Raw genomic sequence first — 42,251 nt, forward strand, 5'->3', positions numbered from 1 at the left:
ATTCAAGAAAAATTAAACCACCTATCCCCTAAAGAATTTAGGGAACAGATGGTTTAGGTGTTTTGATATGTGTCCCGTTTTCGGGGTTCACTTCAGATATAAGGGGTTTTTATTGTTAATGAGAAGATACTGTTTCTTGAAGACCTTTAGTCAATTGAACATCGACTTTTTCAGCATCATGAATATGGCTCATAATAGTAGTATTTAATTTTTGGAACATTTGTTGAGTGTTTGCAAATTCTCTTAATATATCATCATTACAAGATTTTTGGTTTTCGATAGCTTTAATAACATTTGTAGCGCCACTTTGTAATGTTTGAATCATCATTAAAATATTTTCAATTCTAGCGTTAGTATCAGCGCTCATTTCTACACCTTCATCAACTAAATGTAAATTATCTTTTGTATTTTCATATGCTTTTTCAATTTCTTCTTGAATTTTTTTCGTTAAGTTACCGATGTTTTTTGTACTTTCAGCTGTACTTTCAGCTAGTTTTCTTACTTCATTAGCAACAACAGCAAATCCTTTACCGTGTTCTCCAGCACGTGCAGCTTCAATACTTGCATTTAACGCTAGTAAATTTGTTTGTGCTGCAATGTTTTGAATCACTTCTACAATTTGTTCAATTTCTTTAGAGCGTTCGCTTAAATGATTCATACTATTAGAAGTACGTTGAGATTGTTCACCTAATCTATTAATTACAATGAGTAAGCGATGAACGGATTCTTTTCCTTCATTAGAGCAATCGATAATTTCTTCAATAGATTGAATTAAGTTTTGCTCTTTTTGTAGCATTTCGTTATTTAATTCGTTGGAATGTGTAGTACGCATAGAAACATTTTCAAAGCATGCGTTCAATTGTTGAATTAAGTTTTGGAGTGTATGATGTTGGCTATTTACAAGTTCGTGCTCTTGCATAACGCTTTTTACACGATTATGGATAGAAGATATAATTTCTTGTTTTTCCACATCTTTTTGTTTTAATTCTGCTTCTAGTTCATGTATATGAGTTTCTAGTTGATCAATTTTATGTTGGAGTGATTTCTTTTGAGTAAACATTTTATTTAATTCAACCGCCTTTGGGATTTTTAATTTCTCTATATTTGGATTTTAGCATTTTTTATAATTTTTAAATATAGGAATTGTTAAATATTTAAGAATCTATTACATTTTGTTCACAATTCTCTTTTTTTGTCATGAAAAATAAACTGTATTTAATGGTCCTGTAAACAAACTGTAAAATAAATCATGTATAACTGTATAAGAAGGGAGTCGGATTATGAACTATTTTAAGCGAATCAGTAGTCTAGTATTAGCAGGAATTATCGTTCTTTCTAGTACAGTCGCTGTAAAAGCAGAGTCAAACGACGAGAAACTTAACAACATGCAACAGCAATTGCAGCAAAACGATGCAGATATGCAGAAGAAAGAGCAAGAGAAGCAAGCTGTTAGTAAAGAAATTCAAGGTATCGAAAATGAACTACATAATTTAAATAATACAATTGCAAAAAATAAAGAGGATCAAGCTGCTATTCAACGTAAAATCGATGAAACACATAAGCAGATTGAACAAAAAAAGAACGAAATTGTCGTTTTAGAAGATAAAGTCCTTGCTCGTAAGGATATTATGAAAAAACGTATGGTTTCTGTTCAAAATAGCTCAAATACGAGTTTAGTAGTAGAAGTTGTTGTAGAATCAAAAAACTTTGCAGATTTCATACAACGTATGAACGCAGTTACGACTATTCTAGAAGCAGATAAAGAAATTTTACGTCTACAAGAACAAGATCTTCGTCAAATTGAAGAAGATAAAAAAGAGATTGATGAAAAAGAAGCATCTTTAGTAGTAGATAAACAAAAATTAGCAAAAGCACAAGCTGATTTGCAAGATAACTTGAAAAAACGTCAAGATAACTTACAAACAGTTCAAGCTAAATATAATCAGGTTGCAAGCCAACTTAATTTAGCAGCAGAAGAAAAGGCTAAAATTGAATCAAATATGAAGGCAGTACAAGAAACAATCGCTCGTGAACAAGAAGCAGCAAGAATTGCAGCGGAAGAGCGTGCAAAAGCGGAAGCAGCTGCAAAGGCTGAGCAAGAAGCTTTAGCGAAAGCGCAAGCGGAAGTTGCTGAAAAGCAAAAGCAAGAAAAAGCTAATAAACCAGCTGAACCAGTTGCTAATAATAGTTCGAAAGTAGAGCCTGAACAGCCTAAAGTAACTGCTGGCGGAAAAGAAATGTATGTACACGCAACAGCTTATACAGCAGATCCATCTGAAAATGGTTATGCAGCAGGTCAACAAGTGTATTCTGCATGGGGCCATTATAATCTAACTGCAAACCCAGGAATGAAATTAATTGCGGTGGATCCATCTGTTATTCCATTAGGATCTACTGTAAATGTTGAAGGCTATGGAATTGCAATTGCAGCAGATACTGGTGGCGCGATTAAAGGTCACAAAATCGATGTTTTAATGCCAGATAAAGCTTCGTCTAGTAATTGGGGCAGAAAAAATGTTAAAGTTACAATTTTAAACTAAAACGTAATCCAACTTTACAAAACGTAAAGTTGGATTTTTTTTGTAAAAATAATGTTAAGTTGAGTTTACATTTTGTTAAGAGTATCATACAATAATGGTAAGAGGTGGTAAATTTGACCATTTTAAATAGAGTGAAGGAATTAAGAGCGCGTTTTAATTTTACACAAAGTGTATTAGCGGAAAAAGTCGGAGTGACGAGACAAACGATCGCAGCAATTGAAAAGGGGGATTACGTTCCTTCATTGTTACTAGCATTGACGATTTGTGATGTATTCGAGTTAAAGATGGAAGATGTGTTTGTTTTAAATAAGGAGGGGGAAGAGGATGAATAGACTCGTATTTTCTTATATGCTAAATGTACTTTTAATGGTATTAGCAGGTTGGGCGTTTATTGAGTTGTATTATTTTACTATTGAAGTCGCTAATTTTATTCAAACGGAGAGAGTACCATCTGAAATTTCACTGAGTTTAATGCCGCTAGGATTACTTTTAATATTTGGTATTGTATCGACTGTTCTTTATAAAATTCAAAAGAAAAAATATAAAGAGCTCTCGTATTGGATGTTTCCACTATTATTTCCTCAAGAGGATGAGAGAGAAAAGGCAATTACAGAAAAGGCTTGTCGTACTACATTTATGTCACTATGGTACGTGTTGCCTTGTGCGGTTGGTTTTTTAACTCTTTCTCCAATTGCTAATCTATATGTTCCTGCATATCCGATATATATTGCATTTAGTATTTTCTTTATTCAAATGACGATTTTTCACGTATCCTTATATCGAAATAAAATCGCTTAAAAAGAAACCTTCTTGCATCGGCAAGAAGGTTTCTTTTCAGCTTACACTTGTACATATAGCAATATTATCTTATCATTTTATATAGAGTAAGATTTTGTAAGGGAAAGGAATTGTATATGAATAAGCAAAGAATTTATAGTATAGTAGCAATCCTTCTATTTGTTGTAGGTGGTGTGTTAATCGGAAAGCCATTTTATGATGGATATCAGGCTGAAAAAAAACAGACTAAAAATGTACAGGCTGTTCAAAAGATGGATTATGAAAAACATGAGACGGAATTTGTAGATGCTTCGAAAATTGATCAACCAGACTTGGCAGAAGTAGCGAATGCATCATTAGATAAGAAACAAGTAATTGGTCGTATTTCGATCCCGAGTGTTTCATTAGAACTTCCTGTTTTAAAATCTTCTACTGAGAAAAACCTATTATCAGGTGCAGCAACAGTAAAAGAAAATCAAGTAATGGGAAAAGGAAATTATGCATTAGCAGGACATAACATGTCTAAAAAAGGTGTTTTATTTAGTGATGTAGCAACTTTGAAAAAAGGCGATAAAATGTATTTGTATGATAATGAAAACGAATATGAATATGCGGTTACTGGTGTATCTGAAGTAACTCCTGATAAATGGGAAGTTGTAGAGGATCATGGGAAAGATGAGATAACGCTTATTACATGTGTATCTGTGAAAGATAATTCTAAGCGTTACGTTGTTGCTGGTGATTTAGTAGGAACGAAGGCGAAGAAGTAAAAAAGAAGGTCAACTCTTTAAAGAGTTGACCTTCTTTTTTACTAATGTTGAGAAATAATAGAATATTTTAGTTGGTATTTAAGTATTTTTCTATTTATGTATAATAAAGTTAGAATTTAAGATTTTGGGAGGAACAAGAGTGAAACAACAGGTGAAGAAACTTCTTTTAACAACAAGTGTAGCGTTATTGGTAGCTCCAATTTCAACCTATGCGCATCCAGGGCGTACAGATGCTAATGGGGGACATACGTGTCGTACAAATTGTGAGAAATGGGGATTACAGTACGGGGAATATCATTATCACAATAAACCAGCTTCTAGTAGCGGTGCAACGAGTCCAGCTCCAAGCTCTAATAACAATGGTGCTGTAGAAGCTGAAAGACAAGCAGAAGCGCAGCGCAATGCTGAGGCTGAAAAACAACGTGCCGCAGAGGCACAGCGTAAAGCAGAAGAAGAGCGACAACGTGTAGCGGAGGAACAAAGAAAAGCAGAGGAAGAGAGACAACGTGTAGCTGAAGAACAAAGAAAAGCTGAAGAGGCACGTAAGCGAGAGGAAGCACAGCGTCAAGCTGATATGGAAAAAGGGCAGCTTGAGGGACAAAAAAGTGGAGAGACTGATTTTAAAGCAGGGAAAAATGATGCGGAAGCACATTTAGCTGGAAAATCAGATACATATAAAGAAGCATTCAAAACCGTTTATGCTGCATCTTGGTCTTTAGAAGAGCAGAAGAAAACGCATTTTGAAAAAGGAAAAGAGCAAGGGTTAACACAAGAAGCAATGGACGATAGTCAAATTACTCCTGAGTTTAAGGTGAACTTTACAGAAGGTTTCCAAGTAGGTAATAAAGAGAGAACCGAAAAGATTGAAAAAGAACAAGCGGAACTTGGTGAAAAGGCTGGTAAAGAATTAGCTGAAAAGAAACCTGGAAATACTGAAAAGGATACATATGTGAAAGTATATGAAACCGCGTATGAAAAGGGATATAAGGCTGCTAAAAAGGCAGCGGAAAAAGCTGGATATACATATGCATTTGAAAACTACGACTTAAAAGTTCCTGCTAAGTATGAAAAGAATGAAACATTAAAGAAATGGTTTACTGAAGGATTTAAATCAAATAAAAAGGCAGCGGAAATTCGAGAAGAAGGATATAAAAAAGGAGACAGCTGGCTTTCGTTCTTCTATAAGAGTTTCGTGCCAAGTGAATATAAAGAACATAAAGGCTTGTATGAACAAGCAATAGAAAAGGGAAAGAAAGCGTAAAAAAAGATGAGGAAAATTCCTCATCTTTTTTTAATCCATCCATTTCACTAATTTCTTAGAAATTGATAATAAAACACAACCTAAAACGATCGCCACAGCGCCAATAACTGTGAATACTTCAGCATATCCAAGTGAAGTTGTGAAGCTTGCAAGCTGTCCGCCTAAAATATTAGCAATACCTGAGCTTGCTAACCATACTCCCATTAATAAAGAAGCAAGTTTTACTGGAGCGAGAGCACTAACCATTGATAGCCCGACAGGTGATAAGAATAGCTCACCTAACGTATGGAAAAGATACGTAAAGACGATAAATAGTAAGTTTGCTTTTTCTGTAATGTTATGTTCGTCACTGCCTGTTTTTAACGTAGCGATAACAAGAACAATATAACCGATACCGAGTAAGATCATACCAAGTCCCATTTTTGTTGGGATTTTCATGTCACCATTTTTTCTAGTTGCCAGTTTCGCCCATAATGCTGAAATAGCTGGTGCAAGTAAAATAATAAATAACGGATTGACCGATTGGAACCAAGATGTTGGAACTTCCCATCCGAATACAGAGCGGTCTACAAATTTGTTTGTATATAATGTTAACGAACTACCAGCTTGTTCAAATCCAGCCCAGAAGAAGACAACAAAGCATGTTAAAATGACGATAACTGTTGTACGTTGTTTTTCTTTTTTTGTTAACGGTGTATTTCCTATTGTTTGTTGTCCAGCATCCGTTTGCAAATCGCGAGTTGGTTTTTTACCGATATCACCAAGGAAGCGATTTGATAGTGTTGTAAATAAAATTTGTCCAATGATCATTCCGATTGAAGCGGCTAAGAAACCGTAACGGAATCCGAAATGAGCAACGCCATCTACTGTTGTTTTGAATAAATTTTCTGATAAAAACCCGCAAACGAGTGGAGCTAAAAATGAACCGACGTTAATACCCATGTAGAATATTGTAAATGCACTATCACGTTTTGGATCATTTTCTTCGTATAATTCTCCAACAAGTGTAGAGATATTCGGTTTGAAGAATCCATTACCGATAATAATAAGCGCTAATCCGAGGTATAGACCGACTTGGTTTTGCAAGGCAAATAGTGTAAGGTTACCGATTGCCATTGTTATACCACCAATTGTGATGGCTTTTCGTTTGCCTAGAAAACGGTCCGTTAAGTATCCACCGATCAATGGTGTGAAATAACAAGCACCAGTATAAAATCCGTAAATAGAGAGTGCCCAAGCGGGACTAAACCCAAGACCACCACTTACTAAAGCTGTTGTTAAATATAATGTTAATAATCCTCGTAATCCATAGTAACTAAATCTTTCCCACATTTCTGTAAAGAAGAGTAAGTATAAACCTGGAGGATGTTTCTTTTTTCTTTGTTGTTCTCTTTCTAGTTGTATCGCTGATTCCATAATATTTTCCTCCTGACACAAGCAAAAAACAAAGTTAATAGTATTGCATGATTAATATTTTACCTTATTAACTATTATAAGTCAATAAAGGTTGATTTTTCAGAAGAAATTTGAAAAGGGAAATAGCTATAGAATGGGTGTTTCTTTTGTGATAGACTATGGACTATGTTTTCTTTGTAAGGAAGCGGATTACCGTATTTTTTTATTTGTGGAATTGATTTCATGTAAGGTGAAATTGAAGAAGGAGAAAGAAATGAAATTGTTACAGAAAAAAGAAATTTTGCTTATTAGTCTTATGTTATTCTCTATGTTCTTTGGGGCCGGAAATCTTATATTTCCACCTTTCCTTGGATATGAAGCAGGAGAACATGTATGGATTGCATTGTTAGGTTTTATTATATCAGCAACAGGGCTTCCTATATTAGGTGTTATCGCTATTGCGAAAGCAGGGAGTTTTCAAACGTTAGCAGGCAGGGTTCATTCTTCATTTGCAATTATTTTTCCGTGTATTGTGTACTTATTTATTGGACCAGGTCTTGGTATACCACGTGCAGGAAGTTTGGCTTTTGAAATGGGGCCAGGCCAGTTGTTCCCAGAAGCGGGTAGCGTAGTTTTGTTATTGTACACGGCTATTTTCTTTAGTATTGTTTACTGGTTAAGTTTATCACCGTCTAAATTAATGGGCTTGTTTGGAAAGGTGTTAACGCCTTTATTATTATGTATGATTGCTATTATATTTATAAAAAGTATGTTTACATCAGTAGGCAGTGTGAAAGAGCCTGCAGGAAATTATGGACAAGCTCCTATGTTCCAAGGATTTTTAGATGGATATTTAACGATGGATGCGTTAGCAGCTTTAATATTTGGGATTGTTATTGCAAATGCTCTGCGTGCAAAAGGTGTAGCGGATGATAAAGGTTTAGCGAAATATATGAGTATTGCTGGTATTGGAGCAGGACTATTACTAACTATTATTTATGTCATTCTTGGATATGTTGGTTCAATTAGTGGTTCATTGGGTACATTTGATAACGGTGCGAAAGTGTTAGCACAAGTTATGACGACATTATTTGGACAAGGCGGAGTAGTATTATTAGGCCTTATTTTTACTATCGCATGTTTATGTGTTTCAATTGGGCTGGTTACGTCTTGTAGTCAGTTTTTTGCAAGTGTATTTCCGAAAGTATCTTATAAAGTTTGGGCATTTATATTAAGTTTTGTTAGTATGGTTTTAGCTAATTTAGGATTAACGCAAATTTTAAAAGTATCGGTACCGATTCTGGGATTTATTTATCCAGTTGCACTAACGCTTATTATTTTAGGGTTATTCCATAAGTATATTGGAAAGTATGTATACGTATATTCGGTCACGATTGGAATCGTAGCGTTATTTAGTGCGATTGATATTTTAAACAAAAGTGTACTGATGAATAAATGGACACCACTACTAAAAGTTCTTCCGTTTTATACAGAAGGTGTAGGTTGGATTGTTCCGGCATTTGTAGGTGCCTGCCTCGGTATGATTGCTAGTATTGCTATAAATAAGAATAAATAAGTAAGAGGTGTTTTCCTATTTCGGAAAACACCTTTCTTTTTTTGGAAAAATAGTATCGAACATGAATAGACTAATAGTATGATAAGGGTAATTGGTAATATATAGATTTTACATGAGTGATGAGGGGGGAGCGTATGAAGGAGGATTTGAATAAGAAAATAGAAGCACTCGAAACGGCAATTGAAACGATGCAAGAGACACTTTATGAATTGAAAGCGAAACAAAGAAAAATAGAAGTAGATAAAGTTCAACAAAATGTTAATAAGGAAAAGAAAGAATATATTGAAGCGGTAAGTAATGAAAAGTTACAAGAAGATGTAGTGAAAATCAAAGAGCCTGTTCAAAAAGTTGAGGAAAAACAAGTAAATATATCTGTTTTTAAACCGGAACCATTCAATATTATTAAGTTTTGCCAAACATGGTTGCCGCGTATATTTGTCGGTATTATGCTACTTGGCGTTATTTGGTTATTTAAAGCAGGGGTAGATGCTGGTTTATTAACACCAGCGATACGAATTGTGTTTGGTATCGCCTTATCTATCGGTTTGTATTATATAGGGGATATTCAAATTAAACGAGAGCGGCAATCGTTAGGATTAGTATTAGCTGGAGGAAGTATTACAGGTATTGTTTTAACAACATTTGCGGCACATTATTTATATGAGTTTATTCCTGCAAGTATTGCGTTTATCTGTAATATTGTATGGGTTATTTTAGGGATTTATTTAGCGAAAAGATATAGATCGGAATATCTCGCTATTTTCGTGGCGGTGGGAGCATTTTTTGTTCCTTTCTTGTTAAATAGTACGACTCCTAATACGTATATTTTCTTTAGTTATGAGACGATATTAACAATTAGCCTATTATGGTATGCATTGAGAAACCGTTATAAGTACTTGTATATGATTTCTTATGTTGTTGCGGCAATTGTCCTATTTGTCTTCTTTGTTGTTATGTCAATATTAGTAGAGAATGTGCAAGTACAGTTAACAGTTGTATACGGTGCAATTCATTTACTATTATTTTGGCATATGTTTTCGGAGAGAAGTTTTATACAAGAAGCACGATTGGCGATATTTAGTGCGAATGCAGTTTTCTTTATTTTAGCTATCTCCCAAATTCCTGAATTTACAACGTGGGGATTAGTTATAAGTGCATTTGTGCATGCTGTTATGTTTGTACTTGAATATAGGAAGAATAAACATTCTGTATTTTCAAATCTAATATTTGGCTTTGCAATGGGATCATTTAGTTTAGCGATTTTATACGAGTATAGTTTGGTGAATGCAGCGATCGTATTATTGTTACAAGGTTTCCTCGGTATGGTTACTGCTATTAAAGTAAAGCAAAATATTAAATTATATGTAAGTGCAACGATTTATGCTATTGGAATGGTGCAGACGATTTTTAGCCCGTTTGATGAGTTCATTTCAGCAGGGTTTGTCGCTCATATTATTTTAATAGGAACGTTCTATTATTGCATGAGACAAGCGAAAGAAGTGTTAGCGAGTTTTGGTAAATATGTGTACTCTATAGCGCTCTACTCGTTAATGGTTATTGTGTTTATTACAATTACTAGGATCGGTGAAGTTCTTTCTACAGATGGAAGTATAATTAGCGTATCTGTATCATTATTATGGATGGTATATGCTTTATTTGCAGTTTGGTTTGGCCGTTATAGACAGATGAACGAAATATTATATGCTGGATTAGTCGTATTAGTAGTAACAGTAGGGAAGTTATTCCTTCTCGACCTACCAGAGGTGTCGATGATGATTAGGGCGGTGTTATTCTTAATCGTAGGTAGTATAGGTATCGTTATTTCAAGAATGTTTTTCTCAAAAGAAGAGAAGTGAGAAGAAGGCAATCCCTTTACGGATTGCCTTTTCTTTTACTTTACTTTAATTCTTACCAATCGTTACAGCCTCATTATATTTAGCTGTTGTGTTTTGTCTTATGCGAAGTGTTGCTTGTCCAGTTGTATTTGGGGCAAGTTGTACGTTCACAATTTTTTCAGCAGATCCTTGGTTATTTGTTATGAAAGAGAATGTACTGCTATATCCGAAAGAAGACGGCCAAGTGCCATTTGTATTTTGAACTTTTGCTACCTGTGTTCCGCCAGTTGTGAAAATACCTAAAGAATAATTATTGTACGTTGTATTTGGTAATAAGTTATTTACTTGAATCGTCATTTGGAACACTTCATTGTTTGGTAGAATGCTAGGGTGAGTAATTACGTAATCACTCGTTGTCACTGCACCGTTATAGCCGTATGAACCTGGTTTGAAAGTATTTGTATTGAACCACTGGTAACCTTGACTTGGTGCACTCCAAGGTTCTGGTTGTGGTTCTGTTGATAAACTTGGTTGTTCAAATGTTTGTAGAGCTGTAGGGGCATCAAGCTGTAAACCACTCACTTGATCTAAGCTTGTAAATGTTTCTTGCTTCGCTAACCAATTCACGATGTTTTCTAATAGAACAGCATCGTTTTCTTCTTTATAACCATCATAAGTTTTCTTTGATTGACCTGAATCTTCACGAACATATTTTGGCGATGCATCTTCAACAGGAGAAGAGTCACCGATAAAGGCAGCTTTTCCAAGTCCTACTTTTGCGATAGCAGCATAAGGCCCCTCTGCAACGCCACCACCGTTATAAACGCCGCTATCAACAGCGTTATTCCATTTTGATGGATTTTCTGGAAGATATACAAGGCCTTTCGCTAGTTTTGGATTTGTAATCGCAAGGGTAGAGCCGGCATGCATTGCTACAGATGAAACGCCAGTTGTAATTCCGAATGATTGCACAGGTGAGACAATATTTTTAGCTGAAACATCACCAAGTGCATTGTAACGGAAGCGAATACCGAAATTATCGGATAGCCAATCAGAGCTTTCTACTCCTTGCATAGCTTGTGAAGTTGTTTCTTCATTAGACATTCCCTTTGCTGGATTATCCCATGCCCCGCGTCTATATCCATTGAACACTTCTGAGGAGTCCCAGCGGTTTTTATTACGATCTGCATTATAATGATCGGCAATGAAGAAAATACTGCCGCCATTTTTCACGTATTGTAACATTGCGTCTTGTTCAGATTTTTTGTAAGGAATATTTGCCTCTGGAACGATAAACACGTTGTAATTTTTTAAGTCGTCGTATGTAATAGGTGTTGATTTACGAAGTTCTTTTACATGATATCCGTTTTGGGCAATGCCGTTTCCGAAATCAGAAAAGCCGCCATCAATAACCCAGTCAGCTGTCCCGGCAGTTTGACCGTGCGTATTATCGAATAATACTTTCTTCCCATTGTTTTGATTTACAACCTTTGCAGCAATTTCAGGAGCTGGGTCTACAGAGCTTTCGGCATAAGTAGACGGTATGAACGAACTCCCCATACTAAGTGTAATTGCTGTTGCTAAAGAAAATGTAATCCATTTTTTATTCTTCATAGAAGAATCCCCCTAATAATAAATATATGTGCTTTAATAATGTAATTTATTTTTCTGAAAAAATAAAGACAGAAAACGTAAAAAATATTAAAAAATTGTAAAAATACCGTGAATTTTGTTGAGAAATATTTATATAGGCAATAAAAAATCCCTTCCAATTAATAAGGAAGGGATAGCTTGTTTAACTAATTTTTGAATTAGGTGTTTCATCGATCTTATGAAACCCTTTCATGTAATACACGATAGCTAAGCCGATAAGCCAAATTGGGCCAATGATTAATGCAATTCGTGTATCTTCTGAATACGCCATAATACCTAGTACAAGTGCGAGGAAGCCAAGTGAGAAGTAAGAGCTTAATGGATGTAAAGGCATTTTATACGTTAGCTTGTCTTTTTTCTCAGTTGGTAATCCTTTACGGAATTTAATTTGAGCGACTAATATTATACCCCAAGTCCAAATTGCCCCGAAAGTTGAAATACTAGTTAGCCATGTAAACACTTTTGCAGGAACAAGATAGTTTAATATAACGCCAACGAGTAAAACAATCGCAGTTGCTATAATACCTTGACTTGGAATGCCATTTTTATTTAAACGTCCAAATCGTTCAGGTGCTTTCTTTTGTTGTGCTAGTGTAAATAGCATACGCCCTGTACTAAATAAACCACCGTTACAAGAAGAAAGTGCAGCTGTTAATACAACAAAGTTAATAATACCTGCTGCTTTTGCAATGCCGATTTGTTGGAATGTTAATACGAATGGACTTCCTTTCTCGCCAAGTTCGTTCCATGGATAAATTGCCATCATAACGAATAATGCCCCGACGTAAAAGATTAGGATTCTCCAAAATACGTTATCGATAGCTTTTGCGAGTGTTTTCTTCGGGTTTTGAGCTTCACCAGCTGTAACACCAATTAGTTCAACGCCTAGATAAGCGAATAATACCATTTGTAAGGAAAGCAATAATCCAGAGAAGCCATTTGGGAACCAGCCCCCATGTTCCCAAAGATTTGAAATACCAGTTGCAACGCCGCCATTTCCAAATCCGAATAGAATAATACCAAAGCCAATCACTATCATACAGATAATTGTGACAATTTTAATGAGAGCAAACCAAAACTCAAGTTCTCCAAATACTTTTACTGATAAGAAGTTGAAAGCGCTCATTAATAATAGAGCGAGTAGTGCCCAAGTCCAGCGCGGGATATCTGGGAACCAGTACTGCATGTAAATTCCAGCCGCCGTAATTTCAGCCATACAAGTAACAACCCATAAGAACCAGTAGTTCCAACCAGTAATATAGCCAGCAAGTGGGCCGATATAATCATTAGCATATTTACTAAAAGAGCCGGCAACCGGTTGTTCAATTGCCATTTCTCCGAGCGCTCGCATAATGAAAAAAATAACGAGTCCAGCGATCATATAACCTAGTAAGATGGAAGGACCAGCTAGTTTAATAGCAGAAGCAGATCCTAAAAATAGCCCAACGCCAATAGCCGAACCGAGTGACATTAAAGTAATATGTCGTTCTTTTAAACCTCGATTTAAAGTTCCAGATTTGTTTGTGTGCTGCATAAGAAGAATCCCCCTTGTAGAATGAGTTGCCTAAATATTTAACTATTTCAAATTATAAAACATTTATATCTGTTATGCTACAAAAATAATCAAAATGAACTGTACTACATCTGAACTTGTCAGACTTAAACTTAAAATTCTCACTATTAGAGAATATATTGACTCTTCTTTTTATTGATTGTTAAGATTAAGTATTATATTTTCTCACATACTAGTAAGAAAAGAATGTGTGATAATAATTCAGGTGTAGGAAGGGTACATAGCCATGTTTCAATTACAAAAATATAACACTTCTGTGAAGCAAGAGCTTTTAGCGGGCATCACAACTTTTTTTACATTTGCGTATATTCTTGTCATCAATCCGAAAATATTATCTGATGCAGGTGTACCATTTGATCAAGCGTTTACGGCAACTATTATTGCGACAGTTATTGGGACGCTATGTATGGCGTTTTTAGCTAATTATCCAATTGTTATTGCTCCAGCTATGGGGATGAATGCATATTTTGCTTATTCTGTCGTTCAACAGGCAGAGGGGATTACGTATGTCATTGCGTTTTCGGCAGTATTTGTAACAGGTATCATTTTTCTTTTATTATCTTTCACTTCATTTAGGCAAAAGCTAATTATCGCAATTCCTGACAGTTTAAAACATGCAATTGCAGGTGGAATTGGACTATTTATTGCTTTTATTGGATTACGTCTATCTGGAATTATCGTGGATCATCCATCTAACTTAGTTACGATTGGTGATTTTCATTCTCCAGCCGTTATTTTAACTTTAATTGGTTTAATTTTAGCGGCAGTATTAATGGTATTACGTGTGAGTGGTGCATTATTTATTAGTATGATTGTGACAGGAATTATCGCCTTCTTTACGGGGCAACTGAAGTTTGAGGATAAAATTGTAGCGATGCCTCATTTACCAGAGGGTATTATCGTTTCAAATCCAATCAATGCTTTTTCAGATGTAATTCAGTATGGATTATATGGTGTTGTATTTTCATTTTTACTTGTACTTTTATTTGATACGACAGGTGCATTACTCGGTTTAATTAAACAAGCTGGTTTAATTACAGATAATACAGAGAAACGTTTTGGCAAAGCGTTTATTGCAGATGCGATTGGCGGAACGACAGGTTCTATCTTCGGAACAAGCCCAACAGCAGCAACGATTGAATCGTCAGCTGGTATTGCTGCAGGTGGTAAAACTGGATTAACAGGTATTGTAGTTGTTGGTCTAACGATTATAACGGCATTTTTCAGCCCTGTTATCGCGTCTTTATCAAGTGTAGCTGCTATTACAGCTCCTTCATTAATTATTGTAGGTAGTTTAATGGCACAAAGCATTCGTGATATTAATTGGAATGAATTTGAAGATGCATTACCAGCATTTTTAATTTTCGTTGGTATTCCGTTAACGTCTAGTATTGCAAATGGAATTGCAATTGGATTTTTAGTGTATCCAGTATTAAAAATTGTGAAGGGGAAAGGGATGGAAGTACATCCGTTACTATATTTATTTACAATTTTATTTGGATGTCATTTATTCTTATAGTATAGAGATAGGAAAGGGGTCTTCTTATGAGAGGCTCCTTTTTTGTGTATAATAAAGTGAAAAAAACAAATCAATTACGTAAAATATAAATTACTTAATGGAATATATATGTTACAATAAAGGCAGAGGAGGAACATGAATGGCTGTAAGTAAAATAAAAGTCGCACGTGTTCAGTTAGATTTAACACAACAACAATTAGCAGAAAACGTAGGCGTCACAAGGCAAACAATTAGTTTAATTGAGAAGGGGAAATACAATCCATCTTTAGATTTATGTTTGAAAATTTGTTATGCAGTAGATAAAACATTGAATGATTTGTTTTGGGAGGAAAAGGAGTGATAGGGTGAAAATCGTGAAAGATGAACGTTTAATGATTGAGGGATTAAAACATATTAGATTGGCTTTCATCTTACAAAATGTCGTCATACTAGGCATTGTTTTTTACCGTTACGTCTTGCAAGGGGCAGGGTATGAAAGTGTTTCGGATTTATTAATGGTATTTATGGGCGGGATAATAGTTATTAACTTTTTAAACTTAAAAAATTCGGTGGAAGTGTATGAGCATACAGGGGGAGTATCTCGTAGTTATTTCATGAAACTATTATTAATTCCAGTAGGGATTGTTATTGGGAATTTAGCTATTTGTATCATTGTAACACCGGATATTTCGATAAAGGAAATTAGTATAACAGGACTTATTATGTTTGTTTGCTTTTTAATTCCTAGTTTGTTTATATACATATATATGAAAAAAATAAAAAGTGAAAATGAAATATAAGAAAAGCTTTCTGCAATATGCAGAAAGCTTTTCTTATATTTCTTTATACATTACTTTATGTAGTCCTATTGGATCAATCTCGAAGATTTCACCATGCTCATGGAAGTCTAATCGCTTGTAATAATCCGCTACGGTAATTCGGGCATTACACCATAGAATATTTGCTTCGCGTTCTTGGAGGACTTGTTCAGCTTTACGGATTAAGGAGCTGCCAGCATGCTGGTTTCGGAAATTAGGTAATGTTGCCATTCCTCGTAGACGATAGTGGTTACCAGCTTTTAAATCAGGATGTATTTCTTTAGAGAAAGAGGCGATGCTAACAAGTTCATCATGTAGAAATGCACCTAAATGAAAGGCGTCTGTTTCGTAATCTGAATCGTATTTACAATCTTCTAATGATTGATTGGGACGCAAAACCTTTTGGCGTAATAAGTATGTTTCAGATGCATCAATATGTTTCACTGTAATCATAATATCACCCTTTCTTATAAGCCTTTTTCTATAAGTTGTAAGAAGAAATATGCGGGTGCAACGAGAAGTCCTAGTATGCTAGCTGTTCCGAGAAGGAGTGAAATTAAGAGACAAAAGTACTTAATTCCATTCGGTTTTTTCCATCCATAACTACAAATTTCAATGCTAATACCGATGAGAATAATGGCGACGAGTACTTCTGCTAATAATAAGAGAGCTAAAGTTGAAATAGACATAATGTGATTCATCCCCATAATATGTGATAGTAACATTTTACCATATAAAATTGAAAAAATGCCCCTCATTTATGTGAGGGGCATTTTCTATTCTAATATGTTTTTCATTGTATCAATATGTTCTTTTGAACCCGTTACAAGTAAAGTATCGCCATGCTGTAACTTCGTATCACCATGTGGTATTAATGCTTTATTACCACGGTAAATTTGAATGACAAGTACATCACCTAGAAACGGAAGGCGACGAAGTGCTAAGCCGTTATATTTATTACTCCGTAGTTCAACCTCACGCACCGTTTCATTAGCTGTTGTAATCAAGCGAACGAGACTCGGTTTATCAATAAGTGCACGTAATAAAATACGTGTAGAGTTAATAGTCGAGAATACAGCGATATGTTCTTGAGTCGCTTTTTCTTGTAGAAGGGGATCTTCTACACTTGCGATGACGTGTTCAACACCTAATTCTTTTGCGTGTTCTGCTAATAATAAGTTTTGTTCATCATCACTTGTCGCAACAACAACACGGTCTGCTTCGAAAGCTTGTTGCTCCATTAAAGATTGAATAGTAATCTCATCTAATTTTACAATAGGGAAGTCATGAGATTTCGCTTCCTCATCATTTATTTTATTTTGACGTATCATATATAGTGTTACGTCATAATCTTCACGTTTTAAATCAAGTGATAACGGAAGGGTAATTCTGCTTGCACCAATAATAGATACTTTCGGTTTTGGTGTTTCCACTTTTGGAAACATCTTTTTAAATAATATAGGTGCAAAAATACAAGTAATAACTGCACTTAAAATAAGAGATGCTGATAAACTTGGGCTAATGATGCCTAGCTTTTCACCGATTTGTGCAGCCGCAATAACTAAAGAAAGTGTTGATGTTAACAAAATAGCACTTCCGAGTACGATATTGCGTGGGTACCATTTTCGTAAGACGAGTGATGGCAACAGTTTTGAAATAAAGAGTCCCACAATTAGAATTGGGATCATTAGCATACTAGAAGGCTCGTTAAAAATAGACCATACTTCTAGATTTACACCAACCATTACGAAGAAAATAGGAATGAAGAAGCCATATCCGATGGAATCAAGTTTTTCAACCATATCTTCATTTGGTGATAATAAAGATACGAGTACACCTGCTAAAAAGGCTCCCAAAATATTTTCTGCCCCAACAGATTCAGATAATCCAACTAATATTAAGATGAGTGCAAAAACAGCTCGTGTATCAATTTGTACACTACCGGCTTTTAAGCTTTCTAGGTATGGAATATTTTTAAACCGTCTTGCGACAAAGTAAATTACAATACCAGCACCGAATAGAAGAAGTAGAAGCCACATGCTTTGGCCACTTTCGGAATTTAATCCGACGAATATAGCGAGTAAAATCATTGTAACTAAGTCTGCAATAACAGCGACTAATAAAATGATTTGCCCGATTGCGGTTTTTCCTAAGTTATTTTCTTTCAATGTTGGTACGACAACACCTAAAGAAATAGTTGAAATAATTAAAGTCATGAACATTGCATTGTCTACGAATCCTAGCCATACGAATATTAATGATAGGGCATAAGATAAAATGAAAATAAACAAGAAGATAATGCTTGCTGCTTGGAATGTGTTCGGTTCGTTTGTCGTATTCTTTTTCCTTTTTTGTTTAAAGATCGAAAAGTCAATTTCTAAACCACTTAAAAACATTAGGAAGATAAACCCTAGTGTTGATAAGACTTGAAGCCACATATCGGGCTCAATGATGTTAAATCCACTTTTACCTACAAAGATTCCTGCGATAATTTCTGCAACAACGACAGGAAGTGCTTTTAATTTAAAGCGCTGTAACAAAAGGGGAACGAAAAACGCGATTGCGACGACAACCATAAGTGATAGAACAGAAGAATGATGTTCCATTGCGTTCTCTCCCTTCAAATAAATATAGTAACTATTTAGCCATATAATAGGAAGAAAAGCAACGGATATGGTTTCGATTTCATAAAGAAAGAGTTTTCTTAACATTTGTCATAATAAGTATATCTTTCATGATTTTGTTGTTAATTCCGTAATGTGGATGTAATAGGGGGAGGGGATAAAGTGAAACTTTAATCAGTGGGGGTCTTACTGCTCGTTAATGCGGGATAAAAAAAGACTGCTGAGGAATCCCAGCAGTCTTTTCATGCAAATTACATTGAGAAGAAGATCCATACAGTAAGACCAACTGTTGCAGCTGCAACGAAGAAACTGTATATCATTGTAAGAATTTGAATTCTTCCTTCTCCTTCTTTTAAATGCATGAACATAATTAATTGTAATAAAGCTTGCGCAACAGCCATTATGATAATAGTTGTTAATATCGTTGAAAGTGGCAGGGTTGTATAAAGTGCCACGTATAAAGCTAGAAACGTTAGTGCAAGCGATAAAATAAATCCGAAAACGTGTGACCATGGGAATCCGCTATGCCCATGTCCGTTTGCTTGGTTGTTATTTTGACCCATTTACGCCACCATCCCGTTCAAGTAAACTAGTGTGTAAATAAAGACCCAAACAAGATCAAGGAAATGCCAGTATAAGCTGATAATAAATACTTTACGAGCTGTAACTGGTGTTAAACCTCGTTTTAAAATTTGGATAATAACACAAGTTGCCCAGATGATACCACCTGTTACGTGGGCACCATGCGTTCCAAGAAGAACGAAGAATGCCGATAAGAAAGCACTTGTTTGAATCGTTGCACCTTCACCAATGTACATAATGAACTCTTCGATCTCGAAGAATAGGAAACCTGCACCTAAAAGTAAAGTTAGTATAAACCAGGCTAACATTCCTTTTTGATTGTGTTTACGCATTTCATGAATTGCGATACCACATGTGAAACTACTTGTTAAAAGTAGTAGTGTTTGAATTAAAAGCGTTTTAAGTTCAAACAGTTGCGCTGGTGTTGGGCCATCTGCCGTACGACCAGCAAGGACTAGATAAGAGGCGAAAAGTGTTGCGAACAGCATAATTTCAGCCCCAAGAAAAATCCAGAATCCTAGGATATTCAACCTGCTTTGCTCGGATTGATATTCCAAAGGTAAGCTTTTATCTAAAGCCGCCATGTCATTTCACCTCTCATGCTATATGTTCTGTTTCTTTAATTTCATCAACGCTTACGTAGTAGCCATCATCATAATCGAATGAACGATAGATTAAGCAACCTAAAATACCAATACCACCGATTGCTGCAATCCAGAACCAGCTAAATACTAATGCAAAACCTGCAAGACCGAAGAATAAAGACGCAATAATAGGCACACCAGAATTACTTGGCATGTGAATTGGTTTTAATTCATCTGCTGTTGGTGTAATTGTTTCTCCACGTTTTTTCATGAACCAGAAAGCATCAGCTTCTTTAATTTCAGGAAGTTTCGCGAAGTTGTAATGTTGTACAGGAGATTGAGTTGCCCATTCAAGTGTACGGCCGTCCCATGGATCTCCAGTTGTGTCACGCTCACCGTGACGTGCACTCCAAATTACGTTATAGCAAAGGATTAGGAAGCCAATAGCCATCATTACAGCACCAACAGATGCGATTTGGTTTAGCCAGCCCCATCCAAGACTTTCAGAGTAAGTGTACATACGACGAGTCATACCGTCTAAACCTAAGAAGTACATTGGGAAGAAACAGATGTTAAATCCGCTCATAAAGATCCAGAATGTCCATTTACCTAGGCGTTCATTTAACATATGACCTGTCATTTTTGGATACCAGTATGTGAATCCAGCAAGCATAGCGAATACTGTACCTGCGATTAATACGTAGTGGAAGTGAGCAATTAGGAAGTAGCTGTTATGGTATTGATAATCAGCTGCTGCCATTCCAAGCATAACCCCTGTAACTCCACCAACTACGAAGTTTGGAATAAATGCCAATGACCAAAGCATTGGAACTGTAAAACGAATACGTCCTTTATACAGTGTAAACAACCAGTTAAAGATCTTAACACCGGTTGGAATCGAAATCGCCATTGTCGAAATCGAGAAGAATGAGTTAACCGCTGGACCTGCACCCATAGTGAAGAAATGGTGAAGCCATACGACGAAACTTAGTAAAGAAATTGCAACCATCGAGTACACCATCGCACTGTAACCGAATAGACGTTTACGTGAGAATGTACTAATGATTTCAGAGAAAATACCGAATGCCGGTAAAATAACGATATATACTTCAGGGTGACCCCATACCCAGAATAGGTTGGCCCATAACATCGGCATACCGCCGCTCGCCATCGTAAAGAAGTGAGCATCGAATAGACGGTCAAATGTCATTAATGCAAGAGCAACTGTTAATACTGGGAAAGCGAAAATAATGATAATTGTTGTAATTAAGATTGACCAAGTAAACATTGGCATTCTCATTAATTTCATGCCAGGTGTACGCATTTTTAAAATAGTAACTAGGAAGTTAATACCTGTCATTAACGTACCGAGACCTGAAATCTGTAATGCAATTGCGTAGTAGTTATTTCCTACACCAGAAGTAAACTCTGTACCTGCCATTGGGAAGTAAGAAGTCCACCCAGCGTCTGGAGAACCACCGATTACGAAAGCGATGTTGAATAACATTGCTCCGACAAAGAATAACCAGAAACTTAAAGCATTTAAGAACGGATATGCAACGTCACGAGCACCAATTTGTAATGGTACTACAAGGTTCATTAATCCCATAACGAATGGCATTGCCATGAAAAGAATCATTACTGTACCATGTGTTGTAAAGATTCCGTTATAGTGTTCAGCGTTTAAATAAGTTGTTTCTGGGAATGTTAACTGTGCACGGATCATTAAACCATCCATACCACCACGGAATAACATTATAACGGCAGAGATAATATACATGGTCCCTATTTTTTTATGGTCAACAGTTGTCAACCATTCATCCCAAAGCCATCTCCATTTTTTGTACTTTGTTAGTACGAAAAGAATCGCTAATGTCACAAGAACGATAGAAGCGTCAGCTCCGTAAATAATCGGGTCACCTGTGACAAAAAATTCATCAAGCTTCACTGTGTTCACTCCAATCTGTTGGAATAATAGCTATTATTTTTTGTTTTTGTAGTAGTTGTAATCACAATATTCAAGTGATTTTGGATCTACATAACTTAAGTGGTGACTAGAGAACGTCATACGCCCCACTACACCAGGTTTAATAATTTCGTTGTATTTCTTTTCTGATAATTTAGGGGCAGTTTCTTGTACTTCTTTTACCCACTTATCATATTTCTCTTTAGTTTTTGCTTCAACTTCGAACTCCATGTGAGTGAATCCTTCACCAGAGAAGTTCGAACTACGACCTAGGTAAGAACCTGGCTTGTCAGCTTGTAAATATAAGTCCATGATCATGCCATCCATTGTATACTTCATACCACCAAGTTCTGGTACCCAGAAAGCATTCATTGGACCGACAGAAGTCAGCTTAAATTGAATTGGTACACCAGCTGGGATGTTTAAATAGTTAACGGTTTCAATTTTTTCCTCCGGGTAACTAAATAACCATTTCCAGTTTGCAGATGTAACATAAATTTCAACTGGTTTAATATGTTTGGACTCTTGCGGAACCTCTTCCGAAGCATAAGTTGCTTTAACTGTTGGAATCGATAATGCGATAACGATAATAACAGGAATAATTGTCCAAATGATTTCTAATAATGTGTTACCATGTTGATCAGGTGGCTCATAGTCCATATTCTCTGGTTTTTCACGATAACGAATCAAGATGACTGTAAACAAGATGAATACAATTGCGATAATTAATGACATAAGCAAGAATGACCAAACAATTAAATCATACTGTGCTTTTGCAACAGGTCCTTGCGGATTTAATACTGCGAGTTTTTTATCACAGCCACCGAGGAACAGAAGTAATGATAACGGAAGAAGCGAAGCCAACTTCCAAAACGTTTTCTTTAGTTGCACGATTGAAAATCTCCTTTCTCCTTGGATTGAAACTATGCCAATAAAACAATATAAACCTATTAATTTATAGAAGGCAATAGTTTTTGTCATATTGTTAAAAAATAGACACAAATGCACACTTTTTAAGGTGAATATCATTTGTAACTTGATAACATTGTAAACTATTTTCCAGATAAAAACATGATTGTGGAAATTTTAAGATAAATAAAGTTATACCAAGATATCCAAGAAATAGAAAAAAGCTATCTTATTATAAGGAAGATAGCTGAATGTTTTGTATATTTAGTTTATTTCCTGAGTTATATTTTTTTTCTGTTCAAATGTGACAACTTTTTTATATTTCACTTGGTATAAAATGTAACAAATGATCATAAATGGAATCCCGCAATAAAGAGCAATTCTCTGATCTGGAATGAAAGCTAAACTAACAAATGTAAGGGAATTGAGTGAGAAAGCTACGATTGGAACTATTGGATAAAGTGGTGTGCGGTATTTTAAATCATTTATGTCGCCGCCATTTTTCACGAAATTTCTACGGAAGAAAAACTGTGAAGCTGCAATCGACATCCAAACAACAACAGCAGCCATTGCTGCAATAGAAGTTAAAATTAAAAAGACAGTATCTGCTGCAAATATACTTGTTAATAAAGAAAGGCTTGCGAAAATTAGACTGAAAATTAACGCATTTAGTGGTACACCTCTTTTAGTTAACTTCGTAAAAGCTGGACTAGCCATTCCTTGTTTTGCCATTGCCCAAAGCATACGAGAATTTGCGTATAGGCCAGAGTTAGCTACGGATAATACAGCTGTAATAATAACAAAGTTCATAATGTCCGCTGCATAAGGGATACCAGCCACATCAAATACAAGTACAAATGGACTTTCAACTAGATTAGCCTCTTGCCACGGGAGTAAACCGACAACAACTGAAATTGCTAGGACGAAGAAGAATAGAGTTCGCCAAATTGTATTTTTGATTGCTTTTGGAATTGTTTTTTCAGGATTTTCACTTTCTCCTGAAGCGATTCCGATTAGTTCTGTTCCTTGGAAGGAGTAATTGACTGTAATCATCGTAAGAAGAACAGCTAATGCACCGTTTGGAAATAGCCCGCCATTTTCAGTGAAATTGTGAAGCATCGGAGCTGGTTTTCCGTTAAAGTCGAGTAGACCGAACATAACTGCACCACCGAGTACGATGAAAATAACAATTGTTGCGACTTTTACACTTGCGAACCAAAATTCCGTTTCTGCATATGCTTTTGCTGATAAAGCGTTCACAAGGAAGAGTGCTGCTGCAAATGTAACACACCAAATCCAAGAAGAAACGTCTGGAAACCAGCGTTTCATTAAAATGCTAACAGTCGTTAACTCTACTCCAACTGTAACAGCCCAATTTAACCAATACATCCAACCGACAACAAATCCAAAACCAGGTGAAATAAATTTGCTTGCATAGCTTTGGAATGAACCTGCTTCTGGCATAGCCACTGACAATTCACCAAGACATAACATCGTTAAATACATAACGAAACCACCGACTAAAAATGCGAGAATAGCTCCGCCTGGTCCTGCATTATGGACGATTTGTCCAGAACCCATAAATAATCCCGTTCCAATGACTCCGCCAAGTGCGATCATGAATAGGTGTCTACTTTTCATTGTTCGTTTTAGATCTGTTTGTTCTACTTGTTGATTCATATGCCCCTCACCCCATATTTTCTTGTATGTGTTAACTTGATTTCATTCTGGGTTTTTAATCATTAGTGGGGGATGAAAAACATACTCGGCTTATTTTGTTGTGAACTGAGTATGTAAAAGATAACTATGACTAAATACCTTAGAATGTTTATTAACCTAGTGAAATAAAATCAATTACTTCACTAGGTTAATGATTTTTATTTTAGCAAAAAATTCTGAAAAAGTATATTGTTTTTTCTTTTTATTAAAAATAATTAGAATTTTACAACGATATAAGTGTGAATAATAATTCACAGAATCTTTCTAGCAAACTAGTAAGAAGAAAGGTACAATGATAAGAGTTGTGTCTGTAAAATAATAATTAATGGAGTTTTGTTTATAATGAAAAAGCTAAAATATCTTTTTGTTTTTGGAATTATACTAGCTGCCGCGTTTTTTATAGGGAAAGATAAAATTATACAAAAGGCGCAAGTGCTACGCTTAGATTTTCTATCTGAAATGAAAGAAGCGGCTATGATTGAAGATGTTCCATTTATAAAACAATTACCAGAATTACCTCGTGGATGTGAAGTGACAAGTTTAGCTATGCTACTACAACATAAAGGTGTACAAGTAGATAAGATGCAACTTGCTAGCGAAATTCATCGTGTTCCATTTGAACAAAATGGTTTGCGTGGAAATCCTTATGAGGGATTCGTTGGAAATATTTACACGAAAGCTGAGCCGGGATACGGTGTATATAATCAACCGATTTTTAATTTAGCAGAAAAGTATGTTCCTGAAAAAGTAATTAATTTAACGGGTAGAGACGTGCAAGATCTATATAAAGTAATTAGTTCTGGCTCTCCAGTATGGGTTATTATTAATACAACGTTTAAGCCGCTAGCTGAAAGTAGTTTTGAAACATGGAATACAAGTTCTGGTGAAGTGAAAATTACATATTTTGAGCATAGTGTAGTAGTGGTTGGATACGATCAAAACTTTGTATATGTAAATGATCCTCTAAAAAACAATCCACGTTTCGCTGTTCCTCGTGCTGAATTTGAAAAGGCATGGGAGCAAATGGGGAAACAAGCAATTACTATTTTATAAAATGAAAAGTCATCTTGCGATGGCTTTTTCTTTTTGAATATTTATTATAGAAAATTCTGAAAATTCTTTTAGAAGTTAACAATTCACGCTATAATAACATTTAACTTGGTAAAGAAGGGGAGAAGAGAAATGGATGTCGCAAAGGAACTTGTTTTATCAAAGAATCAGTTGATTGAGTGGAGAAGGCATTTTCATAAGTATCCAGAGTTATCTTTTCAAGAGGAAAAAACATCTCAATTTGTATTCGACATACTTCGGGAAATCCCGTATTTAGAAGTCTCAAGGCCTACTAAATATAGTGTAATGGCAAGGTTAATTGGTAGGCAGCCTGGTAAAACTATCGCGGTTCGTGCTGATATGGATGCTCTTCCTATTCATGAAGAAAATAAGTTTGATTTTATTTCTATATATCCAGGTGTGATGCATGCGTGTGGTCACGATGGTCACATGGCAATATTGCTTGGTGTAGTACATAAGTTGGTAGAGGAAAGAGAGAAAGTTAAAGGAGAGATTCGCTTTTTATTTCAACATGCAGAAGAAAACTTTCCGGGCGGTGCAGAGGAAATGGTCGCAGCGGGAGTGATGACAGGTGTGGATTACATTATTGGTGCTCATCTTTGGGCGTCATTAGAGGTTGGAAAAGTAGGTGTAATTTATGGTCCTGCGATGGCGGCGCCGGACGTTTTTAAAATTACGATAGAGGGAAAAGGTGGGCATGCTGGAATTCCGCATGAAACAGTTGATAGTATCGCCATTGGTGCGCAAGTAGTTTCGCAAATTCAGCAAATTGTATCTCGCCTCACGAATCCGTTAGATTCTCTCGTAGTATCTGTTACACAATTTCATTCTGGGACAACTCATAATGTTATCCCGGAACAAGCGGAGATTGAAGGGACAGTGAGAAGTTTAAGGCATGAATTAAGAGAAGAAACAAAGAAGAAGCTTGAAAGGATTGTAAAACATATTACAGAATCCTACGGTGCTAAGTATACATTTTCTTATGAATATGGATATCGCCCAGTTGTGAACGATTATGAAGTTACAGAGCTTATTGAACATACAGCATTACAGCTTTATGGAAGAGAAAGGGTTGTTCGTTTACAACCAACGATGGCAGGAGAAGATTTTTCAGCATTTTTACAAAAGGCACCAGGGACGTTCTTTTTTATAGGGGCAGGAAATGAAGAGAAGGGAATTGTATATCCGCATCATCACCCTCGTTTTACAATTGACGAAGACGCATTACCAATTGGAGTGGAAGTCTTTGTATCATCCATTATGAATTTTATAAGTAAAGGAGAATGAGATGAAGAAAATACACGTGCTAGCACTTATCCCAGTTCTTTGTTTAGTAGTTGGACCAGTATTTGCAAATTCGGTCACTCCTTACGTATGGGGGATGCCATTTTTATTATTTTGGGTACTATTATCAGTGCTCATTACGTCTCTTTGTATGGGTCTTGTGTACGTATTCGATCCTGCTAATAAGGGGGACGTAAAATGACTGCATTATTTATCATTATTATATTTTTGTTTCTCGCACTATTTTTAGGAATTCGGGCACAACATGGAAAAGATATGAATTTAGAACAATGGTCAGTTGGAGGAAGAGGATTTGGAACTATTTTCGTTTTTCTCCTTATGGCAGGGGAAATTTATACGACGTTCACATTTTTAGGAGGAAGTGGCTGGGCTTATAGTAAAGGAGCTCCTACATTTTATATTTTAGGGTATGGTGCATTAGCTTATATTTTATCGTATTTCTTATTGCCTCCAATTTGGAAGTATGCAAAAGAACATAACCTCATTTCACAATCAGATTTCTTTGCGAAGAAATACAGGAGTAAGACGCTTGGGGTAATTGTTTCAATTATTGGTGTTATTTCGATTATCCCGTATCTTGTTTTGCAATTAAAGGGATTAGGAATTATCGTTTCGGAAGCTTCCTATGGAAGAGTGACACCTGTTATTGCGGTATGGATTGGTGCTATTGTTATAACTATTTATGTAATGGTTTCAGGTATACATGGATCGGCTTGGACAGCTGCTTTGAAGGATATTATGATACTATTCATCGTTATGTTTTTAGGTATATATTTACCGTATCACTATTACGGAGGATTTCAACCGATGTTTGAAGCTGTAGAAGCTGCAAAACCAGGTTTTTTATCTTTACCTGAAAAGGGAATGAGTATTTCTTGGTTTGTTTCTACTATTATATTAACGGCTCTCGGTTTTTATATGTGGCCTCATACATTTGCCTCAGCTTTCTCAGCGAAAAGTGAAAAAGTATTTAGGAAAAATGCAGCAATTATGCCTCTCTATTCTTTAGTTTTGCTTTTTGTGTTCTTTGCAGGTTTTGCTGCTATCTTGCAAGTTCCAGGGTTAAAGGGAGCGGATGTAGATCTTTCATTATTCCGTCTGGCTCTTCAAACGTTTGATCCTTGGTTTATTGGGATTATTGGTAGTGCGGGGGTGTTAACGGCATTAGTTCCCGGTTCCATGCTTGTTATGGCCGCTTCTACATTATTAGCAAAAAATATTTATGGAACGATGGTACCATCCGCCTCTGATAAACAAGTTGCAAAAGCAGCTAAGCTATTTGTACCTGTCGTGACGCTTATTGCCGTATTATTTACCTTTAAAGGTGGAGAGACGATAGGTGCTCTTCTTTTAATGGGATACAGTATAGTTACGCAACTTTTCCCTGCGCTTGTATGTAGTTTGTTTCCTCGTCAAATTATTACGAAACAAGGTGCGATTGCGGGGATGGGAATTGGGTTGTTAATTGTCGCATATATCACCTTATCTGGCTCTACTATAGCTACGATGTTCCCGGGTGTCCCGCAGTATATGAAAGATTTGAATGTAGGTATAGTCGCGTTGTTAGTTAACATTATTGTGATGCTTGTAGTTAGTGGATTCACAAGAAATGTATCTGTAAAGACCGATAATATAATAGTAGAAAAGTAATTCGTATGTTAGAGCTATCTTCGAAAAGAGATAGCTCTTTTTTGTATATATTTTCTTCTATTAGCGGAATCTAACTAAAAACTTGTTGAAAAGGAAGTTAGGTGGGGAAATTGTTAGAGCTAAAAGGTAACTTGTTTGAAGTTATGAAGGAAATTAGAGATGAGTTAGGTTCACCTAATGATTTAACAATTAGAGAAGTTGCTCTTGCTGGTAGTTTTACACGTTGTGCGGTTGTTTTCTTATGTGGATTGACAGATAAGGATAATGTTTATAAATATGTAGTTCGTACACTTCAATATGAAGAAATACCAAATGAAGCAGCTGTGGTTCAGACATTATTGGATCGTTTTATTTCTATTGCAGAAGTCGGTATGAAGACGACTTTTCCAGATATTATAAATGCGGTTTTAGCAGGAGATACAGTCATATTAATTGATAATATTCAAACGGCTATTGTTGTTAACAGTAGGGCTTGGGAGAAAAGAAGTCTAGAACCGCCAGTGACAGAAGATTTAATTCGTGGACCGAGGGTTGGGTTAAATGAAGATATTAATGTGAATAAAATGTTAATTCGCCGTGGTTTACGTGATCCGAAGTTACGGTTTCAATCTTATATTATGGGGAAGCGATCGCAGAAAGAAGTAACCCTAGTATATATAGAGGATATTATTAACCCTTACATCGTAAACGAGCTAGATCGGCGTCTTCAATCAATAGTGACAGATGTCATTTTTGAGACAGGAACGATTGAGCAATTAATTCAAGATAATAATTTATCGCCGTTTCCGCAGTTTTTAAATACAGAAAGACCAGATAATATAGTGGCTGCATTGGCGAAAGGGAAAGCGGCCATTTTAGTAGATGGGTCACCATTTGCTCTTATAGCTCCACTAGTATTTGTTGATATTTTTCAATCTGTAGAAGATCATTATGAGCGTTGGATAATTGGAACGTTATTAAGAATGTTACGTATGGGATCAGGTATTGCTGCTGTTTTATTACCTGCCATGTACGTAGCGCTTGTATCGTATCATCAAGGGCTTATTCCATCTAAACTAGCTTATTCCATTGCGGGAGCGAGAGAAGGGGTACCGTTTCCTGCTTATATAGAAACGTTAATGATGGCATTAACGATGGAATTAATACGAGAAGCCGGGATTAGGCTTCCGAAACCGATGGGACAAACAATTGGCATCGTAGGCGGTCTTGTAATTGGAGAAGCGGCAGTAAATGCGGGGATTGTAAATCCGTTTTTAGTAATTATTATTGCGGTTACCGCAATTGCTACATTTTCACTTCCTGTATATAGCATTACGATTACATTTCGAATTTTACTTTTCGTCTTCGTGTTAGCTGCAACTGCTTTTGGGTTATACGGAATCATTTTAGCTCTTATTGCACTTGCAATCCATATTACAAATTTAAAGAGTGTTGGGGTACCGTATACAACACCTATTGCTCCTGCTTTTTATAAAGATTGGGAAGAAGAATTGGTTCGTCTACCAAAATCAATGTTAAAAGAGAGACCAGAATATTTACAAACGAAAGACTCTACACTACGTCCAAAGGAGCGAGAGTAATTGAAGCCATTTGAATATGGGGATGAAGAAATTGGATCTCGGGAACTTGGTTTTGCGGTATCGTCAACAATTATCGGTATAGGTGCATTATCTATGCCTCGAGATATTGCTGACCAAACTTTATTTTCGGATGGTTGGATTATTTTGCTTTTGGGTGGATTGATATGTGCGGTTTTAGGTTGGTTTGTAACGAGGATAGCTATTTTATTCCCAAAACAAAACTTTGTTCAATATACAAGTGCACATTTGACGAAGCCTGTTGCATACACAATTAGTAGCATTTTAGTATTAACATTTGCTGCTTTGACAGCATATGAGGCCCGGAAAATTTCAATTATTTCACAAACTTATTTATTTAGTGATACACCAATACAATTGTTATCCTTCTTTTTTTTGTTAGTTGTTGTTTATGGAATTGCTGGATCTAGGGCTGCTTTATTAAGGTTAAATGTTTTATTTTTACCAATCGTTTTAATTGCGATCGTGCTGCTTTCTTTATTGAATGTGAACTTAATGGAAATAGATAATTTACTACCTGCTTTTCAAACGGACGTAAGTAAATATGCTGTTGGGGTTAAAAATTCTATTTTTACGTTTATTGGATTTGAGGTAGCGCTATTTTATGCAGTGATGTTAAACGAGACAGCAAAAAAGGCGCCGATGGCAGTTGCAAAAGCTGTGATGGTAAACGTATTGTCTTACATTTTAATTTATTTAACTTGTATTAGTGTTTTTACATATATGACAACCCGGGGATTAACATATCCAACGATTGAATTGGGGAAGGAGATTGAAATTGGTGGGGGGTTTTTAGAAAGATTCGATGCGATCTTTTTTACTACTTGGATTATTACTATTTATAACACTACAGCAATGTATTATGACGTTGCATCTCTATTGTTTTGCGCTATGTTTCCGAAAGTTAAGAAACATATTTTTATTTTCGTAAGTGCTCCTATGATTTTTATGCTGAATATGATCCCTGGTAATTTAGATACTTTATCAAATTACGGAACGTATTTAGCTTGGATAGATATGGGCTTTGTCGTGTTAGCACCTTTGTTAGTTTTTATTGTATATAAAATAAAAAGAAGGAATGGTAGAAATGAAACACCTTCTTAAAATTATAATGGTTATGGTTTTAGCTGGATCTATAAGTGGGTGCTCTGAGCTAGAAGAAATAGAAGAAAGAGGATTTGTAGTAGGTGCAGCCTATGATATTGTGAAAAAAAAGAAATCGAATCCAATTATAAAAGGGACGTATCAGATGGTACTTCCCAGTAAGCTAGCACAGCAAGGTGGCCAAGGCGGTGGAGATAGTGAAAATTATATTAATGTTAGTGCGAAAGCAGATAGTGTCTTTGAGCAAATACGAATTATTGCTAAAAAAATTAGTCGTTCATTATTCTTTCCGCATATACAAGTGATAATTTTTTCTAAAGATTTACTAGCGAATCCATATGTTTTACAAAATACGTTAGATGTATATATTCGCGATCATGAGATGAGAAGAAATATTCGTTTGTTCGTTTCTAAGAAAAATGCAGAAGCTATTTTAAAGCAGAGTGCCAAGCCTGAGAACTTACCGGCACAGTATATTGATATGTTAGCTGAGCATCCTCCGAAAAATGCCCAAATGATTGAGGCTGCAAGAATTGGTGAGGTACAGCAAAAAATGATTGCTAACCGAAGTTTCGTATTACCTATTCTTGAACTAACAAAACAAGGGGTGCAAATGAACGGGGCTGCGTTATTTCGTGGGAAGGATAATAAGTGTGTAGGTAGTTTGAATGGAGAAGAAACATTAGGAATGAATTATGTAATAGGTAAAAAAATTGGAGGGTTCTTTACTATCCGTAAACAAGAGCAGCTTATTACATATGAAATTCATAAGATGCACCGAAAGATTAAAGTATCTACGGAAAATGCTACAAAACCGAAGTTTGATATCCATTTATCTTTGGAAGGGACCTTAGCAGAGTTGCATTTTAGTGATCATAAACAAATTATGAATGAAAAGCGATTAAAGAAAACCATTGCGGAGGAAATGGAGAAGCGTATCCAAAAATCTATTAAGCTTGTTCAAAAAAAATATAAGGTAGATGTATTAGCGTTAGGGGAAGTATATAAGAGGCATAATTATAAAGAATGGAAGAAGATAGATAAGAATTGGGATCAAGGTGAAAATTATTTTAGTAATGCTGAGGTTACTGTTCATGTTCATCCGACAATTGAGCATTCAGGTTCAGCTTTACCGAAGAGAGTGAAATAAGGTGATTTAAGTTGTTTACTGGACTAGGAATTAGTTGCACGATATTAATGGCGGTTCTTCCGGGAGCCATATACTCCATTCATAAAAAACTCACAACGTATGGAGCTCAGCCGTGGAAAGAAAAAAAGAAACCTGAATAATTTCAGGTTTCTTTCGCGCAAAGCATATGTGAAGGGGGATACCTTCTATGTATGCTTTGCTTTATACAAGCCCTAACCAATGTACCAATTGTGTAGAGAGGAATGTAACAACAATGGCAATAACAGTAGGGATTGCAAACGATAAAAATGTCCATTTTGCACTTTTTGTTTCTTTATATATGTTAACTAGTGTTGTTCCACAAGGGAAATGAAGGAGTGAGAACAACATTGTATTTAACGCTGTTAACCAAGTCCAACCATTTTCTAAGAATAGATTTTTAATTTGATTAAAATCATCTATTTCAGTTAAAGCGCCAGTTGATAAGTAAGACATTAATAAAATCGGAATAACAATTTCATTAGCTGGTAGTCCAAGAATAAACGCTGCTAGAATAAATCCGTCAAGTCCTAACATTTTAGCAAATGGATCTAGGAAGTTTACAAAATACATAAGTAAGCTTGTGTCACCGATGAAAATATTAGCAAGTAACCAAGTTAATGCAGCTGCAGGGGCAGCTACAACTACAGCTCGTTTTAAAACATATATTGATTTATCGAGTGTTGCGCGTACAATTGTATTCCAAACTTTTGGCTTACGGTACGGTGGTAACTCAAGTGTGTAGTGAGTCGGAACACCTTTTAAAGCTGTTTTTGATAGTACCCAAGAAACGGTTAATGTCATAATGACACCAATTACAACCATTCCAACTACAACGCCAGCAGTAACAAGTGTTTGCATACTACCTGTATAACCAGCAGCCATAAATAGTGAAGCCATTAAAATTAACATAGGCCAGCGCCCATTACATGGAACGAAGTTGTTTGTTAAGATTGCAAGCATACGTTCACGTGGTGATTCAATAATACGTGTTGACATAATGGCAGCTGCATTACAACCGAATCCCATTGCCATTGTTAAAGATTGCTTGCCATGTGCACCAGATCGTTTGAATAAGCGGTCCATGTTAAATGCGACACGTGGTAAATATCCGTAGTTTTCTAATAGTGCGAACATAGGGAAAAAGATTGCCATAGGTGGTAACATAACGCTTATAACAGCACTGGTACCACGGAATAAACCAAGTATTAAAATGCCATGTAACCATTCAGGTGCATGCATTGCTTGGAACCAAGATGTTAAATATCCTTCTACCCAGCCAAAGAACTTAGCGATCATATCAGAAGGTACGTTAGCGCCTGCAATTGTGAGATAAAAAATAATAGATAAAATACCGAGCATAATTGGGAATCCCCAGATTGGAGATGTGAAAATTTTATCTAGCTTTTCGGAACGATACAATTTATCGGTATTTGTATATTGGACAGCTTCTTTACATATACTTGCGGAGGTTCGATAAATATCTCCGACAATATCATCTCGTATATCTTCTTTTGAAAGTGTTTGTGCATGTTGAACAATATAGTCCAGCGGAAGAGCTTTACTGGCTGAGTGAGATTCCATTTATTATGACCTCCCTTACAAGTGGTTCATTATGATGTTTTTGAAGTGCAGTTAAGAAATTTTTATCTCCATCTAAAATACGTAACGCAATCCAACGTGCTGGATACGTATTGCCGAACACTTTATAAATTTGTGGTTCTAATTCTTGAATCATATTTTCGATTTTTTCATTATAAGTAATTTTAATTGGTGTTGGAATGAGTTTTTTATTTGCTACTTTAGCGATGACATTTAGCAAATGACCAATGCCTACTCGGTTGCGAGCAGAAATCTTCACTACAGGTACACCGAGTGATTTTGCTAATTTCTTTTCGTCAATAATGATTCCTTTTTTCTCCGCTTCATCAATTAAGTTAATACAAATGACCACATCGTTTGTCATTTCCATCACTTGGAGTGCTAAATTTAAATTTCTCTCCATTGCAGTTGCATCTATAACAACTACAGTTACTTCTGGTTTTTCAAATATAATATAATCTCGTGCTACTTCTTCATCTGCCGAATTTGAATACAGTGAGTAAGTTCCAGGTAAATCTATTATTGTATATATATTTCCGCCATGCTTATATTCCCCTTCAGCCTTTAAAACAGTTTTTCCCGTCCAGTTTCCAGTATGTTGTTTTAAGCCTGTTAAAGTATTAAATAATGTACTTTTTCCGGTATTCGGGTTACCAGCTAACGCAATGCGATGGTTACTCATCTGAAATCATCTCCTATTAATACCCCGAAAATAAGGGAGCTTTCTTCACTACGCAGTGCAATAGTTGTGTTGCTTACTTGATAAGCGACTGGGTCTCCAAGTGGGCTGCGTTGTAATACTTTAATTGTCGCTCCAGGAAAAAAGCCTAAATCTAATAAACGTCGTTTCATAGTTCCTTCTAATTGTATCTTCTCAATTTGTACAAATTCCCCTGTTCTGAATTCGGAAAGGGGTTTAGTATTAGCCGATACCATAAAAGTTACCTCATCTCTATATTTTTAGTTTTAGTTTAAAAAGTTTCCTCAGGTAAACTTTTTGATACTAATATAGTAGACTACATTTAATGATGCTGTCAATTAGTACTTTAAAAATATTCAAATATTTTTAGAATTGTTCCAATTTATTTAGTTGTACCGAAAAATATTACTGGAATTCTTCTTAAAGTAAGAGTGTAAAAGCTTAAAAATATAGGGGAATTGTAAATGTAGTTTTAACCTAAAGGGAAAAATACAGAAAAACATTTACATTGAATTTACATTGTTAAGATTAAATTTACAATACTACGTGTTTAGTGTGGGTTTTGTTGGCTTTTTCAACTGTAAATGTTGGAATGTCTAGCTTTTAGGGGATGTTATCTCTATTTACTTAAACTTAAAAATTGCTTAACACTCACATAATATTGTTGTCCTACAATGAATTTGTGTTCGAAAGAAGATGAATTCGAAAAGTGATAATCCAAATGGGGGTACAAGACATGGTTATTAAAAAGGGTATTAAATTTTCTTTAGCGGCTTTAGTTGTTGCAGGTGCATTAGTTGGATGTGGAAAAGCAGAAAGTACGGATAATAAGGAAGCTGCTAAAGGTAGCGATGCAAAACAAGAATTATCAGGTACGATTGCAGCGGCTGGCTCTACAGCTCTTCAACCTCTTGCGGAGGAAGCTGGAAAGAAATTCATGGAGAAAAATTCAAAAGTTTCTATTCAAGTTCAAGGTGGCGGTAGTGGAACTGGGATTAACCAAGTAGCATCTGGTGCAGTACAAATTGGTAACTCAGATGTTCCAGCTGGAGATAAAATAAAAGATGCTGAAAAAGCAAAAGAATTAGTAGATAACAAAGTTGCGGGTATCGCATTCGCACTTGTCGTAAATAAAGATGTAAAAGTTGATAACTTAACAGTAAAACAAGTGCAAGATATCTTCACTGGAAAAGTAACGAACTGGAAAGAAGTAGGCGGAAAAGATGAAAAAATCAATGTAATTAACCGACCAGCTTCATCTGGTACACGTGCTACTTTTGAAAAGACAGTGATGAAAGACGCGAAGATTAATGATGGAACTGGTACAACACAAGATTCTAATGGTGCTGTAGAGCAAGCGATTAACTCTACTCCAGGTTCAGTTAGTTACTTAGCAATGTCTTACATGGTTGGTGAGAAAAAAGGTGCGTTACAAACGGTTAAAATTGATGGATCTGAACCGAAAGTTGAAAATATTTCTGCTGGTAAATATCCATTCTGGTCTTACGAGTACATGGTAACTAAAGGTGAGGCAAAAGAAGCGACAAAAGCTTACATTGATTATGTAAAAGGTAAAGATTTCGAAAAACAAGTAGAAGATATGGGTTACATCCCAATGTCTAAATTAAATAAGTAATAAAATTTTATGGGGCTGGCTGCAAGGCCAGTCCTGTTCAATGCAATCTATGAAGTGGGGTCTGTCCTGTGATGAAGGGGAAAAAACAAATTAATTACGTAAAGAGTGAATATATAGGTAGATCACTTGTTACGTTTTGCGGTATCTTTATTGTTTTTATTACATTAGCTATTATTGCGTTTATTTGCGGCAAAGGAATTCAATCTTTCACGCAAAGTGGTATCTCATTTTCTGAGGTCTTAACTTCGACAAACTGGAATCCAAATGCTGATCAAGGTACGTATGGTGCTGTCATCTTTATTGTCGGTTCGACGCTTGTGTCGTTAGGTGCTGTTGTCATTAGTGCACCAATTGCTATAGCTCTTGCTATATTCATGAATTTAATTTCGCCGAAGTTTGGGAATAAAGTATTAAAGCCTGTTTTAGAATTATTAGTTGGTATTCCATCAGTTGTATACGGATTATTAGGGGTTACGATCTTGGTTCCTCTATTACGAGATTCATTCGGTGGAGTGGGATTTAGTTTAATTGCGGGTATTATTGTCCTGAGTATTATGATTTTACCTACTATTGCTAGTATTGCCTCTGATGCAATACGCTCTGTTCCGTTTGATTACTTGGAAGCTTCTTACGGTCTAGGATCGACGAAATGGCAAGCGATTAGCCGAGTTATTGTTCCTGCTGCAAAACAAGGAATTTTAACAGGTATAGTTTTAGGATTAGCGCGTGCTTTTGGTGAAGCGTTAGCGGTTCAAATGGTAATCGGGAACACGATTAAATTACCGGAAGGAATATATAGTCCAACAGCAACGTTAACAGGTATTCTGACAATGGATATGACGAATACATTGAACGGAACAGCTTGGAACAATGCGCTATGGACGTTAGCAATGATTTTACTTGTTATTTCATTCCTGTTTATTTTAGTAATTCGAGCGATTGGTCAAAGAGGTGAGCGATAATAATGAATGCAAGAACGGTAAATAAAGTTTGGACAGGTATCTTTTATGGGGTTGCAGCTTTAGTTGTAGCTTTGCTGGCTTTTTTAATGTACGAAATTCTGCAAAAGGGATGGGGATTTTGGGATCCTAGTTTCTTATTCGGAGAACCAAGCAATACAAGAGCTGGTGGGGGAATTGGTCCACAGTTATTCAATTCTTTCTACATGCTTGTTATAACACTTATTATATCTATTCCTCTTGGACTAGGGGCTGGAATATATTTAGCGGAGTATGCAAAACAAGGTCGTTTTTTAAGTTTTGTTCGTTTATGTATTGAAACAATGGCGTCTTTACCTTCTATTGTTGTTGGACTATTTGGCTTATTAGTATTTGTTACCATGACAGGCTGGGGATATACAGTAATGGGTGGAGCTCTTGCTTTAACTATTTTGAATTTGCCTGGTTTAACACGTGTTTGTGAAAATGCGATTTCTGAAGTTCCTCATAATGTAAAAGAGGCGAGTCTTGGACTAGGTGCAACGAAATGGCAAACAATTGCCCGCATCATTATCCCGTCTTCGTTACCACAAATCATTACAGGTATTATTTTAGCGGCAGGCCGTATATTCGGTGAAGCTGCGGCGTTAATTTATACAGCTGGTTTAACATCACCTATTTTAAATTCAGCAGCGGACTTCTCGAGCCCCTCGCATCCTTTAAATCCATTTAGACCAGCTGAAACGTTAGCTGTTCACATTTGGAAATTAAACTCTGAAGGGATTATCCCGGATGCGAAGTTAATTGCAACAAAATCTGCAGCTGTATTAATTATTATGGTATTACTCTTTAATATCATTTCTCGTTTCGTAGCATCTGTATTACACAAGCGTTTTACAGGAGCGAAAAAAAGTCGTAAAACGACGAAGAAGGTAAAAGCGGCATAAATTGAAGATGAAAACTCTCTGTTTATAAAACAGGGAGTTTTTTACGGTCATTTTGTTGCTGGAAGGAAAAGAAGGAGAGTTGTTGAATAGGTAATTTGATATGTGGATATTCGGATGAAAATAGGGAGGGGTTTGAAGGTGTTTTTTCTGCAAATGTCGGGATTTCCTGGATCAGGGAAGTCGACTCTTTCTAAGTATATCGCTAAGTTAACAGGTGCTGTTATTGTAGATCATGACGTCGTGAAATCAGCTTTATTAAAATCATTAAAGGCAAAAGGTGTTGAACCAACAGTGGTTGGGGGGATCTCCTATGATATTGAGTGGGAACTGATCGGTTTTTTGTTGGAGCAAGAGCACAGTGTGATATTAGATAGTCCATGTCTCTATGAAGGGATGGTTAAAAAAGGAATAGATTTATGTCAGAAACATGGTGCTACATATAAATATATTGAATGTTATCTTAATAATATAGAAGAAATTAATCGTAGGTTACAAACGCGTGAACGTAAGATAAGTCAAATTACAAAAGTAGAATCAGAGGTAGCATTTAAAAAATGTCTGGCTGGCAGTAAAAGGCCTTTACATGGTGAATATCTTATTGTGGATTCTGGAGAGCCGCTAGAGAAGTATGGTAAAAAAGTGATGGATTATATTATGGATAGATAGAGGGATAAAAAGGCGTTATCTTCATAATTGAAGATAACGCCTTTTAGTTTAAATATCAGGTGTTTCTGTAGAAGTGCTTATTTTTCTGCGGGAGCGTCTTTTTCTCCCGATTTTATCTAATAGTTCATACATAACGGGAACGACTACTAATGTAAGAACGGTTGAGACTGCCAAACCACCGATTACAACGACGGCCAGACTTTTCGATACCATACTTCCTGCTTGAGATTGCCCGAAGAGGAGTGGTAGCATAGCGACGATTGTTGTTATAGCTGTCATAATAATTGGGCGTAATCTAGTAGATCCTGCTTCTAGTAAGGCTTCTCTGGTTTCCATACCGTTTTCCCGATTTTGTTGCACTCTTTCTATTAATACAATAGCATTTGTAACGACAATCCCGATTAACATTAATGCGCCGATTAATGAATTTACGTCAACAGGTGTTCTTGAAATGATTAATCCTAAAATACCGCCGACAGCAGCTAATGGTAAAGAGAATAAAATCGCGAAAGGAGCACGTGCTTGCCCGAATGTGATAACCATAATTAAATATACAATCCCGATTGCGATCCCCATAATTTTGAATAAATCTGTGAAGTTCTCTTGCATAGATTCAGTAGCGCCTGCGACATTTACTTTTGCTCCGTTAGGTAAATCTAAGTCGGTTATAGCCTTATTTACTTCTGCGCTTACTTTACTTAAATCTTCACTTGAAGCTTCTGCAGTAATTTGTATCGTTTCTTTCCCATCTTTATGGAAGATTTCTGTTTGAAGTTGCTTTTCTGAAATAGTTGCAATATCTTTTAAAGGAATAGGTCCGTTAATAGGTGATAGTATGTTTGTGTTTAAAATATCTTCTTGTTTGTTAATGGATGCCTTTTTATGTTCTATCATAATGATTGTTTTTTCATTATTGATTGAGATTTCCCCAATAGGAGATTTCTTCATAAGGAATGATACTTGTTGTGCTACTAATTCTGGTGTTAAACCGAGTTGTTCCGCTTTTGTTTGATCGATATGAATTTGCCATTCTTTTTTAGAGTCTTCCATATTTGTTTTTACTTTAGAGAGATCGTCCATACCTTTTAGTTTTGTTTCGACGATGTTAGCGGCCTTTTTTAAATTTGTTTCGTTAGTAGCGGTTACGTTAAATTGTAAGTTGTTTCCGCCTCCAGAGTCAGAGTAACTCGTTTTTATATAATCAAGTTCAGCTGGTTCAAAAGTATTATGAGCCTTTTTTAATTCTTTAATATATTGGTCGATATCAGATCCTTTTTTAAAGACTACAAATATAGTTGCAAGATTGTTTTGAGTTGTCTGTCCCCATTGTGCATCTTCTGCGCTAGATCCCATTCGCAAAATAACATCTGTTACATCAGAATTAGAGAGGAGTTTCTTTTCGAAATCAAAGGCTTTTTGTTTTTTAGCTTCAGAATCATAATCACCTGGAAATGTCATGTTAACGGAAAGCATTGTATCGTCCTCAGACTTTATGTTAGCTTTCGGAAGTAGTATGTAGGCTGCAATTGATCCTGCAAATAATAAAAAAGAAGTGAGTAGAATGATAAACTTATGAGAAAGAGCCCACTTTAATGTAGCGACATATCGCGGTGAAGAATGTGAATTGCGACGTTTGGTTTTTTTGAGCAGTAAAAAAGCCATAAGTGGAACGACTGTTAATGCCACAATTAAGGAAGAAAGTATAGAATACACAACTGCTAATACCATAGGTAACATTAGTTTTCCGATTACTCCCGATACGAGACCGATAGGTAAAAAAACGGCGACTGTCGTTAAAGTAGAAGAGGTAATTGCGACGGCGACCTCTTTTGTTGCATCGAGAATAATATCTTTAGAGAAAGATTCTTTTTGTAAACGACGGAAAATATTCTCGATGACAACGATACTATCATCGACGAGACGTCCAACTGCAACGGCTAAGCCACCAAGAGTTAGAATGTTAAGTGTGATGTTAGATTGATGGAGTAAAAATAGTGTTAATAAAATAGATAATGGAATACTAACGACAGCGATGAGTGTTGTTCGGAAGCTGCGTAAAAAGATTAAGATAATGAGAGTTGCAGCAATTGCCCCAAGGATTACTTCTTTTCCCATACTAGTAACAGCATTTTCAACTTGCTCATGAGTTGAAGCTAAAAGTTTAATAGAGAATTGATCTTTATATTGCTTGCTTATATCTTTAATCTTTTTATCAATCTCTTTTCCGATTGCAACCGCATTTTTACTCGGCTCTTTCATGATGATTAATCCTGTTCCTTCTTCCCCGTTTATGTGCGAGATTGTATCGTAATGTTGTTTTAATTCAATTTGAGCAACATCTTGTAATTTTACTTGAGGTGTAACGGTGATGTTTTTTATGTCATTTACATTTTTTATATCCCCGATGACACGAAGATTGTATTCTGCCTTATTAACGGTAATTGCTCCGGCTGGAGTGGAAGTTTCTTTTCCTTGTAAAACTGTTAATACTTGCTGTGATGTTACGTTTTTATCTTTTAGTTGGTTAGGATCAAGTACGATGGATAATTCGGAAGTTGATTTTCCGAAAAACATAACATTGGCAACACCATCAATGCTTTCGAGTTGTGGTACGATTTCTTTCTCAATTTGTTTTTCGTCAGCTTTTGAAAATCCGTTTTGCTTCTGGATGGTAATTTGAGCGAGTGGAATCATAGAAGTGTTTAATTGGCTAACAACAGGTTTAGTTACATCTTTAGGTAATTTAATCGTATTAATTGTTTTTTCGACTTCGCGTGCCGCGTCTTTCATATTTGCCTTGGATGTATATGCAATGTCGATGCGTGATAATCCCTCATGTGTGGAAGAAGTGATGCCATCGATATGTTCTAAATTACGAAATTGTTTTTCAAGGGGATCAGTTACGTCCTTGGTCATCGTTTTAGCATCGAGCCCTTGAGATAATGTCGTAACAGTTATTGCAGGGTTATCGATGCTTGGTAAAAATTCCATAGGTAATTTAGAGCTGGAATAAACACCGAGTATGGAAATGAGAAAAACCATGATAATAATAGCGGCTCGGTTTTTTAATGAAAATTTTGTTAACCTATCCATAAAATAATTCCTCCATTAGTTTATTTATAGTTTTGTGGGCACTTTCTTACTATATAACAAAAATTGGATATCTTTCATTAATTAAATGTAAAAAAATTCTAACAATAATCTTAAGTTAATATTTCGAGGGGAAGTTTGTTATTTGTGGAAGCAAAATTCCTGATTGGAGAGAAAAATCAGGAATTAAAGTTTTGCTCTAGTATAGTGGCCTCGTTTTTTGTTACTCTACATTTAAATAATTATTTGTCCTTCTTAAGTAGAACTATGGTAATTATAAAATTTAAAAAAGAGAAGACTAAAGGTTAGGAAGTTATTGTGAAATACTGCCTGGTTGATGATAGTGTATAGTAACTTGTATACAATCAAAATGAATGTTTTTAGTAGAAAGGATAAGGGTTCTTTCTATAGAAGAAAGTAGGATAGATAACTTTTTGTATTTTTTTATAAAAAATACTTGTTATTTAAAAACCATGATGGTATATTAATAAACGTCGCTGATGCGGAAACGCAGAAAACGACAAAAAAGAAAATTAAAAACATAGTTGACATCGAAAAATGAAGATGTTAATATGATGAAGTCGCTTTTGAAGCGGCAGACAAGTTCTTTGAAAACTGAACGAAACAAACAACGTGAACGTCAATTTTTATTTTTAGATGCTAGACAAACTAACTTTATTGGAGAGTTTGATCCTG

At 35.8% G+C, this 42,251-nt stretch carries 36 protein-coding genes and 1 pseudogene; 21 read left to right on the top strand and 16 right to left on the bottom strand.

The features are described 5' to 3' along the window. Positions 1–115: 115 nt before the first annotated feature. Positions 116–619 (bottom strand): annotated as a pseudogene (locus ABH955_RS27745) (methyl-accepting chemotaxis protein); the annotation flags it as partial. Positions 620–1,280: 661 nt separating this feature from the next. Between ABH955_RS27745 and ABH955_RS27750 the strand changes: the two are divergent. The 5 genes from ABH955_RS27750 to ABH955_RS27770 all read left to right on the top strand — a co-directional run bounded on the left by ABH955_RS27750 (position 1,281) and on the right by ABH955_RS27770 (position 5,348). Further along, positions 1,281–2,540 carry a 3D domain-containing protein gene (locus tag ABH955_RS27750; protein ID WP_404457195.1) on the top strand — a complete coding sequence of 420 codons (1,260 nt, stop codon included), beginning with the start codon at positions 1,281–1,283 and terminating at the stop codon, positions 2,538–2,540. A gap of 113 nt (positions 2,541–2,653) precedes the next feature. Continuing rightward, on the top strand, positions 2,654–2,872 hold the full coding sequence (locus tag ABH955_RS27755; RefSeq protein WP_002167109.1) for a helix-turn-helix transcriptional regulator: 219 nt from the start codon (positions 2,654–2,656) through the stop codon (positions 2,870–2,872). After that, entirely contained in the window at positions 2,865–3,338 is a 474-nt protein-coding gene (locus tag ABH955_RS27760; RefSeq protein ID WP_061675087.1) for a hypothetical protein, read from the top strand. The genes ABH955_RS27755 and ABH955_RS27760 overlap by 8 nt, the downstream gene beginning before the upstream one ends. 116 nt (positions 3,339–3,454) lie before the next feature. Next, positions 3,455–4,087: a class A sortase gene (locus ABH955_RS27765; protein WP_078206595.1), complete on the top strand. Its 633-nt coding sequence runs from the start codon at positions 3,455–3,457 to the stop codon at positions 4,085–4,087. Between the two features lie 139 nt (positions 4,088–4,226). Beyond that, the gene (locus tag ABH955_RS27770) at positions 4,227–5,348 is read left to right on the top strand and encodes a YHYH domain-containing protein (RefSeq protein WP_404457197.1); all 1,122 of its coding nucleotides are present in this window, start codon (positions 4,227–4,229) and stop codon (positions 5,346–5,348) included. Positions 5,349–5,378: 30 nt separating this feature from the next. Here the strand turns inward: ABH955_RS27770 and ABH955_RS27775 are convergent, their stop codons facing one another. Beyond that, a complete protein-coding gene (locus ABH955_RS27775) occupies positions 5,379–6,764 on the bottom strand; it encodes a peptide MFS transporter (RefSeq protein WP_002090906.1) in 1,386 nt (461 codons plus the stop codon). A gap of 253 nt (positions 6,765–7,017) precedes the next feature. Between ABH955_RS27775 and brnQ1 the strand changes: the two genes are divergently transcribed. Both brnQ1 and ABH955_RS27785 read left to right on the top strand, forming a co-directional pair. Then, positions 7,018–8,319: a branched-chain amino acid transport system II carrier protein BrnQ1 gene (brnQ1, locus tag ABH955_RS27780; RefSeq protein ID WP_395923019.1), complete on the top strand. Its 1,302-nt coding sequence runs from the start codon at positions 7,018–7,020 to the stop codon at positions 8,317–8,319. Between the two features lie 134 nt (positions 8,320–8,453). Next, entirely contained in the window at positions 8,454–10,175 is a 1,722-nt protein-coding gene (locus ABH955_RS27785) for a DUF2339 domain-containing protein (RefSeq protein ID WP_404457200.1), read from the top strand. 45 nt (positions 10,176–10,220) lie between these two features. Here ABH955_RS27785 and ABH955_RS27790 read toward each other — a convergent pair whose 3' ends face one another. Together ABH955_RS27790 and ABH955_RS27795 are read right to left on the bottom strand one after the other, a co-directional pair. Continuing rightward, complete coding sequence (locus ABH955_RS27790) at positions 10,221–11,768, bottom strand: DNA-binding protein (RefSeq protein WP_404457202.1); 1,548 nt, start codon at positions 11,766–11,768, stop codon at positions 10,221–10,223. A 181-nt stretch (positions 11,769–11,949) separates the two neighbouring features. After that, entirely contained in the window at positions 11,950–13,341 is a 1,392-nt protein-coding gene (locus ABH955_RS27795) for an amino acid permease (RefSeq protein WP_002125290.1), read from the bottom strand. Positions 13,342–13,606: 265 nt separating this feature from the next. Between ABH955_RS27795 and ABH955_RS27800 the strand changes: the two genes are divergently transcribed. From ABH955_RS27800 to ABH955_RS27810, 3 genes are all read left to right on the top strand, one after another. After that, positions 13,607–14,899: an NCS2 family permease gene (locus ABH955_RS27800; protein ID WP_002029772.1), complete on the top strand. Its 1,293-nt coding sequence runs from the start codon at positions 13,607–13,609 to the stop codon at positions 14,897–14,899. Between the two features lie 139 nt (positions 14,900–15,038). Then, positions 15,039–15,239: a helix-turn-helix transcriptional regulator gene (locus ABH955_RS27805; protein ID WP_113937928.1), complete on the top strand. Its 201-nt coding sequence runs from the start codon at positions 15,039–15,041 to the stop codon at positions 15,237–15,239. A 4-nt stretch (positions 15,240–15,243) separates the two neighbouring features. Beyond that, positions 15,244–15,678: a hypothetical protein gene (locus ABH955_RS27810; protein WP_404491884.1), complete on the top strand. Its 435-nt coding sequence runs from the start codon at positions 15,244–15,246 to the stop codon at positions 15,676–15,678. Between the two features lie 33 nt (positions 15,679–15,711). Here ABH955_RS27810 and ABH955_RS27815 read toward each other — a convergent pair whose 3' ends face one another. The 8 genes from ABH955_RS27815 to ABH955_RS27850 form a co-directional block, all read right to left on the bottom strand. Next, the gene (locus tag ABH955_RS27815; RefSeq protein WP_113937930.1) at positions 15,712–16,149 is read right to left on the bottom strand and encodes a GNAT family N-acetyltransferase; all 438 of its coding nucleotides are present in this window, start codon (positions 16,147–16,149) and stop codon (positions 15,712–15,714) included. A 14-nt stretch (positions 16,150–16,163) separates the two neighbouring features. Continuing rightward, positions 16,164–16,454: a DUF4022 family protein gene (locus ABH955_RS27820; RefSeq protein ID WP_113937931.1), complete on the bottom strand. Its 291-nt coding sequence runs from the start codon at positions 16,452–16,454 to the stop codon at positions 16,164–16,166. A gap of 18 nt (positions 16,455–16,472) precedes the next feature. After that, positions 16,473–18,302, bottom strand: a complete 1,830-nt coding sequence (locus tag ABH955_RS27825) for a monovalent cation:proton antiporter family protein (RefSeq protein ID WP_404491885.1) — start codon at positions 18,300–18,302, stop codon at positions 16,473–16,475. Positions 18,303–18,571: 269 nt separating this feature from the next. Continuing rightward, positions 18,572–18,883 (bottom strand): cytochrome aa3 quinol oxidase subunit IV, encoded by a 312-nt coding sequence (gene qoxD, locus ABH955_RS27830; RefSeq protein ID WP_002063824.1) that lies wholly within the window; start codon positions 18,881–18,883, stop codon positions 18,572–18,574. Next, complete coding sequence (qoxC, locus tag ABH955_RS27835) at positions 18,884–19,486, bottom strand: cytochrome aa3 quinol oxidase subunit III (RefSeq protein ID WP_002010602.1); 603 nt, start codon at positions 19,484–19,486, stop codon at positions 18,884–18,886. A 13-nt stretch (positions 19,487–19,499) separates the two neighbouring features. Next, a complete protein-coding gene (gene qoxB, locus ABH955_RS27840) occupies positions 19,500–21,434 on the bottom strand; it encodes a cytochrome aa3 quinol oxidase subunit I (protein WP_002063826.1) in 1,935 nt (644 codons plus the stop codon). A gap of 33 nt (positions 21,435–21,467) precedes the next feature. After that, on the bottom strand, positions 21,468–22,343 hold the full coding sequence (locus tag ABH955_RS27845; RefSeq protein ID WP_002134440.1) for a cytochrome aa3 quinol oxidase subunit II: 876 nt from the start codon (positions 22,341–22,343) through the stop codon (positions 21,468–21,470). Positions 22,344–22,625: 282 nt separating this feature from the next. Continuing rightward, positions 22,626–24,041, bottom strand: coding sequence for an amino acid permease (locus tag ABH955_RS27850; protein ID WP_404491887.1), 1,416 nt, complete (start codon positions 24,039–24,041; stop codon positions 22,626–22,628). A 381-nt stretch (positions 24,042–24,422) separates the two neighbouring features. On the opposite strand from ABH955_RS27850, the gene ABH955_RS27855 reads away from it, so the two are divergent. From ABH955_RS27855 to ABH955_RS27885, 7 genes are all read left to right on the top strand, one after another. Next, positions 24,423–25,133: a C39 family peptidase gene (locus tag ABH955_RS27855; protein WP_404457208.1), complete on the top strand. Its 711-nt coding sequence runs from the start codon at positions 24,423–24,425 to the stop codon at positions 25,131–25,133. A 129-nt stretch (positions 25,134–25,262) separates the two neighbouring features. Further along, positions 25,263–26,438, top strand: a complete 1,176-nt coding sequence (locus ABH955_RS27860) for an amidohydrolase (RefSeq protein ID WP_113937935.1) — start codon at positions 25,263–25,265, stop codon at positions 26,436–26,438. A 1-nt stretch (position 26,439) separates the two neighbouring features. Beyond that, a complete protein-coding gene (locus tag ABH955_RS27865; protein ID WP_002029838.1) occupies positions 26,440–26,637 on the top strand; it encodes a DUF3311 domain-containing protein in 198 nt (65 codons plus the stop codon). Beyond that, complete coding sequence (locus ABH955_RS27870; RefSeq protein ID WP_113937937.1) at positions 26,634–28,106, top strand: sodium:solute symporter family protein; 1,473 nt, start codon at positions 26,634–26,636, stop codon at positions 28,104–28,106. Before ABH955_RS27865 ends, ABH955_RS27870 begins: the two co-directional genes overlap by 4 nt. A gap of 101 nt (positions 28,107–28,207) precedes the next feature. Further along, on the top strand, positions 28,208–29,686 hold the full coding sequence (gerLA, locus tag ABH955_RS27875; protein WP_113937938.1) for a spore germination protein GerLA: 1,479 nt from the start codon (positions 28,208–28,210) through the stop codon (positions 29,684–29,686). Further along, a complete protein-coding gene (locus tag ABH955_RS27880) occupies positions 29,687–30,808 on the top strand; it encodes an endospore germination permease (RefSeq protein WP_113937939.1) in 1,122 nt (373 codons plus the stop codon). It abuts the gene before it with no gap. Beyond that, on the top strand, positions 30,792–31,958 hold the full coding sequence (locus ABH955_RS27885; protein ID WP_113937940.1) for a Ger(x)C family spore germination protein: 1,167 nt from the start codon (positions 30,792–30,794) through the stop codon (positions 31,956–31,958). The genes ABH955_RS27880 and ABH955_RS27885 overlap by 17 nt, the downstream gene beginning before the upstream one ends. Before the next feature lie 201 nt (positions 31,959–32,159). Here the strand turns inward: ABH955_RS27885 and ABH955_RS27890 are convergent, their stop codons facing one another. From ABH955_RS27890 to ABH955_RS27900, 3 genes are read right to left on the bottom strand one after another with little or no spacing between them, the layout of a single operon-like run. Next, the gene (locus ABH955_RS27890) at positions 32,160–33,560 is read right to left on the bottom strand and encodes a nucleoside recognition domain-containing protein (protein ID WP_113770285.1); all 1,401 of its coding nucleotides are present in this window, start codon (positions 33,558–33,560) and stop codon (positions 32,160–32,162) included. After that, entirely contained in the window at positions 33,538–34,260 is a 723-nt protein-coding gene (locus tag ABH955_RS27895) for a FeoB small GTPase domain-containing protein (RefSeq protein ID WP_016101791.1), read from the bottom strand. The genes ABH955_RS27890 and ABH955_RS27895 overlap by 23 nt, the downstream gene beginning before the upstream one ends. Continuing rightward, on the bottom strand, positions 34,257–34,514 hold the full coding sequence (locus ABH955_RS27900; protein ID WP_002090873.1) for a FeoA family protein: 258 nt from the start codon (positions 34,512–34,514) through the stop codon (positions 34,257–34,259). Before ABH955_RS27900 ends, ABH955_RS27895 begins: the two co-directional genes overlap by 4 nt. A 500-nt stretch (positions 34,515–35,014) precedes the next feature. Between ABH955_RS27900 and ABH955_RS27905 the strand changes: the two genes are divergently transcribed. From ABH955_RS27905 to ABH955_RS27920, 4 genes are all read left to right on the top strand, one after another. Continuing rightward, the gene (locus ABH955_RS27905) at positions 35,015–35,914 is read left to right on the top strand and encodes a phosphate ABC transporter substrate-binding protein PstS family protein (RefSeq protein ID WP_113937941.1); all 900 of its coding nucleotides are present in this window, start codon (positions 35,015–35,017) and stop codon (positions 35,912–35,914) included. Between the two features lie 71 nt (positions 35,915–35,985). Continuing rightward, positions 35,986–36,876 (top strand): phosphate ABC transporter permease subunit PstC, encoded by an 891-nt coding sequence (gene pstC / locus ABH955_RS27910; protein ID WP_012260333.1) that lies wholly within the window; start codon positions 35,986–35,988, stop codon positions 36,874–36,876. A 2-nt stretch (positions 36,877–36,878) separates the two neighbouring features. Further along, on the top strand, positions 36,879–37,799 hold the full coding sequence (pstA, locus tag ABH955_RS27915) for a phosphate ABC transporter permease PstA (RefSeq protein ID WP_002010630.1): 921 nt from the start codon (positions 36,879–36,881) through the stop codon (positions 37,797–37,799). Between the two features lie 138 nt (positions 37,800–37,937). Further along, complete coding sequence (locus ABH955_RS27920) at positions 37,938–38,465, top strand: P-loop nucleotide/nucleoside kinase family protein (protein ID WP_404457211.1); 528 nt, start codon at positions 37,938–37,940, stop codon at positions 38,463–38,465. Between the two features lie 48 nt (positions 38,466–38,513). On the opposite strand, the gene ABH955_RS27925 is transcribed toward ABH955_RS27920, so the two are convergent. Beyond that, complete coding sequence (locus ABH955_RS27925; protein ID WP_404491889.1) at positions 38,514–41,558, bottom strand: efflux RND transporter permease subunit; 3,045 nt, start codon at positions 41,556–41,558, stop codon at positions 38,514–38,516. Between the last annotated feature and the right edge of the window lie 693 nt (positions 41,559–42,251).

It is taken from the genome of Bacillus sp. RC240 (assembly GCF_044907945.1).
GTDB classification, from domain to species: Bacteria; Bacillota; Bacilli; order Bacillales; family Bacillaceae_G; genus Bacillus_A; species Bacillus_A mycoides.

Excerpts from the sequence above, each read along its gene's own strand:
- ABH955_RS27865 (WP_002029838.1), top strand. The coding sequence starts at position 26,440 with ATGAAGAAAATACACGTGCTAGCACTTATCCCAGTTCTTTGTTTAGTA.
- ABH955_RS27885 (WP_113937940.1), top strand. The coding sequence starts at position 30,792 with ATGAAACACCTTCTTAAAATTATAATGGTTATGGTTTTAGCTGGATCT.
- ABH955_RS27870 (WP_113937937.1), top strand. The coding sequence starts at position 26,634 with ATGACTGCATTATTTATCATTATTATATTTTTGTTTCTCGCACTATTT.
- ABH955_RS27765 (WP_078206595.1), top strand. The coding sequence starts at position 3,455 with ATGAATAAGCAAAGAATTTATAGTATAGTAGCAATCCTTCTATTTGTT.
- ABH955_RS27850 (WP_404491887.1), bottom strand. The coding sequence starts at position 24,041 with ATGAATCAACAAGTAGAACAAACAGATCTAAAACGAACAATGAAAAGT.
- ABH955_RS27860 (WP_113937935.1), top strand. The coding sequence starts at position 25,263 with ATGGATGTCGCAAAGGAACTTGTTTTATCAAAGAATCAGTTGATTGAG.
- ABH955_RS27900 (WP_002090873.1), bottom strand. The coding sequence starts at position 34,514 with ATGGTATCGGCTAATACTAAACCCCTTTCCGAATTCAGAACAGGGGAA.
- ABH955_RS27855 (WP_404457208.1), top strand. The coding sequence starts at position 24,423 with ATGAAAAAGCTAAAATATCTTTTTGTTTTTGGAATTATACTAGCTGCC.
- ABH955_RS27785 (WP_404457200.1), top strand. The coding sequence starts at position 8,454 with ATGAAGGAGGATTTGAATAAGAAAATAGAAGCACTCGAAACGGCAATT.
- pstC (WP_012260333.1), top strand. The coding sequence starts at position 35,986 with ATGAAGGGGAAAAAACAAATTAATTACGTAAAGAGTGAATATATAGGT.
- ABH955_RS27905 (WP_113937941.1), top strand. The coding sequence starts at position 35,015 with ATGGTTATTAAAAAGGGTATTAAATTTTCTTTAGCGGCTTTAGTTGTT.
- ABH955_RS27890 (WP_113770285.1), bottom strand. The coding sequence starts at position 33,560 with ATGGAATCTCACTCAGCCAGTAAAGCTCTTCCGCTGGACTATATTGTT.
- ABH955_RS27800 (WP_002029772.1), top strand. The coding sequence starts at position 13,607 with ATGTTTCAATTACAAAAATATAACACTTCTGTGAAGCAAGAGCTTTTA.
- ABH955_RS27825 (WP_404491885.1), bottom strand. The coding sequence starts at position 18,302 with ATGGAACATCATTCTTCTGTTCTATCACTTATGGTTGTCGTCGCAATC.
- ABH955_RS27795 (WP_002125290.1), bottom strand. The coding sequence starts at position 13,341 with ATGCAGCACACAAACAAATCTGGAACTTTAAATCGAGGTTTAAAAGAA.
- ABH955_RS27895 (WP_016101791.1), bottom strand. The coding sequence starts at position 34,260 with ATGAGTAACCATCGCATTGCGTTAGCTGGTAACCCGAATACCGGAAAA.
- ABH955_RS27775 (WP_002090906.1), bottom strand. The coding sequence starts at position 6,764 with ATGGAATCAGCGATACAACTAGAAAGAGAACAACAAAGAAAAAAGAAA.
- ABH955_RS27750 (WP_404457195.1), top strand. The coding sequence starts at position 1,281 with ATGAACTATTTTAAGCGAATCAGTAGTCTAGTATTAGCAGGAATTATC.
- ABH955_RS27925 (WP_404491889.1), bottom strand. The coding sequence starts at position 41,558 with ATGGATAGGTTAACAAAATTTTCATTAAAAAACCGAGCCGCTATTATT.
- qoxC (WP_002010602.1), bottom strand. The coding sequence starts at position 19,486 with ATGGCGGCTTTAGATAAAAGCTTACCTTTGGAATATCAATCCGAGCAA.
- ABH955_RS27820 (WP_113937931.1), bottom strand. The coding sequence starts at position 16,454 with ATGAGGGGCATTTTTTCAATTTTATATGGTAAAATGTTACTATCACAT.
- ABH955_RS27760 (WP_061675087.1), top strand. The coding sequence starts at position 2,865 with ATGAATAGACTCGTATTTTCTTATATGCTAAATGTACTTTTAATGGTA.
- ABH955_RS27815 (WP_113937930.1), bottom strand. The coding sequence starts at position 16,149 with ATGATTACAGTGAAACATATTGATGCATCTGAAACATACTTATTACGC.
- ABH955_RS27805 (WP_113937928.1), top strand. The coding sequence starts at position 15,039 with ATGGCTGTAAGTAAAATAAAAGTCGCACGTGTTCAGTTAGATTTAACA.
- brnQ1 (WP_395923019.1), top strand. The coding sequence starts at position 7,018 with ATGAAATTGTTACAGAAAAAAGAAATTTTGCTTATTAGTCTTATGTTA.
- pstA (WP_002010630.1), top strand. The coding sequence starts at position 36,879 with ATGAATGCAAGAACGGTAAATAAAGTTTGGACAGGTATCTTTTATGGG.
- qoxD (WP_002063824.1), bottom strand. The coding sequence starts at position 18,883 with ATGGGTCAAAATAACAACCAAGCAAACGGACATGGGCATAGCGGATTC.
- ABH955_RS27790 (WP_404457202.1), bottom strand. The coding sequence starts at position 11,768 with ATGAAGAATAAAAAATGGATTACATTTTCTTTAGCAACAGCAATTACA.